This window comes from Rothia sp. BD8, assembly GCF_044878465.1.
GTDB classification, from domain to species: domain Bacteria; phylum Actinomycetota; class Actinomycetes; order Actinomycetales; family Micrococcaceae; genus Rothia; species Rothia kristinae.
Genome location: NZ_JANJES010000013.1, coordinates 1 through 52,029, shown reverse-complemented (window position 1 = coordinate 52,029; position 52,029 = coordinate 1). Strand labels below are relative to the sequence as shown.

Genomic DNA, 52,029 nt, shown 5'->3' with positions numbered 1-52,029 from the left:
TGGTTATGGCAAGAGGGGTACACCCGGTCCCTTTCCGAACCCGGTAGTTAAGGCTCTTAGCGCTGATGGTACTGCACCCGGTAGGTGTGTGGGAGAGTAGGTCGCCGCCGAGATTCATTTTTTGATGGTGGTGGGGGTCCCCGGTCGGGGATCCCCACCCTTTTTTTGTGCCCGTGGGATGTGCGGGGCTTGGCGGGGTCCGTGGTTGTGGGTGGTGGGGGTCCCGGTGTGGGGCCCCCTTTTTTTCGTGCCCGGAGACCCTTCCCCGCCCTTCGGGGCAGCGTGCCAGCTGGCGCGCAGCGTGGGGCGGGGCAGTCTGGCCCGTCGCTGAGCGACCCCCGGGGCCGGCGGTGGGCCTTGGCCACCACCGGCGGCGACGTCGTCGTCGGGGGTCCCGTCGCCGGAACGAGCCATGTGAAAGGGGCGGCGGATCGTGGTCGATCCGCCGCCCCTTCGTGACGTGCCGGGAGGATGCCCCCCCCGCCGTCACTCGGCTCGGTCAGTCTCGGCTGGTCGCCTCCTCCACCTGCTGCAGGGCGCGGGTGTGCTTGCGGCGCAGGTGAGCCAGACGGGCCAGCATGTGCGACATGGCCTCCGGTCCGGTGACCCGCACCCGCGCGATCGACTCGGCGCGGCCCACCTTCACCCCGAGGTCCTCGGCGCCCAGAGCGCTCAGGGCATGCTCGTCCGTGAGGTCATCCCCGGCGAACACCGCGCAGTCGGCGTCGGTGGCCTCCTTGAACAGGCGCATCGCATCGCCCTTGTCCACCTGCAGCACGGAGGACTCCACGACGTGCTGCCCCGGCGTGAGGTGCAGGCCCTCGATGCCCTTGAGAACCCGCACCGCCTCGGCCTCCGCGGCCTGGGCCAGTCCGTGATCCTCCATCGGGCGGGTGTGGAACACGACGCCGGCCGGCTTGTACTCGATATCCGAGCCCGGATACCGACTCACCAGCTCACGGATCGCCTCGGTCGCCTCCTCCAGCACGCGTCGCTGATCCTCGTCGAGGGTCAGGGCGGGGGATTCCTGTCCCGCAGCGGAGACGTCGAACTCCCCGCCGTGGGAACCCGACAGCAGCATCCGATGCTCCGGATCCGCAATCTCGCGCAGGAAGCTCATGGGTCGTCCCGAGATCAGCGCGACATAGGTGTCCGGCTGCTGGGCCAGGTCCTCCAGCGAGGTCTGCGACAGCGGCAGAGGCCGGGCGTCCTCGGGTCGGGTGGTGAACGGGGCGAGGGTCCCGTCGAAGTCCATGGCGACCAGCAGATTCTCGGCCTCGGCCACCCGCTGCAGCTCCTCCTCGATGGCCTGGTTGGGGAACGGTCCGTGGCCTCGGTCCATCACGGGAAGCGGCACCGTCGGCAGCTCGTCCGTCGTCGGGTCCGGGCCCAGACCCTCGGAGCGGATCCGGGACAGGTCATCCAGGAACCGGGTCGACCAGTCCTCGACGTCGTGGGCGAAGATCTGCTCGCGGATCGAACGCATCCGAGTCCGCCGCTCCTCCTCCGACATGTCCCGCGCATACAGCAGGGCGTCCTTGAAGCCGTCGATGTCGTGCGGGTTGATGGTGATCGCGCTGGGCAGCTGCTCCGCGGCCCCCGTGAACTCCGAGAGCACCAGGGCACCCCGATTGTCCGTGTGGGCCACCGCGTACTCCTTGGCCACGAGGTTCATCCCGTCGCGCAGCGAGGAGACGACCATGACGTCGGAGGCCAGGTACAGGGCCACCATCTCGGGGAAGGGGTAGCTGTGGTGCAGATAGCGGATAGCCGTGTGGGCCATGGTGTCGAACTGGCCGTTCAGCCGCCCCACGGTGCCCTCGATCTGCTCGCGCAGCTGGATGTAGGACTCCACCCGCTCCCGGGAGGGGCTGGCCACCTGGATCATCGCGGAGGTCTCCACGGTGAGGTCGCCGTCGTTGAGCAGCTCCCCGTAGGCCTTCAGCCGGTGCCGGATCCCCTTGGTGTAGTCCAGCCGGTCCACCCCCAGGTACACGGTCTCCGGATTGCCCAGCTCCTCCCGAATCTGCCGGGCCCGGCGCTTGGTCTCCGGACGCGAGGCCATCTCGGTGACCGCCTCCACGTCGATGGAGATGGGGTAGGAAGCCGCCCGGGTGACCCACGTGGACAGCTTCCGGTCCTTCAGCTCGCGCTTGGCCCGGCGCCGGGAGGTCACCCCCGGCAGCACGGTGGAATGGGTGCGGCGGTAGCGCTCCGACGGGGAGTCCTCATCCACCTCGTCGCGCGGGCGCTGGGAGACCTCCGCCTTCTCGCCGTCGAACTGGATGCCCAGCAGCTTCTCGCAGCAGCGCCGGAAGTTCGAGGCGTCCCCCGGGCGCTGGAAGCCCAGCAGATCCGCGCCCAGCAGCCCGGTGAGCACCTGACGGCGCCAGGGCAGCTGCGCGAAGATCTCCAGGGGCGGGAAGGGGATGTGGTCGAAGAAGCCGATGGTCAGGTCCGGGCGCAGGGTCCGCAGCATCGCGGGCACCAGCTGCAGCTGGTAGTCCTGCACCCACACGGTCGCGTTCTCGGCGGCGTTGGCCGCGGCGGCCTCGGCGAAGCGCCGGTTCACCTCCCGGTAGGTGTCCCACCAGGTGCGGTGGAACTCCGGGGGCGCGATGACGTCGTGGTACAGCGGCCAGATGGTCGCATTCGAGAAGCCCTCGTAGTAGCGGCGCACCTCGTCCTCGGACAGGGGCACGGGCACTAGATGGAAGACGTCGTGGTCGAAGGGCTCGAGGCGCTCATCGGCGGCGCCGTGCCAGCCGACCCAGGCGCCGTCGTGGGTGGACATGACGGGGGCCAGGGCGCTGACCAGCCCGCCGGGAGAGCGCCGCCAGGACGCGGCGCCGTCGTCGTCGACGACGCGGTCGACGGGCAGGCGGTTGGCGACGACGACGAAGTCGTAGGCCCCCCGCCCGGTGCCCTCAGTCGTGGATGCTGCTGGATCGGACATGTGGTTCTCCTTCGAGGTCTGCACCACAATCCTACCCGGGCAGCCCGCCCGGACAGGCGACGATGACCCGGCGGCCAGGACCCGTCCAGACGGCCCCGCTAGACTGACCTGCGATCGACGTACCCTGCGACGAAAAGCGAGTCATCACCTTGTCCCCTTCCTCCACGCAGCGCACCTCCGACGCGCGCGAGCGGGCCCGACAGATCGCGGACCGACAGGCCCGCTCCGCCAGCGCCAACCGACGCTGGCTGCAAGCCGCCGTGATCGCGGTGCTCGTCGTCATCATCGCGGTCATCGCCATCGTCTACACCCAGACGCGCAGCACCGATATCCCCGACGCCGGGGCCGTGCCCAGCAGCGCCAACCAGTACGGCGGGATCGTGCTGACCAAGGACGGCATCGTCAAGAACTCCTCCGACGAAGCCTCCCGTGATGTCAACGACCTGAAGACCTCCACGGTCTCCGCCTCCGCCTCCGACGGGCAGTCCGCCACCCTGCCCGTGGGGCTGCCCACGGCTGAGGAGGCGAAGAAGAACGGCAAGCCGGTGCGCCTGACCATGTTCCAGGACTACAACTGCATCCACTGCGCCGAGTTCGAGAAGGCCTACGGCGAGGACATCAAGAAGAAGGTCCTGGACGGGGAGATCGAGCTGGAGGTGCGCAACCTGAACTTCCTCGACGCGGAGACCACCACCGAGTACTCCTCCCGCGCCGCGGTGGCCGCCTACGCGGTCGCCGAGCAGGTGAGCACGGAGAAGTTCCTGGACTGGCAGGAGGAGATGTTCTCCCACCAGGGCGAAGGCGGGCTGAAGAACTCCGAGCTGGAGGACATCGCCTCCAAGTACGGCGCGGACATCAAGAGCGCGATGGACTCGATGGACTACCGGCCGATGGTCAACGTCACCGTCGCCGAGTCCAAGGAGAACGGCATCCAGGGCACCCCCACGGTCTACGTGGACAGCACCGAGACCCAGACGACGGACTTCTCCTCGGCCCTGGATGAGGCGATCAAGGCCAAGAAGGAATCCTGACCCGTCCGCCCTCGGAGCGCCGCCCGGCGATTGGGCGGCCCCGGGGGCACCGGGTATCCTGCTGGAGACCCGCAACCGCCCCGCGGAACCTCTCCGCCGGCGGTGCGGGTCCCCGCCTCCTTAGCTCAGCTGGCCAGAGCATCTGTCTTGTAAACAGAGGGTCGCCGGTTCGAATCCGGCAGGGGGCTCCGCGCACGCGCCGACCCGGTCAGGTGATCCCTGACCGGGTCGGCGCGTCTGCGCCGCGTGCGGCGATCGGGGAGGGGGCATCGGCAGTAGGATCGGAAGCTGTCCGCCCCACCCGTCGAAAGGATCCCCGTGGCCCCCGCCGAGCACCGCGCAGCCTCCCAGCCGATCGAGCCGTCCCTGCTCTCCGGGCGCCTGGTGCTCGTGCGCCACGGACAGACGGACTGGAACGCCGCAGGCCGGATGCAGGGCACCTCCGACATCCCCCTGAACGACACCGGGCGGGCTCAGGCCCGGGAGGCCGGGCGGCGGATCGCGGAGCTTGCCGAGAGCTGGGACCTGCTGGTCTGCTCCCCGCTGGGCCGGGCCCGGGAGACCGCCGAGATCATCGGGGAGCAGGTGGGGCTCCCTGTGGCGCAGACCGTGCCCGGGATCATCGAACGCCACTACGGCACCGCGGAGGGCCAGGTGCTGGATTATGAGGACTCGCGTCACCCGCAGGACCTCTACGAGGACGTGGAGGCCGAGGCCGAGGTCTACCGCCGCGGAGTGGCCGCCTGCCGCGAGCTGGTGCGGGCCCACCCCGGAGAGCGGATCCTGGCCGTCAGTCACGGCACCCTGATCCGCCGGGTGCTGCTGGCCACCACCCCGGGGGACTGGCGGGCCACCGTGCCCAACGCCGAGCCGCTGGAGGTGGATCTGGAGGGGCTGTTCGCTGGGGTCCCTCCTCCCTGGACGACGGCGAGGCCTGAGTCGCCGCACGGCCCGGCGGCCTCTCACCTCAGGCCCCGCCCGCTCCGCGCTTTCCCGCCTCCACGAGTGTGCGTTTGTGACCGGTTGGGTCCGTCCTCGTTGACCAAGCCAAACAAAACCACATAAAATCAAGGGAGCGCAGACGAGCCCACTGTTCGTCGCCGTCAAGGAGTGTTTCACCATGTTCGCTGAGGAACGACGGGCGGAGATCGCCAAGCTGGTCGCCACCGCGCGGCGAGTCAATGGTGCTGAACTCGCCCGGCGCTACGACGTCACCATGGAGACGGTGCGACGGGATCTGGCCGCCCTCGAGGCGGACGGGAAGCTGCGCCGGGTCCACGGCGGGGCGGTCACGGCCGAGCAGTCCACCTCCGTGGAATCCAGCATCGGCTCCCGCCAGTCCATGAACACCCCGGAGAAGCAGCGCATCGCCGCCCGGGCCTACCAGCTGCTGCGGGAATCCGACGCCGGCGCCGTCGTCCTGGACGCCGGATCCACCACCGAGATCCTCGCGGACCTCATCGCCTCCTCGGACTTCACCCTGAAGAACGGTGCAGACCGGATCATCATCACCCACGCCCTGCACATCGCCGTCAAGCTCGCCGAGGCCAGCGGCATCGTCATCGACCTGGTCGGCGGGCAGCTGCGCAAGATGACCTGGGCCGCGGTGGGATCGCGCCCCGCCGAGCACTTCGCCAGCATCCGCCCCGACATCGCCCTGATCGGAGTCAACGGGCTGGACGAGGAGTTCGGACTGTCCACCCCGGGGCTCAACGAGGCGATCGTGAAGACCGCCATCGTCCGCTCCGCCCGCCGCGTGGTTCTGCTGTGCGATTCTGCGAAGTTCGGCCAGGAGTCCCTGGTACGCTTCGCTGGCCTGGAGGATCTGGACGCCATCATCACCGACCGGGCGCCGGAGGGCTCCCTGGCCGAGTCCCTGGAACAAGCCAACGTAGAGGTGCTCATCGCATGATCGTGACCCTGACCGCCAATCCGAGCCTGGATCGCACGGTGGAGATCCCCGCGCCCCTGGCGCGCGGGACCGTCATCCGCGCCAGCCGCTCCGTCGCAGATCCCGGCGGCAAGGGGGTGAACATCGCCCGCGCCCTGAGCGTCTCCGGCGTGCGCACCGTCGCCGTGCTGCCCGGGGACGACGGGGACCCCGTGCTGGAGGCGCTGACCGCCGCCCAGGTCCGCTACTCCAACCTGGCCACCGGAGCGCCCATCCGCACCAACGTGACCGTGGCCGAGCCGGACGGCACCACCACCAAGATCAACGCCCCCGGTGAGCCCGTGGACGACCTCGCCCAGCGCGAGCTGACGCGGCTGCTGATCCGCGAGGCCCAGGGCAGCAGCTGGCTGGTCATGGCCGGCTCCCTGCCGCCCGGGGTGCCCAGCGACTACTACGCCGTCGTCTCCCGCGCCGTGCGCGAGTCCCTGGGCGATCAGGCCCCGCGCATCGCGGTGGACACCTCCGGGGCCGCGCTGCGCGACACCCTCAACGGCCAGGACGGCCTGCCCAACCTCATCAAGCCCAACTCCGAGGAGCTGGCCGAGCTGGTGGGCCGCCCGGGGGAGTGGGAGCAGCTGGAGGCGCACCCGCAGGCCACCGCGGACACCGCACGCGAGCTCGTGGACCGGGGGGTCGAGGCTGTGCTGGCCACCCTGGGTGCCAAGGGGGCGGTGCTGGTCACCGCGGACGGCGCCTGGCACGCCCAGCACGCCCCGATCCGCGCCCGCAGCACGGTGGGGGCCGGCGACTGCTCGCTGGCCGGGTACCTCCTGGCCCACGAGGCCGGACGCACCCCCCGCGAATGCCTCGTGCAGGCCGTGGCCCACGGCTCCGCCGCCGCCTCGCTGCCCGGCACCCAGGTGCCGACCCTGGAGGAGACCACCCCGGAGGCCGTCACCGTGACGGAACTCAGCTCGTGAGTCCGGACGGCCCCACCCCTTCGATCGCGTGCGCACCGCTCGCCGTCGTCACCACCACGTCACCAAGGAGGAGCTCATGCCAGCTCTGATCACCGCGGATCTCGTCAGCCTCGACGAGACGCTGGGCGATGACCGCTTCGACGTCATCCGGCACCTCGCAGGCCTCGTCGCCGAGGCCGGACGGGCCACGTCAGCCCAGGACCTCTACGCCGACGCGAAGGCCCGCGAGTCCAAGACCGACACCGGCATCCCCGGCGGCATCGCGATCCCGCACTGCCGCTCCGCGGCCGTGACCGAGGCCTCCCTGGCCGTCGCGCGCCTGCCCGAGGGTCGGGACTTCGGGGCCAAGGACGGCCCCGCGGACCTCGTCTTCTTCATCGCCGCCCCGGACGGGGCCGACCAGGAGCACCTGAAGCTGCTCTCGACCCTGGCCCGCTCGCTGATGAAGAAGGACTTCACCGCCGCCCTGCGCGCCGCCTCGTCCCGCGAGGAGATCGTGGACCTGGTGCAGGGCGCCCTGGACGCCCCCGGGCGCCCCGCGGCCGCCGCCGCGGCCCCGGCGAGCCCCACCCGTCCGGCCCAGGCCCCCGCGGGCATGATCGCCCCCGTCCTGGTCAGTCTCGACCAGGACCTCGGCTCGGACCGCCTCGACGTCATCCGCGAGCTGACCCGGCGGGTCGCCGCCGACGGGCGCGCCGACGACGCCGACGGGCTGTTCGCCGATGCGAAGGCCCGCGAGTCCAAGACCGACACCGGCATCCCCGGCGGCATCGCGATCCCGCACTGCCGCTCCGCCCACGTCACCCGCGCCTCCCTGGCCATGGCCCGGCCCAACCCGGCCGTGGACTTCGGCGCCAAGGACGGCCCCGCCGACCTGATCTTCCTCATCGCCGCCCCCGAAGGTGCGGACCAGGAGCACCTGAAGCTGCTGTCCACCCTCGCCCGATCCCTGATGAAGAAGGACTTCAAGGCCGCCCTGCGCGAGGCCGAGACCCCCGAGCAGATCGTGGAGATCGTCAACCGGGCCCTCGGCCTGGACGACGCCGCAGCGCAGCAGCCGACCCAGGACGCCGCCGCGCAGCAGGCCTCGGCCACCGCGGGGGCCTCCGCCGCCGGGGCTGCGGCCGCCTCGTCGGGTGCCGACGCCGCCGATGCGGAGCACCGGGCGCGGCTGGTGGCCGTGACCGCCTGCCCCACCGGCATCGCCCACACCTACATGGCCGCCGACGCGCTGAAGCAGGCCGCCGAGGAGATGGGCGTGCAGCTGGACGTGGAGACCCAGGGCTCGGCCGGCAACGAGGTCCTGGACCAGGCCACCATCGACGCCGCGGACGCCGTGATCTTCGCCGTCTCCGTGGACGTGCGCGATCGCGCGCGCTTCGCCGGCAAGCCCGTCGTCGAATCCCCCGTGAAGCGGGGCATCGACGAGCCGGTCGCCATGATCGAGGAAGCCGAGGCCGCCGCGAAGGACCCGAACGCCCGCCGCGTAGCCGGCTCCCGGGAAGAGGGATCCTCGTCCTCCTCCGGGGCCGACGCCTCCTGGGGCTCACGGATCTACAAGTCGCTGATGACCGGCGTGTCCTACATGATCCCGTTCGTCGCGGCCGGCGGCCTGATGATCGCCCTGGCCTTCCTGATGTCCTCGATCGTCGGGCACAAGTCCGAGGTCGCGGACCTCGCCCCCAGCATCCTCGGGATCCAGGACGGGGCGCTGACCGACGGCGGGGCGACCCTGTTCAACCCGGGCGAGCACGGGCTGTGGATGTACCTGGCCGCCGTGATCTTCGTGATCGGGCAGCAGGCGATCGGCCTGCTCGTGCCGGCTCTGGCCGGGTTCATCGGCTACGGCATGGCCGGGCGCCCCGGCATCGCCCCCGGCTTCGCGGCCGGCCTGGTGGCCAACATGGTGGGCGCGGGCTTCCTCGGCGGGATCGTCGGCGGCCTGCTGGCCGGCGTCGTGGCCTACGCCCTGCAGCAGCCCAAGCTGCCGCGCTGGCTGGCCGGGATGATGCCCGTGGTCATCATCCCGCTGGTGGCGACCATCGTCTCCTCCGGGCTGATGTTCCTGGTGCTGGGTCGGCCCATCGCCTGGGTCATGACCGCCCTGAACGACTTCCTGGTCTCCATGTCCGGGGCCTCGGCCCTGGTGCTCGGGCTGATCCTCGGCGCCATGATGGGCGCGGACCTGGGCGGGCCGATCAACAAGACGGCCTACCTGTTCGCCACCGCCGGACTGTCCGCCGGGACCCTGGTCTCCCAGGAGATCATGGGCGCGGTCATCGCCGCTGGCATGGCCACCCCGCTGGGCATGGCCCTGGCGACCACCCTGCGCAAGAAGTACTTCACCGAGGCGGAGATCAACAACGGCCGGGCCGCCTGGCTGCTGGGCGCCTCCTTCATCTCCGAGGGGGCCATCCCCTTCGCCGCGGCGGACCCGCTGCGCGTGATCCCCTCCTCGATCGTGGGATCGGCCGTGACCGGCGCGATCTGCATGTCCACCGGGGTGGCCTCCCAGGCCCCGCACGGCGGCATCTGGATCCTGCCCGTCGTGTCCAACCCCGGCATGTACCTGGTCGCGGTGATCGTGGGGATGCTCATCACCGCCGCGATGTACCTGCTGCTCAAGCGGATCGGGAACACCCGGACCGGGGCCGAGAAGGCCAAGGCAGCCCAGGTCGCCTAGTGTGAGCGACATCCCAGAGATCGCCGAAGACCTCGACGACGCCACCGACAACACCGAAGGACTGAGGAATCATGGATAAGCTGACCGGAGTCGGCGTCTCCGCAGGACGCGTCATCGGACCCGTGCTGCAGATGCCGGAACCCATCCGCGAGCCGGATGCCGCGAGCACCCTGACCGAAGGGGAGAGCCCCGAAGCCGCCGTCGAGCGGCTCAAGGAGGCCGCCGAGGCCGTCAAGGAGAACCTCAAGGAACGCGCCGGACGCGCCAGCGGCAACGCCGCGGCCGTGCTGAAGTCCACCGCCCTGATGGCCGGGGACAAGGCGCTGCTGAAGAACGCGGGCAAGCTCGTGACCGGCAAGGGGCTCAGCCCCGAGCGGGCCATCTGGGAGGCCGCCGGAGACTACGCCGCCCAGATGAAGGCCCTCGGCGGATACATGGCCCAGCGTGTCACCGACATCCTGGACGTGCGCTCGCGCATCGTCGCCCAGCTGACCGGCCAGCCCGCCCCGGGCATCCCCGAGTCCGAGACCGAGTTCGTGCTCGTGGCCGAGGACCTCGCCCCCGCGGACACCGCGACGCTGGACCCGGCCAAGGTCATCGCCCTGGTCACCTCCGAGGGCGGGCCCCAGGCGCACACCGCGATCCTCGCCCGCGACCTCGGTCTGCCCGCGATCGTGGCGACCAACGGCGCCCTGGAGATCCCCAACGGCACCACCGTGTACGTGGACGCCACCGACGGCACCGTGGTGACCACCCCTGGGGAGAAGGAGCACCGGCTCGCCCAGGCCTACGCCAACCGCAAGCCGCTGCCGGAGTTCGACGGCACCGGGAAGCTGGCCGACGGCACCCAGATCCCCCTGTACTCCAACGTCGGCAACGGCAAGGCCGCCCAGACCGCGGCCGAGGCCAAGGCCGAGGGCATCGGGCTGTTCCGCACCGAGTTCGCATTCCTGAACCGGGACGAGGAGCCCTCCGTGGAGGAGCAGACCGTCGAGTACAAGGCCGTCTTCGACGCCTTCCCCGGCCGCCACATCGTGGTGCGCACCCTGGACGCCGGGGCCGACAAGCCGCTGCCGTTCCTGACCGACACCTCCGAGCCCAACCCGGCGCTGGGCGTGCGCGGGTACCGCACCGACTGGACCTCCCCGGGGGTGCTGCAGCGCCAGATCGAGGCGATCGCCGCCGCCGCGAAGGACTCCACCGCCGACGTGTGGGTCATGGCCCCGATGATCTCCACGGCCCCTGAGGCCCACGACTTCTCGGCGATGCTTGAGGAGGCCGGGCTGAAGACCCACGGCGTCATGGTCGAGACCCCCTCGGCCGCGGTGACCTCCCGGGACATCCTCCACGAGGTGGACTTCGTGTCCATGGGCACCAACGACCTCACCCAGTACACGATGGCCGCGGACCGGCTGCTCGGGCCCCTGGCCGAGCTGAACAATCCGTGGCAGCCCGGCGTGCTGCGCATGATCGATCTGACCGTGCGCGGCGCTCGCCAGGCCGAGGAGGAGACCGGGAAGGCCAAGAGCGTGTCCGTGTGCGGCGAGGCCGCCGCGGATCCGGCGCTCGCGGTGGTGCTGGTGGGCTTGGGCGTGAACGCCCTGTCCATGAACACCCGCTCGATCCCCGCCGTCGCCGCCGTGCTGAAATCCGTTACGCTGGAGAAAGCCCAGCAGATCGCGGTCCAGGTGCTGGATGCGCGGTCCGCGGAGAACGCCAAGGACGTGGCGCGGGCCGAGCTGCCCGTCCTCGATGAGCTCGGACTGTAGGTCCGTGACACATCGCGCACCCGCCGTGGCGGGTCCGCGAGCAACCGTCGATTCCTGATCGATCCAAGGAGAGAAACCATGGCAGAACGTACCGCTACCGTCGCCTCCCGCGTGGGCCTGCACGCCCGCCCCGCCGCGATCTTCGCCGAGGCCGCCGGTGACCTGCCCGTCGAGGTCACCATCGCCGCCGAGGGCGAGCCGGCCGATGAGGCCATGGACGCCTCGTCGATCCTGTCCCTGATGTCCCTGGGCGCCAAGCACGGCGACAAGGTCGTGCTGCGCGCCGAGGGCGAGGGCGCCGACGAGGCCCTGGACAGCCTCGTGAAGATCCTCGAGACGGACCACGACGCCGAGTAACCCACCGGCGCACCCCAGAGGCCCGGGACGCACCCCTCGTAGGTGGCGCGCCCCGGGCCTCTGCCGCGCCCGGGTCGACTCCCGCGCACGCCCCGAGGGGTGCGCGCACCGGCCTCGGGCGCCCCCGTAGACTGGGACACCGAAGACCCAGGGCGCCGACCGGCCTGCACCGCCGTCGAGCCGCCCGCCACCCGTGGATACCGAGGACTCCTTGAGACACTTCACCGCCCGCTTCGCCACCGCCGAGGAGATCGACTCCTGGGACGAGCACGTCACCGAGAACCCGAACGGCGGCAACCTGCTGCAGTCGGCCTCCTTCGCCGCCGTCAAGGCCCGGCACGGATGGAAGCCCGTGCACCTGGTCTATGAAGGCACCACCGAGCGCCCCGGGGCCGACGGCGGCGCCGTCGAGCAGACCGTGGCCAGCTACAACCTCGTGCTGGAGAAGCGGGTGCCCCTGCTGGGACGGCTCTGGTACATGATCAAGGGCCCGGACGTGGCCGACGTGCGGGACATCCCCGCGATCCTGGACGCCAACCGCGAGTTCGTGCGCCGCGAGGGCCTGGACGTCTTCGCGATCAAGATCGAGCCGGACATCCTGGACTCCCCGGAGCGGGCGGCCTTCCTGCACCGGGCCGGTCTGGTCAAGCAGTTCAACATCCAGCCCAACGACTCCACGGCCGTGCTGGACACGGACAAGGACGAGGAGGCCGTGCTGAAGTCCCTGCACTCCCGCGGGCGCAACGCCGTGCGCCGGGCGATCCGCGAGGGCGCCGAGGTGGAGCAGGTGGAGTTGACCGAGGAGAACATGAAGGCGATGTACGCCCTCATGGACACCGTCGGGCAGGGGCACGCGAACGTGAACCTGCGCTCCTACGAGTACTACCGCCAGTTCTGGACGACCTTCGCCGCGGCCGGCCAGGGCCGGCTGTACTTCACCTACGAGGACGGCCAGCCCTCCGTCGGCGCGTACGTGATCCGCTACGGCCGCAAGGGAACCTACAAGGACGGCGGCTCCAAGCCCCGCCGCAAGCAGTACGGGGACTCCCATCTGGTGCAGTGGCGGGCGCTGACCGACCTGATGAAGGACTACGGCATCGAGCAGTACGACTTCTGCGGGACCCCGCCGAAGGACCAGCTGAAGAACAAGGAGCACCACTACTACGGTCTGGGCCTGTTCAAGACCAGCTTCACCAAGTCCGTCATCGACTACGTGGGCGTGTGGGACCAGGTGCTGCGCCCGGTCCAGTACCGGCTGTGGGTGCGCATCGTGGAGAAGGTCATGCGCCAGATCTGGTGGCGGCGCACCCAGCAGCCCTTCTACTGATCCCCGCTTCCGGGGGACCCCGGGAGACGTGAGTGCGGGGTGGAGCCGAGCGTGCGCGGAGAAGGAGAGAGGATGCGCGAGGTGCAGGACGACGGGACGCCGCCGAAGGGCGCGTACCCCTCCTCCGGGCTGCCGGAGGAGGAGACCGCGGCTCCCGTGGACCCCTTCGGCCCGGATGCCGACGCTCAGGACCTCGCCGATCCCTTCTCCGCCGCGGACACCGACCCCGCTCCCGCGGCTCCCGCGACGCAGACGGCGCCGTCGTCCGTGCCGGGGGCGCAGTCCGGCACGGACCCGGCCCAGGGCTTCCCGCACATCCACCGCTCCCAGGTCCGCGATCAGTCGCTGGCCGACATCTGGGGGCTGGCCCCGGAGTCCGGTGAGCAGGGGACGGTCTCCGGGCCGGACGCGGCCTCGGATGCTCTCGGAGAGGGGCACGCGGGCACCGGACCGATCGGCCCTGGACCGGGGGCGGACACCGCCGGCTCCGCGGGCGGGCCCGGTGTCGGCGGCATGCTCAGCGCCGCCCGGGACGTGCCGCGGGACCTCTACAGCGACTCCCAGCCTCTGGGCCCGGACCAGACCTCGACGCCGCTGGGCGCCACCGGGACCCAGTCCGCGGGGGTCCCCCAGCCCACCGGCTCCCCGGCCGCCGGCGTCCGGAGTCCGGGAACGCCGGATGCGGGCACCCCGCCGATGGGCGCGGTCGCCCAGGCCAGCTACCCCTCTGCCACCGCGCTGCCCGTCAAGCGCCCCGCCCCCCGCTCCCTGGCCAGCGGGCTGCGGCGCATGATCCGGTCCGAGAGCCTCCCGACGGCGCCCATGCGCATCGTGCAGCGCCTGGCCAACACCCCCTTCGCCAATCCGCGGCGCAATCGGGAGCACTCCGAGGCCCGCCGGACCCTGAACTTCGCGCTGCGCCTGGCCGAGGCCATGTTCCACTTCGGCGCCGGCTCCCTCGAGGTGGAGACCGCGATCGCCGCGACCTGCGCCACCTACGGCGTCGAGGACGTGGACGTGGACATCACCAACCAGTCCGTGACCATCAACTACGTGGCCGGTTCGGGGCGCCTGAGCAGCGTCGCCCAGGACGACGCTGAGGGCACGTTCAGCCACACCGTGGTGCGGGTGGTGCGCTCGTGGTCGGACAACTACTCCGGGCTGACCGACACGCACCGGCTGGTCAAGACCATCACCGAAGGCGGGCTCTCCCGCGCGGAGGCGGAGCGGCGCCTGGACAGGATCATGTCCGAGCCCAAGCCCTTCCCCCGCTGGATGACGACGGCCGCGAACATCCTCGCGGCGTTCTTCCTGACCATCGGCATCGGCGGCACGTGGCGGGGGGCCACCTTGGCCTCGGCGACGTTCGGCGTGATCTTCATCGTCTCGGGCTGGATCTCCCGCCGCGGCATCCCCGGGTTCTTCATCTCCGTGGTGGATGCGGCGATGATCACGGCGGCCGCGCTGACAGCCTCCGGTCTGGGGCTGGACGTCTCCCCGGCGCACGTCGTCGCCTCCGGGCTGATCATGCTGCTGCCCACCCTGAGTCTGGTCTCCATGGTCCAGGACGCGATCAACGGGTTCCCGGTGACGGCCGCGGGCCGACTGGTGTCCACGGGGCTGACCTTCCTGGGCCTGATCGCGGGCCTGGCGCTGGCGATCTCGACCACGTCCCTGTTCTTCGGATCGCAGAAGATCGACGTGCAGCAGGCCGTGTTCACCGGCGCCCAGCCGGCCGTGCACGTGTCCTTCATGCTGGCCGCCACGGCGATGATCGCGGTGTCCCTGCAGGTGAGGGTCCGGCACATCGTCCCGGGCGTGCTCAGCGGTGCGGCGGGTCTGGCGGCCTACTACGCCGTGTCCTCCCTGGGGATGGGCCCGCGCATGATCTCGATGATCGGTGCGGTGGGGGTGGGCTGCGTCTCCGCGTGGATCGCGGATCGGTGGACGATCCCGCAGGTGGTCATCGCGGTGCCCGGGGTGACGTTCCTGCTGCCGGGTCTGTCCATCTTCCGCGGCATGTACATGTTCACGGTGGATGTGGACCCGGTGCAGGGTCTCGTGCCGATCATCAACGCCGGGGCGACCATCCTCTCGCTGGCTGCGGCCGTCGTGCTGGGCAACTACCTCATGCGCCCGTTCATGCGCCGGGAGAGACCCGCGACGACCTGAGCCCGCCCCTCCCCGCGGCTGATGGCAGTGACGGGGAGAGCCCGCGACGACGGGGGGCGGGTCAGCCCGGCAGGCGCCAGTCCACCGGCTGCGCGCCCTGCTTCTGCAGGGCCTCGTTGGCTCGGCTGAAGGGCCGGGACCCGAAGAAGCCGCGGGAGGCGGACAGCGGGGAGGGGTGCACGGATTCGATCTTCGGCACCTGCGGCCCCAGCTGCGCCCCGGCGCTGCGGGCATCCCGACCCCACAGGATCGCCACCAGCGGGGTGTCGCGAGAACCCAGGGCCCGGATCGCGCAGTCTGTGATCTCCTCCCAGCCTCGGTTCCGGTGCGAGCCGGCGTCCCCGGCGCGCACGGACAGGCACCGGTTCATCAGCATGACGCCCTGGCGGGACCAGGCCGACAGGTCCCCGTGCCGCGGTGCGGGCAGCCCCAGGTCCTCGCCGAGCTCCCGGTAGATGTTCACCAGGGAGCGGGGCAGGGGACGCACCTCGGGACGCACCGAGAAGGACAGGCCCATCGCGTGCCCGGGCGTCGGGTACGGGTCCTGCCCGATGATCAGCACCCGCACCGCCGCCATCGGCTCCCGGAAGGCGCGGAACACGTCCTGGGACGGCGGCAGCGTGCGGTGCCCCTGGGCGTGCTCCGTGCGCAGGAAGTCACCCATGGCGCGGATGCGCTCCTCCACCGGGGCCAGGGCCCGCGCCCAGTCCTCGGCCATGATCTCGGTCAGCGGTTGGGGGGGCATGGTCCTCCTGCGGATGGAGACGTCGGACAGCGGCGGCGCGGACGGCCGCCGCGCACCCCACCAGGCTACCGGGCGGCGCGACTAGACTGGCTCACCGTGCAGCCCCTGACCGAGACCGAACGCGCCGTGCTGGCCTTGGAGAAGCGCACCTGGCGCCGTCCCGGCTCTAAGGAGCGGGCCATCCGCCGCGAGCTGGGCATGGGCGCGGTCGAGTACCACCTGCGGCTCAACGCCCTGCTGGACGACCCCCGGGCCATCGCCGCCGAACCGGCCCTGACCCGGCGATTGAGGGAGCAGCGGGATCCGGGCGGTACCCTGGCTCCATGAGCCGCATCGCCTCCCCGCGCGGTGCCCAGCCCCGACCCGATCAGCGTGAGGACAGCATGGCCGAGACCGAGGAGTACGCCCCCGACGATTTCGACGAGGTGCCGGCCGACTCCGCGCACCGAGGGGTGTATCGCGCCGCCGCGCCCGCCAAGGCGGTCTCCCGGCGCACCACCGGCGCGGTGATCCTCGCCGGAGCCCTGGCCCTGGTGCTCGGGGCCCTGATGTTCATCTACCAGCCGCGCTCCGCGGCGCCCGAGGCCCAGAGCGAATCAACCCAGAGCGAACCGGTGGCCTCGGCCAGCGCCTCCTCCGTCGCCCAGGCCTCCGCGACCGAGCAGGAGAGCGCGGCGGCGCAGGCCAGCGCCGACCCCTCCGCGGATCCGGAGATCACGGTCGGGGTGTACAACAGCGGGCAGGACGCCGGGGCCGCCGGTGTCGCGGCCCAGACCCTGACCGCGCAGGGCTGGACCGTCAGCGAGGTCGGCAACTGGAGCGGACCCGCCGTGCAGGAGGGCACCGTCTACTACCGCAGCGGGGCCGAGGCGCAGGCCCGTCGGGTCGCCCTGGACCTGGGCCTCTCCACGGTGCGCGCCTCCGAGGAGTGGAGCGCACAGGTCACCGTCGTGCTGACCCACGGCTGAGTCGGCCCGCGGGCCTCTGCGGGACCGCCTGTCGGGGGGGGGTGTCGCCGCGGCGTCCGCCCAGGGCGGAGTCCGGCGGCGAGACGTTTGCACTCTCCGGGGGCGAGTGCCAAGATTGGGGTTAGCACTCATCCCGTCCGACTGCTAAGTCGCGGCGCTCGCCGACCGAGGCGAGGCGACGTCGTGATCGGCGCCGGAGGGGATGCGGACACCTCCCTCACCGCGGTGAGCGCTCGGGGCGGGACACGGCGCGGAAGCGCCGGACCCGATCACGGGCGCGGCCGTCGCGGGCGCCGCGGTGGAGGAACTCCCCGAACCATCGTCCAGGAGGGACGCACGCCGACATGGCCAAACTGATTGCTTTCGATGAAGAGGCTCGCCGCGGGCTCGAGAAGGGCCTGAACACCCTGGCGGACGCCGTCAAGGTCACCCTGGGGCCGCGCGGGCGCAACGTCGTGCTCGAGAAGAAGTGGGGCGCTCCCACGATCACCAACGACGGCGTGTCCATCGCCAAGGAGATCGAGCTCGAGGACGCCTACGAGAAGATCGGCGCCGAGCTGGTCAAGGAGGTCGCCAAGAAGACCGACGACATCGCCGGTGACGGCACCACCACCGCGACCGTCCTCGCCCAGGCTCTGGTGCGCGAGGGACTGCGCAACGTGGCCGCCGGTGCCGATCCGCTGTCCCTGAAGCGCGGCATCGAGAAGGCCGTGGAGGCCGTGACCGCCGAGCTGCTGGGCTCCGCCAAGGAGATCGAGACCGAGGAGCAGATCGCCGCGACCGCCTCCATCTCCGCCGGTGACCCGGAGATCGGCAAGCTCATCGCCCAGGCGATGGAGAAGGTCGGCAAGGAAGGCGTCATCACCGTCGAGGAGTCCAACACCTTCGGCCTCGAGCTGGAGCTGACCGAGGGCATGCGCTTCGACAAGGGCTTCCTCTCCGGCTACTTCGTCACCGACGCGGACCGCCAGGAGGCCGTGCTCGAGGATCCCTACATCCTCATCGTCAACTCCAAGATCTCCAACGTGAAGGACCTCGTCCCCGTGCTGGAGAAGGTCATGCAGTCCGGCAAGCCGCTGCTGATCATCGCCGAGGACGTCGAGGGCGAGGCCCTGGCCCTGCTGGTGCTGAACAAGATGCGCGGGTCCATCAAGTCCGTGGCTGTGAAGGCCCCCGGCTTCGGCGACCGCCGCAAGGCCCAGCTGGCCGACATCGCGATCCTCACCGGCGGCCAGGTCATCACCGAGGAGGTCGGGCTCTCCCTGGAGACCGCGACCCTCAACGAGCTCGGCCAGGCCCGCAAGGTCGTCGTGACCAAGGACGAGACCACCATCGTGGACGGTGCCGGCGCCCAGGAGCAGATCGAGGGCCGGGTCTCCCAGATCCGCGCCGAGATCGCCAACACCGACTCCGACTACGACCGCGAGAAGCTGCAGGAGCGCCTGGCGAAGCTGGCCGGCGGCGTGGCCGTGCTCAAGGCCGGTGCCGCCACCGAGGTCGAGCTGAAGGAGCGCAAGCACCGCATCGAGGACGCCGTGCGCAACGCCAAGGCCGCGGTGGAGGAGGGCATCGTCGCCGGCGGCGGCGTCGCCCTGATCCAGGCCGGGGTCAAGGCCTTCGAGACCCTGAAGGTTACCGGGGACGAGGAGACCGGCGCGAACATCGTCAAGGTCGCTGTGGACGCCCCGCTGAAGCAGATCGCCGCCAACGCCGGGCTGGAGCCGGGCGTGGTCGCGGACAAGGTCCGCCACCTGGAGCCCGGCCACGGGCTCAACGCCGCCACCGGCGAGTACGAGGACCTGATGGCCGCGGGCATCAACGACCCGGTCAAGGTCACCCGCTCCGCCCTGCAGAACGCCGCGTCCATCGCGGGCCTGTTCCTGACCACCGAGGCCGTCGTCGCGGACAAGCCGGAGAAGAACTCCGGTGCCGACGCCGCCGCCGGCATGGACGGGATGGGCGGCATGGGCGGCATGATGTAGCCACCCGCGCACCGCGCGTCGCTTCCGGGCCCCGCTCGTCCCCTCCCCACGCGGGAGGGGTCGGGCGGGGCCCGGTCGCGTCCGCGTTCCTGACGTGGACAGTAGACTCGACCACGCCATGCACTGCGACTACTACGACGCCGGACTCTGCCGCTCCTGCACCCGCATGAACGAGCCGTATCCGGCGCAGCTGGCCGACAAGCAGGAGCGGCTGCGGCAGCTGCTGGCCCCGCACCGGCCCGAGGCGTGGCTGGAGCCGGTGCCCAGCCCGGAATCCGGGTTCCGCAACAAGGCCAAGATGGTCGTCAGCGGCACCGTCGAGCGCCCGCTGCTGGGCATCCTGGACCGGGAGGGATACGGCATCGATCTCACCGGCTGCGGCCTGTACCCGCCGCAGCTGCTGGCCGCGATGCCCGCCCTGCGCCGGATCATCGGCGAGTTCGGGCTGACCCCCTACGACGTCCCGGCCCGCCGCGGGGAGCTGAAGCACCTGCTGCTGACCATCTCCCCGGACGGTGAGCTGCTGCTGCGCTTCGTCCTGCGCTCCAAGAAGCACCTCGTGCCCCTCAAGCGGGGCCTGCCCCGCATCCTGGAGCTGCTGCCCGCCGCTCGCGTGGTCTCCGTGAACATCCAGCGGGAGCACCAGGCCATCCTGGAGGGCCCCGAGGAGATCACCCTGACCGAGCAGGCCACCCTGCCGATGCGCCTGAACGGCATCCCCCTGGCCCTGCGGCCCCAGGGCTTCTTCCAGACCAACTCGCACATCGCCGCGGCGCTGTACCGCCAGGGCGCGGACTGGTTCGCCGACTCCGGGGCGGGCGGCCTCTGGGACCTGTACTGCGGCGTCGGCGGCTTCGCCCTGCACGCCGCGCGCCGGGTTCCCGGGGCGCGGGTGCTGGGCCTGGAGATCAGCGAGCAGGCGGTCGCCGCGGCGCGGACCACGGCCGCGGACCTCGGGCTGGAACGGGTGCGCTTCACCGCGGGGGACGCGACGGGCATCGCCACCGGCATCGCGGCGGGCGCCGGACGCCGGGCCCCGGAGGCGCTGGTGGTCAACCCGCCGCGCCGGGGCCTGGGGCCGGAGCTGGCCGCCTGGATCGAGGGGTCCGGCATCCCCACCGTGATCTACTCCAGCTGCCACGCCCCGAGCCTGGTCCGGGACCTGTCGGCGATGCCGTCCCTGAGCGTGCGGCGGGCGCGGCTGTTCGACATGTTCCCGCAGACCGATCACGCCGAGACCATGGTCCTGCTCAGCCGCAGGTGACCCGGCATTGACCAGGAAGTTAGGTGTGACTACGTTGGGGAGGGCTCCGCGTCGGGGCCCCGAGACACGAAGGAGCCCCATGCCCCTACCCACCATCCCCGCCTACACCCTGCCGCAGGATCGGCCCGCCGCCGCCGTCGACTGGACCGCGGACCCCACCCGCAGCGCCCTGCTGGTCCACGACATGCAGAGCTACTTCATCGACGCCTTCCAGAGCGGGGAGGACGGCGCGGAGGGCGAGGCCGGCGAGGGCTCGGCGCAGGGCGAGGCGGCCCCGGTCGGCGCGGCGCAGATCGACGTGGCGGTGGGCCGCATCGCCGCTCTGCTGGAGACCGCCCGCAAGGCGGGGATCCCCATCGTCTACACCGCTCAGCCGCCGCGGCAGGACCTGGCCGACCGGGCCCTGCTCACCGACTTCTGGGGGACCGGGCTGAGCACCGACGCCCAGGCGCGGATCATCGACGAGCTCGCCCCCGCCGAGGGGGACATCATCCTGCCCAAGTGGCGCTACTCCGCGTTCATGCGCTCGACCCTGCGCGAGCAGCTGCTGGCCCGGGGCCGGGACCAGCTGGTGATCACCGGGGTGTACGCGCACATCGGGTGCCTGGCCACCGCCCTGGACGCCTTCATGCTGGACGTCCAGGCCTTCCTCGTCGCCGACGCGCTCGCGGACTTCACCCGCGAGGACCACGTGCGGGCCCTGGACTACGCCGCCGGCCGCTGCGCCCGCGTGCAGGACACGGCCGAGATCCTGGCCTCCTGGCAGGATGCCCAAGATGAGCAGGGCCAGGGGGTCAGCCGATGAGCGCGGTCCTCGTCACCGGAGCCGCCGGCGGGATCGGCAGCCAGGTGGTCAGGCTGCTGGCCGAGGACGGGCACCACGTGTGGGCCGCGGACCGGGTCATGCCGGATCCGCAGGGCTGGCCCGACCCCGAGCGCATCACCCCGGCCGTCCTGGACGTCTCCGCCGAGCGCGACGTCGTTGACCTGCTGCGCGGGATCGAGGAGTCCGGGCAGCAGCTGACCGGGGCGGTCCACGCCGCCGGCATCGTGCACGCCGCCCCGCTGCTGGAGACCTCCGTGCGGGAGTGGGACGAGATCCTGGCCGTCAACGCCCGGGCGGTGTTCCTCGTGCTGCGTGAGAGCGCGGGCCTGATGATCCGGCAGCGTGCGCAGGACCCGGGCAACCGACGCGGGATCGTGACCATCAGCTCCAACGCCGGGCGCGTGCCGCGCACCGAGTTCGGGGCCTACGGGGCCTCCAAGGCCGCCGCGACGTCGGTGACCCGCAGCTTCGGCCTGCAGCTGGCCCGCCACGGCATCCGCTGCAACGCGGTCAGCCCCGGCACCACCCGCACCCCCATGGTCACCTCCGGCTGGGACGGCGAGGACCGCAGCGCCGTGCCCGTGGCCGGCAGTCCCGAGGACTTCCGCCTCGGCATCCCCCTGGGCCGCATCGCCGAGCCCGCGGATATCGCCGAGGTGGCCCGCTTCCTCGTCTCCGAGCGGGCCCGGCACGTGAGCCTGCAGGACGTGGTGGTCGACGGCGGAGCGACCTTCTGATGCCCGGCCTCGAGCCCGCACACTTCTCCACCACCGGATCGGAGGATCCCATGAGCCCCACCCTGCCCGCCTTCTGCATGAGCACCCCCTGGGGGCGGGTGCGCGGGGAGGACCCGCTGACCGGGTTGCCCGAGGCGCAGGCGCTGGCCGCGGCCGCCGAGCACGGCACCGCCGTGGCGGGGCTGCTGCCCTTCCATCCCGTACAAGAGCCCCTGCTGCTGGTGCCGCGCCGCTGGGAGCGCACCCCCGCGCAGGACTCCCGTCCGGGGGACCCAGAGCCGACGGCACAGGCCGCCGCCCTGCCCGCTCCCCGCGCGGTGCACGGGCTGGACAGCCCCGCCTTCCGGGAGGTGGTGGCCGCCGCCGTCGCCCGCCTGCACGACGGGCAGCTGGAGAAGATCGTCCTGTCCCGGCTGCTGCGGCTGGACTACGACGCCGCGGCCCCACTGGATCCGGCCGCCGTGCATCGCAACCTGCTCGCCCAGCACCCCCGGGCTTACGTCTTCGCCTGTCGCGACCCCCGGGCGGGGGAGGGCCAGGAGGCCGAGACCCCGTGGCACCTGGGCGCCAGCCCCGAGCTGGTCATGTCCGTGCGGGACGGGGTGTGCACCACGCACCCGCTGGCCGGCTCGGCCAGCCGCGCCGGGGCCCGCGACGCCACGGAGGACGTGCAGATCGGGGAGCAGCTGATGCGCTCGCCCAAGGATCGGGGCGAACACGCGACCGTGATCCAGGACATCGCCCGCCGCCTGGATCCGCTGTGCGAGGAGCTGGACGTGCCGGCCGCCCCCTCCCTGTTGGCCACCCCGCAGCTGTGGCACCTGGGCACCCGGATCACGGGGCGGCTGAAGCCCGGCGTCACCGCGCTGGATGCGGCCCGGGCCATCCACCCGACCCCGGCGATCTGCGGCAGCCCGCGGGACACCGCCCTGCGGATGATCGAGGAGCTGGAGCCGCACCGCCGCGGCTTCTTCGGCGGGCTGGTGGGCTGGTGCGGCCCGGACGGCGACGGCGAGTGGGCCCTGAACCTGCGCAGCGCCCGGGTGGGCGCGCGCCGGGCCGTGCTGTTCGCCGGGGCCGGCATCGTGGAGGGCTCCACCCCCGACGGCGAGCACGCGGAGACCGGGACCAAGCTCTCCACGTTCCTGGCCGCCCTGGGGCTGGATGCCCGGGCCCGCCCGGTGCGGTAGGAGTCGGTAGAATCCGGACCCATGACCCCCGAGGCTTCCCCCACCCGTTCCGCATCCGCTGCCGAGACCGCCGGGGAGGGGCGGCCGCTGGTGGCCGCCGCGGACGGCTCCGCCCTGGGCAACCCCGGACCGGCCGGGTGGGCCTGGTACGTGGATGAGGACACCTGGGAGGCCGGGGGCTGGCCGCACGGGACCAACAACATGGGCGAGCTCAAGGCCGTGCTGGCCCTGCTGGAGGCCACCGCGGATCAGCCGGGGCGCCCGCTGCGCATTCTGTGCGACAGCCAGTACGCGATCAACTGCATCACCCGGTGGATGCCCGGGTGGAAGCGCAACGGGTGGCGGAAGAAGGACCGCAAGCCGGTGCTGAACCGGGACCTGCTCGAGGCCCTCGACGCCGCGATGCAGGGTCGGCGCTGCGAGTTCGAGTGGGTCAAGGGCCACGCCGGGCACGGGCTGAACGAAGCCGCCGATGCCCGCGCCCGGGCCGCGGCCACCGCCTACCAGCGCGGGCGCGAACCCGAGCGCGGCCCCGGCTTCCCCTCCGGAGACCGCGCCCGGGCGGGCGCGCCCGCCTCGCAGGAGGCGGCCTCGGCACGGGATGCCTCCGCGACGCCGGGGAGCGGACTCACCCGGTCGCAGGAAACCCGCGCCGACGCCTCGACCGACACCGCCGCTGCCGGCGGGGACGCAGCTGATGTGGCCGCTGGCACCGTCGCTGGCCCCGGGGCGGCCGAGGCAGGGACCACCCCCGCCGACGATCTCGACGTCGTCCGGGGCATCGAGGCGGCCCTGGGCCGGCCGCAGTTGCACGAGGATCCGCGGGCCCTGGGGCTGCACCTGCATCCCGACCTGACCTGGGTGACCCGGCGGGGACGGGTCGCGGATCGCGAGACCGCGCTGCGCTACCCGCAGCAGGCCTTCGCCCAGGACACCGACCCGGAGCCGCTGCGCGCCCTGCGCCCGGACCCGGACTCCGTGCTGCTGATCAGTCGGGCCGCCGGGCGCCGGGGCCCCCTGCTGCGCTCCAGCCTGTGGACCCGGGCCGGGGCAGAGCAGGAGGGCCCCGGCTGGCGGCTGCTGCTGCGCCAGGACACCCCCGAGGACTGACCCGACCCGGCAGGCGGGGCCGGTGCCCGCGCGAGGCAGCGGGAGCCCGGGACCCCGAACTCGGATGAGTCTGCCCCGAGCCGGAGCACCCGTGCCCGGCGCGCCCGAGGGCAGCGCCCGTCCGGATCAGCCGATGAACATCGCCGCGTTGGCGGCCTCCGTGTCCGCGTAGTTGACCCCGGCGTGGGACAGGGCCGTGTTGATCTCGCCGATGGACTGCTCCACCTGCGCCTGGGTGGCCCGCCAGTGGGTGAGCACCTCCTGGAAGTTCACCGACGCGGAGCCGGTCCAGGAGCCCTGCAGATCCTGCAGCGAGGCGGTCATCCCATTGACCTCGGAGGTGATGCGCTCCATGAAGCTGCGGGCTTCGGCGGTCTTGGCGGCGATGATCTCGGAATCGACGACGAAACGGGCCATGATGGTCTCCTTCGAACGGCGCCCGGCGGAGGTTCCGCGGGGCGGGCGGTGAGCCGCCGATCGGCGTGCCCATGCCCAGGAGACTAGGCCGACAGGCTCATCCCCGAACCGCTTCGGACCCCGCAGCACCGGGGTTCTGTGGAGAACCCCGCGATCATTCCCTGATCTCCCCCGAATGGGGATCCAGGGCGGCGCCGTCGGCGTCGGTGCGCAACTGCGGGATGCGCACGACCATGCTCGCCCCGCCGCCCGGGGTCTGCTCGACCCGTACCGTGCCGTGGTGCTGGTCCACGATCGCCGCGACGATGGCCAGGCCCAGCCCCGTCCCGCCCGTCTCCCGGGTCCGGGAGGTGTCCGCCCGGTAGAAGCGCTGGAAGACCTTCTCCGCCTCCTCGCCCTCGATGCCGGGGCCGTGGTCCACGACCTTCAGCACCGAGACGAAGCCGCCGTCGATGCCGGGCTGCACGCCCACCGCCAGCTCGATCGGGCTGCCCGCCGGGGTGTAGCGGATCGCGTTGGTCACGAGGTTCGCCAGGACCTGGCGCAGCCGGGCCTCGTCGCCGAAGACCGGGGCGGGCAGGGCCGGACCGTCCTCCAGGCCCACCACCCGCACCACCCGGTCCGGGGCGCTGGCCTCGGCGTCGTCCGCGGCGTCCTGGGCCAGCTCCATCAGATCCACCCGCTGGGACTCGCCCGGGCGGTTCTCGTCCAGGCGGGCCAGCATCAGCAGGTCCTCCACGAGACGGCCCATCCGCACGGATTCCGCCTCGATCCGGCTCATCGCCTTGGCGATGTCCTCCTCGCTCTGCAGCGCGCCGTGCCGGTACAGCTCCGAGTACCCGCGGATCGTGACGAGGGGCGTGCGCAGCTCGTGGGAGGCGTCCCCGACGAATCGGCGCATCTTCACCTCCGAGCGCTTGCGGGCGTCGAAGGCCTCCTCGATGCGGGTCAGCATCACGTTCAGGGACATGGACAGCCGCCCCAGCTCGGTGCGCGGGTTGTACCGCTCGATGCGCTGGGACAGGTCCCCGGCGGCGATCCGCGCGGCGGTGCGCTCCACCCGGGCCAGCGGCTCGAAGGCGCGGGTGACCAGCACCCACCCCAGGGCGATGGCGGCCAGCAGCGTCGCCAACCCGAAGGCCAGGGTCAGCATGCCCACCAGCGCCACGGTCTGCTCCACCCGGTTCAGGGGGGAGGCGACGATCATGGACTTGTCCGTGCCGGACAGGGAGAAGGGCTTGATCCGCCACTGCGTGCCCCCGCCCACCCCGGGCACGGTGAAGCCCTGGCCGGAGAAGCGGTCCACGGTGTCGTGGGTCCAGCCCGTGAGCACGGGGGTGGAGTCCAGGTGGGAGGTGTTCGCGGAGTCCACCACGTTGCCGTCGGCATCCAGCAGGTAGGCGGCGTACTGCGAATCCTGCGCGGAGTCCTCTCCGCCGCTGCGCTGACCCAGGGAGCGGGCCAGGGAGGAGGCGTTGGCGGACATGTCCGAATCCATCTGGGAGACCAGCTGCGCGCGCAGCGCGGAGATGGACACCAGGCCCATCACCGCGATGGCCAGGACCAGCAGCAGCCCGGTCAGCATGACCAGCTGGGTGCGCAGGGACAGCGCCCCCAGCCGGGAGTTGCGGACCCGATCGGTGACGGCGGACACGGAAGGCTAGTGCTTGGAGGTGCGCAGCAGATAGCCCACGCCGCGCTTGGTGTGGATCAGGGCCGGCTGGGTCTTGTCGTTGTCGATCTTCCGGCGCAGGTAGGAGATGTAGGACTCCACGATGGAGGCATCCCCGTTGAAGTCGTACTCCCACACGTGGTCCAAGATCTGCGCCTTGGACAGCACCCGGTTGGGGTTGAGCATGAGGTAGCGCAGCAGCTTGAACTCGGTGGGGGACAGGTCGATCTCCCGGTCCCCGCGGAAGACCTCGTGGGCGTCGTCGTCCAGGACCAGGTCCTCCACGCGCAGCCGGGAGTCCTCCTCCTCCAGCGCCTGGGTGCGCCGCAGCACCGCGCGGATGCGGGCCACGACCTCGTCCAGGCTGAACGGCTTGGTCACGTAGTCGTCCCCGCCGACGGTCAGGCCGGTGACCTTGTCCTCGGTGTCGTCCTTGGCGGTGAGGAAGAGGATCGGGAACACCAGCCCGGTCGCGCGGATCCGGCGGGTCACGGTGAAGCCGTCCATGTCGGGGAGCATCACGTCCAGCACCGCCAGGTCCGGTGTCTCCGCGGTGGCCTTGTCCAGGGCCTCGCGTCCGTTGGAGGCGGTGACCACCTCGAATCCGGCGAAGCGCAGGGAGGTCGCCAGCAGCTCGAGGATGTTGGGCTCGTCGTCGACGACCAGGAGTTTGGCTTCAGGCTGTGTCTTCTTCACGCTGGTCAGTGTCCCGCAGGTCCCTGGGGGATTCCTGAGCGTCTCTCGGATATCCGCTGCGAGCGGCTCGGGCGGGTTCCGGGCGCTGTCAGACCCGACGACGACGCCGCACGGCCAGGACCAGCGCGGCCATCAGCAGCAGGAACGCCACGGGCAGCATCAGCAGCGGGATCTGGCTGATGACAGGCCACGGGTGGGCGCCGAAGGCCTTGGCCACCAGCATCCCGACGCCGACCAGGGCCGCCAGCACCCCGAGGATCCCGCCGGCCGCGGCGGTCACCGCGAGGGCGCGCGAGTCGGTCTCCTCCCGGCGGTCGGGGTCGGCGGAGGCGGCGGGCTGCGGTGAGGCGGAGCGGGTCATGGGCACCACGGTACCGTGCGGCGCGCGCCCCGGCCCACGGCGAACGCCCGGGACGGGGACCCTGCCGCCCTGTATGATCGACACCGATACTGACGTTTCGCGCCGCACGCCGCCCGGTCCGCCGGTCCCGCCGAAGGGACCCGCGAGGATGCACCGGTCGAGGGCGGCGGCGCGCCCCGCCCGGACGGCGCCGGGGAACCCGACGCGCCGTCGCGCCCCCGCCGGGGAGCGCCTCGGGGCCTCCCCGCGCCCCGACACCGATGCAGCGAAGGAAGCAGACCATGCCCACCGGAAAAGTGAAGTGGTACGACGAGCAGAAGGGCTTCGGGTTCGTGGCCGCCGAGGACGGCCAGGAGGTCTTCCTGCCGGCCTCCGCCCTGCCCACCGGAGCGAAGGTGCGCGCCGGGACCCGCCTGGAGTTCGGCATCGCCGAGGGTCGCCGCGGCGCCCAGGCGCTGTCCGCGCGCGTCCTGGATCGGATGCCCTCCTCGGTCAAGAACCACCGCAAGCCCGCCGAGGAGATGGCGGTGATCACCGAGGACCTGATCAAGCTGCTGGACGGGGTCTCCAACACCCTGCGGCGCGGCCGCTACCCGGATCGCGCGGTCGGGCGCAAGACCGCCTCGATCCTGCGCACCGTCGCCGACGAGCTGGACGCGTGAGCCCGATGGCCGAGCGCACCGACGCGCAGGAGAGCACACAGACACCCGAGGCCCAGCCGCTGCTGGGCGATGCCGCCAAGCCCCGGCGTCGGCGCCGCTCCACCCCCGATGAGGTGCTGGCCGCCGCCGTGGACACCGCCCGCGCCGGGATCCTGGAGATCACCGACGCCTCGACCCTCGGCGAGGGCCACGAGGTGCGCGGGGAGGAGGATCGTCTCTCCACCCACCTGTTCGAGTGCACGCTGAAGGGCTACCGCGGCTGGAGCTGGTTCGCCACGCTCTCCCGGGCCCCGCGGTCCAAGACCGCGACCGTGTGCGAGGTGGGCCTGCTGCCCGGACCCGATGCCCTGCTCTCCCCGGAGTGGGTGCCCTGGTCCGAGCGGGTGCGCCCCGAGGAGCTGGCAGCGCAGCGCAAGGCCGATCAGGGGACCGCCGCTCAGGGCGGCGCCGCGCAGGACGGCGCCGAGTCGACCGAGCAGTCGGCCGACGAGCAGGAGACCCCCGCGCAGGACGCCGCCGATGGTGAGGGCTCCGAGCAGGGCCGCCGGACCGAGGCGGGCGCCGCCGAGGCGACCTCCCAGCAGCACAGCACCGAGACCCAGACCGCCGGGCGGTGAGCCATCCCGGGTCCGCGGACCCGGGTCGAGAGGAGAGGTGAGGGCAGACGAGCACCACCACAGCCGAGAGCGCCGGCGGAGGCACCTTCCGCTCCCTGCGCGTGCGCAACTACCGCATCTGGTTCGCCGGGGCGCTGGTGTCCAACGTGGGCACCTGGATGCAGCGCATCGGCCAGGACTGGCTGGTGTTCAACTCCCTGTCCCACGAGGACTCCACCGCCATGGGCATCGTCACGGCCCTGCAGTTCGTGCCCCAGCTGTTCCTCGCCCCCTACGCCGGGGTGCTGGCGGACCGCCTGGACCGGCGTCGCGTGCTGTTCTGGACCCAGGGGGCTCAGGCCCTGCTGGGGCTGGGCCTGGGGCTGCTGGTGCTCTCCGGCCACGCCCAGATGTGGCACGTCTACATCTTCGCCCTGGCCCTGGGGGTGGTCACCGCCCTGGACACCCCGGTGCGCCAGACCTTCGTCTCCAACCTCGTCCCGGACCGGGACCTGCCCAACGCGGTCGCGCTGAACTCCACCTCCTTCAACGTCGCGCGCATGCTCGGTCCGGCCGTGGCCGGGGTGCTGGTGGCCGCGGTCGGGCCCGGCTGGGTGTTCCTGATCAACACGGTGACGTTTCTGGCGATGATCCTCGCGATCGCGCGCATCGACGTCGCCCGGCTGCGGCCCATGCCCCGGGTCTCCCGGGAGGACACCCGGATGCGCGAGGGCCTGGCCTACATCCGCCGCCGCCCGGACATCCTCGCGGTGATCGTGGGGGCGTTCCTGGTGGGCACCTTCGGGATGAACTCAGCGATCAACATCGCCGCGATGGCCACCAGCGAGTTCGGCTACGGGGCGGACCAGTTTGGCTTCCTCTCCTCCACGATGGCCATCGGCTCCGTGACCGGAACGCTCATGGCCGCCCGCCGGGACCGGCCTCGGCTGCGCTTCATCTTCGGCTCCGCCGGGGCCTTCGGGCTGACCTGCCTGGCGGGGGCGCTGGCCCCGAACGTCATCGTCTTCGCGGTGGTGCTGGTGCCGATGGGCCTGGCCGCGCTGACCTTCATCACCTCGGCCAACGCCTACGTGCAGGTCACCACCCGCCCCTCGATGCGCGGACGGGTGCTGAGCATCTACATGGCCGTGTTCCTCGGCGGCACGCCCATCGGGGCGCCGCTGGTGGGCCTGGTCAACGACGTCCTGGGCGCCCGCTGGGGCCTGGGCGTGGCCGTGGTGGCCGGGCTGCTGACGGCCCTGGTGGGCCTGGTCTGGTACTGGCGCTCGCAGGAGCTGCACCTGACCTTCGACCGCTCCAGGCGCGGCTTCTGGCGTGTGGAGCGCGACGAGGAGGAGCCGGAGCTGGGCCCGGCCACCCACCCGATCACCGCGGCCCTGGAGATCCAGGAACCGCGGTGACCCGGGCACATCCCGGGCGGGGTTTCAGAGGATCTGCTCGAGGGTGCGATCGATGCAGGCCAGCAGCGCCTGCACATCCGCCGGCTCGATCGCGGTGAACGTCGCGATGCGCAGCTGGTTGCGTCCCAGCTTCCGGTACGGCTCCACGTCCACGACGCCGTGCGCGCGCAGGATCCCCGCGATCCTGGCGGCGTCCACGGCGTCGTCGAAGTCCACCGTGGTGATCACCGTGGAGTGGTCCTGCTCCCGGGCCACGAACGGGCGGGCCACCTCGCTGGCCTCGGCCCAGGCGTAGACCAGGTCCGAGGACTCCCGGGTGCGCGCGGCCGCCCAGGCCAGGCCACCCTGGTCGTTGATCCAGGAGATCTGCTCGGCCAGCATCACCAGTGTGGCGATCGCCGGGGTGTTGTAGGTCTGGTTCTTCCGGGAGTTGGCCACCGCGGTGCTCAGATCCAGGGAGGCCGGGGTCCAGCGCCCGGAGGCGCTGATCCGCTCGATCCGCTCGAGTGCCGCGGGGGACAGCGCGGCCACCCACAGTCCGCCGTCGGAGGCGAAGTTCTTCTGCGGGGAGAAGTAGTAGGCATCCGTGCCGGCCACCTCCGCGGCCATCCCGCCGGCGGCCGAGGTCGCGTCGATCAGCAGCAGCTGGTCCGGGGTGAGGAAGTCGGGACGCCGGGTGGGGGCGGCGACTCCCGTGGAGGTCTCGTTCTGCGGCCAGGCATAGACGTCGGCCCCCTCCACCGGGCGCGGGTCCGGGCGGGTGCCGGGCTGCGCGGTGATGATCTCCGAGGCCCCCAGGTGCGGGGCGGCGTCGGTGGCGTGGGCGAACTTGGCGCCGAACTCCCCGAAGCTCAGGTGCGCGGCCCGCTCGCGGACCAGCTGGAAGGTCGCGGCGTCCCAGAAGGCGGTGGCCCCGCCGTTGCCCAGCACCACCTCGTGTCCCTCGGGCAGCTCGAACAGCTGGGTGAGTCCCTCCCGGATCTGCCCCACCAGCCGGCGCACCGGGGCCTGCCGGTGGGAGGTGCCCAGCAACGTGGTGCCGGCGCGTTCGACGGCGCGCACCTGCTCGGGGCGGACCTTGGACGGGCCCGCGCCGAAGCGTCCGTCGCGCGGGAGGATCTCGGGGGGCAGGGTCGGTTCGGCGGTCACGATGGCTCTCTTCGCTCGGGGGACGCGCCCCGAGGCCGGCCGTGGGGCCGAAGAGGGGCGACGGTGACCCTCCCCATTGTGGCCCGCCGGACCCGGGGGCGTCCTCCCGCGGTGAAAGATGGCCGGATGCTGGACGGGGCCGAAGGGCCGACCGCTTAGGATGGACGCATCACACACACCGTCCGCCCGTCCGCAGCGCAGAAGGGACACTCGCGTCCATGTCCGACCTGATCGACACCACGGAGATGTATCTCCGCACCATCCTGGAGCTGGAGGAGGAGGGTATCACCCCGATGCGCGCGCGCATCGCCGAGCGCCTGGACCACTCCGGCCCCACCGTCTCCCAGACCGTCGCCCGGATGGAGCGCCACGGCCTGGTCCACGTGGAGAAGGACCGCTCCCTGTCGCTGACCCAGGAGGGCCGGGAGAAGGCCGTGGCCGTGATGCGCAAGCACCGGCTGGCCGAGCGGCTGCTGGCCGACGTCATCGGCCTGGACTTCGCCCACGTGCACGACGAAGCCTGCCGCTGGGAGCACGTGATGAGCGAGCGGGTGGAGCGCCGGCTCGTCGAGCTGCTGAACTCCCCCAAGTACTCCCCGTACGGCAACGCGATCCCCGGCCTGGAGGTCCTGGGGCTCAGCAGCGAGGCCAACGACCCCAAGACCGTGCCCGTGAGCATCGCCGCGCAGGACGCGGAGGAGACCGACCGGTTCACCGTGGCGCGCCTGCCGGAGACCATCCAGACCGACATCGACCTGCTGCAGCAGTTCTCCCAGGCCGGGATCCACCCCGGCGCGGTGGTGACCATCCAGCCGGTGGAGGGCGCGGTGCGGGTGCGCGCCGAGGGACAGGACCACTCCCTGGACCTGGACGAGTCCGTGAGCACCCACCTGATCCTCAAGCGCGGAGCCTGATCCCGGACCGGTGGCCAAGCTGTACTTCCGCTACGGCGCGATGAACTCCGGCAAGTCCACCGCGCTGCTGCAGGCGGCCTTCAACTACGAGGAGCGGGGCCAGCGGGTCCTGCTGGCCAAGCCCCGGGTGGACACCAAGGGGGAGGGCAGCATCGTCTCCCGGCTCGGGGTGCGGCGGGAGGTCAGCTTCCTGCTGGGCCCGCACGACGACGCCCGCGCGGTATTCGCCCACCACGCCCAGGGGCGGGACGACGGCTCGATGCTGGCCGTGGATCTGCCGCCGGTGGCGTGTCTGCTGGTGGACGAGGCGCAGTTCCTCACCCGCGCCCAGGTGGATGACCTGCTGCGCATCGCGGTGCTGGACGGGGTGCCCGTGCTGGCCTACGGCATCCGCACCGACTTCCGCACCCGCGCCTTCACCGGCTCCGCCCGGCTGCTGGAGGTCGCCCACTCCCTGGAGGAGCTGAAGACCATCTGCCGGTGCGGGCGCAAGGCCCTGTTCAACGGGCGCCGGATCGGGGAGCGGTTCGTGTTCTCCGGCCAGCAGGTGGCCATCGACGGGGCGAGCGTGTCCTACGAGTCCCTGTGCGCCGCCTGCTACCTGCGGGAGACCGGCGGGAGCCTGGGGGACTGAGCCCCGCCGCGGATCACGAAGCGGCGCCGTCGGCCGATCCGTCATCGTGACCGAATCGTGATCTTCGGGGTCCGCGCGTGACCCGCGGCACCGTGGCACGGGCCGTTTCGAGTCCGCGAGCCGCCCCTGTGGAGGTGAGATACCCTGCGTGAGGGAATCCACAGGTTCGTTCGGACCGGCCGCGGGGCCGCTCCCACGGCGATCGAGGACTTCTTGCGATGGTCGCGTTTCTCCTGGTCAGCACGGTTTTTCGGGGATCGCGGGCGTGGTCCGTCGTCGACGGCCCAGCCGCTCGCCGGGTCTCACGGCGGGAACGACGGCGGCCGGTCGTGACCAAAACGTGACTTTTGGTCACGGGTGTGTGTACTCTCGTGGACGTGCCCAGCACTGGTCGAAACGGGCACCTGATGGACGGAGCGCCGAGCTCTGCCGCTGTCCATCAGCACCGAGAACGAACACTGACTTCGGCAGAGGCGGGGGACCCAATCACGGGTTCTTCCCACGCGGAAGAGCCCTCGGGGTTAAGTCGTCCATCCGGACGGCCGGGTGACTCCCATCCGAACCCGACAGCTCACCTCGCAGGCACCAGGGAGGAAAAGAACACCATGGCAAAGAGCACCGCTCGTCACCGCGCAGCCACCCAGTCCCACACCCTGCGCAACACCGGGATCGCCGCCGCCGCCGGCGCCGTCGTCCTGGGCTCCGTGGCCCCCGCCAACGCCTACGCCGGCGCGGCCACCACCTACACCCAGCCCACCGCGTCCTCCACCCAGTACGCCGGGCAGAACACCTACACCGCGCAGAACACGGTGGACACCTCCGCCAGCACCCAGGCCACCGGCTCGCGCGCCAAGATCGTGGCCGACGCCGAGGCCGGCCAGGGCGGCGCCTACGTCTGGGGCGGCAAGTCCTACAAGGCCTGGGACTGCTCCGGCTTCGTCTCCTACGTGTACAAGCAGTCCGGCATCAACCTGACCGCCTACACCCTGGCGATGAAGAACGAGGTCAAGCAGACCTCCACCCCGCAGCCGGGCGACATCGTCTTCACCAACGGGTACTCCCACGTGGGCATCTACCTCGGTGATGGCAAGATGATCTCCGCGCTGAACCCGAGCCAGGGCACCCAGATCACCGCCGTTGACGGCGGCGGCATGATGCCCGTGGACGGCTACTTCACCGCCCTGTGATCGCAGCCCTTCCGGGCCGCCGCTAGATCCCGCGAGGCGCCCGACCGGCTGACGCCGCCGGGCGCCTCGCGCGCATCACCCCTCGCACCTCATCTCTTCTTCCGCGGCCATCCCTCGCCGCTGATCGAGTCGCCGCCCGCGCATCGTCGCCCGGGCCCGCGGCTCACCCTCCCTCGCTCCTCCTCCGCAGAAGGATCCCCATGGCCTCCTCCGCCCTGCTGTCCAAGAACTCCGCCCGCGCCGCCGGCGTGCTGACCCTGTCCGGCCTGATGGTCGGCGGCATCGTCCTCGCCCAGGGCGCCGACGCCGCCCCCGAGGTCCAGAACACCGCGCAGGCCACCCCCGTGGCTTCCCTGGACGCGGTGAACACCCCGAGCCAGCATTACGTGCCGGCCAGCCTGGTCCGCCCGGCCGTGGCTCCGAAGTCCCACGAGCAGATCGCCGCCGAGCAGAAGGCCGCGGCCGAGCAGAAGGCCGCCCAGGAGACCGCCCGCCGCGAGGCCGAGGCCGCGCAGAAGAAGGCCGAGGAGCAGGCTGCGCAGCAGCGCGAAGCCGAGCAGCGCCAGGCCGACGAGCAGAAGGCTCAGGAGGAGAAGGCCGAGCAGCAGCGTCAGGAGCAGGCCCAGACCGCCCAGAAGCAGCAGGATGACACCGCGGCCCCGGTGGTGCAGAACGCCTCCACCACCACCGCGACCGGCTCCACCCAGCGCTCCACCGGCACCTCTGCCCAGGCCCAGGCGTCCTCCGCCCCGGCTTCCTCCTCCGATGACGCCACGGTGGCCTCCGAGGGCAGCTACAACCGCGACGCCGTCGTGAAGGCCGCCCGCGCCCAGCTGGGCCGGCACCAGGACTGCACCGCGCTGGTGACCAACTCCCTGCGCGCGGCCGGGATCAACTTCCACGGCTGGCCGAAGGACTACCTGAGCCTGGGCCACACCGTCTCGGCCTCCGAGGCCAAGCCCGGCGACATCATCTACTACGCCTCCAACGGCTTCGGCGGCTCCCACGTGGCCATCTACCTGGGCAACGGCCGCGCCATCCACGGCGGCTGGGAGGGCGGGACCACCGCCGAGTTCTCCGCCTACCTGCCCGCGGCCTCCGCTCCCGTGTTCATCCACGTGGACCGGTGAGCACCCGCCCCGCGTCCGGCACATATCCGGACGCGGGGCCCGACGCTTTCCTCCCCGGGGTCCCTCCCGCGCCCGGTGCGCGGCACGGATCCCACCCCTTCCGCCCGGGCCCGCGAGGGTCCCTGAGGCGGAGCGCGCAGCGGCTCTCGACGACCAGCGGGAGCCGCTGTCGTCGTCTTCGCCCGACGGCGGGCCCGACTACCATGAGGACCATGTCCACCCAGTTCGAACCCCCGAAGTCCCGCAGCGACCAGGAATTCCTCTACATGGCCGTCGGCATGGTGGCCGGCGCGGTGCCCGGCATCGTCATCGGGCTGCTGCTGTCCCTGAGCCTCGGCAACCCCGCCATGTGGGTCTCGATCGTCGGGGGCGTGGGCATCATCCTGGGGCTGCTGGGCTCCCGAATCCTCTACCGCCGCCGGGGCCGCTGAGCCTCGGGGGCGGACCCTCCCTCCAACTCGGCCAGCTCCCGGTTCACGTTGGCTCGGGCCGCCTCCTCCCACCGCGCCCGCCCCGCGGGGGTCAGGAACACGTGGGGCCCGCCGATCAGCTCCCGCAGGATCATCGCCCGGCGGGTGCGGAACTGCCCTTCCGGCACGTGCGCGTACTCTCGGCGCACCCCCTCGACGTAGCGCCGGTAGCGCCCGAGGTCCGCGGCCAGGATCCCCAGGTCCGCGTCATGCAGCGCCGGCCACAGCGGGTCCGCCTCCGCCGAGCGGGCGTGGGCGGCCGTGGCGCGGACCAGGGCGGCCGCCCGGCGCACGGTCTCCGACGACGGCGCCCCCTCGCCCGTCGGCAGGTGCCGCGCCTCCTCCTCCAGGAGGGCGGCGCTGTCCTGCTCATCCGCTCCCGGAGCGCCCCGGTACACGGCGTCGTGGTACCAGGCGGCCAGCGCCAGCACCGTCCGATCCTTCTCCCGCTCGGGGGCCAGCGGCCCGTCGAGGCGCTCCAGGACCTCCCGCAGGTGCACCGAGTCGTGATAGGCCCGATGCTCCTCCTCCCACCGGGCCAGCAGCGCGCCGCCGTGTCCGGCCCAGGCCGGGAAGGCCCGATCCCAGGCGCGCAGCAGCCCCGCGCGGATCCGCTCCGGGCGCTCCCGGGCCGGGATGCGCAGGCCGCTGGCGCGCAGGCGGCGGGTCAGCTGCGCCGCGCTGACCGGCTGAGCCCCCAGCTCGATCAGCTCCTGGCGGCGGTGGGCGGGGACGTCGTAGTGGTCCCGGTCGAAGGCCCGCGGACTGATCCCCGCGGCCGCGGCCAGTGCGTGCAGCTCGGTCAGATCCCGGTCCGAGACCAGGTGGGAGAAGACGGTGCCGTGGGCCGGCCACAACGGGGGATCGATCAGCACAGCCATGCCCACCAGTCTGGCACGCGGACCCGGAGGGGATTCCGCGGGGGAAAGGCGGGGCGGGTAGAGTGGGCATCCGCGCCCTCGTAGCTCAGGGGATAGAGCACGGCTCTCCTAAAGCCGGTGTCGGTGGTTCGAATCCACTCGGGGGCACTCTCCGCCAGCCTCTCGGCGCCCCGGTGCATCTGCGCGCCCCGGAATCCGACGCCGGATCTCCCGTTCCGCGAAGGAAGGCATCTCCGTGAGCCCAGCCAGCACCCCGCCGCGCCATCGCCGGACCCGCGGGGCCGCGGCCCCCGGGCGGGACCCGGAGACGGCGCAGGCCTGGCGGGCGCTGTGGGCCATCGTCATCGGGTTCTTCATGATCCTGGTGGACGCCACGATCGTCTCCACCGCGATGCCGGCGATCATGAGCCACCTGGACGCGGACATCAACGCCGTGGTCTGGGTGACCAGCGCCTATCTGCTGGCTTACGCGGTGCCGCTGCTGATCACCGGGCGGCTGGGGGATCGCTTCGGCCCCAAGAGGCTGTACCTGACCGGGCTCACCGTGTTCACCCTGGCCTCCCTGTGGTGCGGGTTCTCCGGGTCCATCGCCTCCCTGATCCTCGCCCGTGTCTTCCAGGGCTTGGGTGCTGCGATCATGACCCCGCAGACCATGGCCATCATCACCCGCCTGTTCCCGCCCGAGCGGCGCGGGCCTGCCCTGGGCATCTGGGGTGCGACCGCCGGCGTCGCGAATCTGGCCGGGCCCATCGCCGGCGGGCTGCTCGTGGACTCCCTGGGTTGGCAGTGGATCTTCTTCGTCAACATCCCGGTCGGGATCTTCGCGTTCTGGCGGGCCGCCCGGGCCGTGCCGTCCCTGCCCGTGCACGCGCACTCGATGGACTGGGTGGGTGTGCTGCTCAGCGCCGTCGGGATGTTCCTGCTCGTGTTCGGCATCCAGGAGGGGCACGGGTACGACTGGGGTCCGATCTGGGGGCCGGTGACGGTGCCCGAGCTGATCATCGGCGGGGCGGTGATCCTGGCGGTCTTCGTGCTGTGGCAGCGGGTGACCCCCGCCGAGCCGCTGGTGCCGCTGGGGCTGTTCCGGGACCGCAACTTCTCCGTGGGCAACGCCGTGATCACCCTCGTGGGGCTGATGATCTCCTCCTTCGCGCTGCCGCTGATGCTTTTCCTGCAGCTGGTGCGCCAGATGAGCCCGACCCAGGCCGCGCTGATGCTGGCGCCGATGGCCGTGGTCTCCGGGGTGCTGGCCCCGCTGGTCGGGCGGATCATCACCGGGCGCAACGCCCCGCTGATGGCCGTGGGCGGGCTGTTGCTCAACGGCGTCGGCCTGGTGCTGTACTGGCTGCTGATGGACCCGGACACGGCGGTGGCGCTGCTGTTGGTGCCCAGCTTCGTCATGGGGGTCGGCGGGGCGTTCATGTGGTCCCCGGTCTCCATCACCGCGACCCGGGACCTGGCTCCCGCCCGGGCCGGCGCGGGCTCCGGGGTGTTCAACACGACGCGGCAGGTCGGCTCCGTGCTGGGCTCTGCGCTGATCGCGATGATGATGCAGAACCGCCTGGCCGCGCACCTGCCGGGGGTCGGGGCGGCGTCGGGCGGTGCGGGCGCCGGTGGTGCGGGTGAGGCGGCGGCCGGTGCCGATGGAGCGCTGCCGTCGTTCCTGCACGAGGGCTACGCCGCGGCGATGGGTCAGGCGATGCTGCTGCCGGCCGCGGCCGTGCTGGTGGGAGCGGTGCTGGCGCTGCTGTTCCGGCGCGTCTCCCCGCGCACGGCCTCCGAGGGCTGAGCCCGCGTGCCGGTGTCAGGGGGTCGGCTGCTGGCCCGGCAGCTCCCCGCGGGCGAAGGCGTCCAGCTTGGTGCGCACCAGGTGCGCCAGCATCCACGCGGCCTGGGCCAGCAGCGCCGCGGTGAGCACCCACCGGGCGATGACCAGCCCCGAGGCCAGCGCCACCGGGCCGTCGGTGGGATCGGCCAGGGCGGCGTCGATCGCGTGACCGCCGGCCAGGACCACGACGGCGAAGGCCAGGGGCACCGACCACAGCGCCCAGCGGACCGCGCGGGTGTGCACGGACTGCCCCAGCATCGCGAACCACGCCAGGGCCATGAACAGCGGCATCAGCAGACCCGAGGAGCGGTGCACCCAGCGGTAGTCCTCCCGACCCTGATCGCCCAGGGCGCTCGCGGCCGCGGCGATCTGCTCCCGGTCGAAGCCCGTGATCCGCAGCTCCGGCAGCGTCAGCCCGTAGGCGCGGCCGATGCCGGGCAGCACGAGGAAGGTCACGTAGCAGAACAGCAGCACCGCGATGGTCGTGAGCACCCCGATGATGATGCCCAGGGAGGACCCGGAGCCGGGGCGCGGGGCGAGGTCCTCGCGGCGGTAGGTGCCGGGGGCCACCGGAGTTCGGGTGCTGCTGCGGCCCGTGGGCTGGGCCGAACCGCGGGAGCGCCCCGCCGTTCCGGGGGTCCGATTCCCCTCACCGCCGGACGGGACGGCGGATGCACCGTATCTGCGCTTCTTCTGGCCTTCGGACATACCCATGCTCCCCATTATGGTGCGATGGCCGCGGTCGGCTGGCCCCGCCGCACGCCCGGACGCTTGGAGGCCCGGGGCCCGGGCACGGCGGGCGGTTTCGCGGCGGAACCCGCGTGCCGGCGTCGGGCGGGGGCGTGGATCGGCGGTTCCTTCGAAGACGTGTTCGCCTAGACTGGGAGGCGCCATGGACTTTCTGCGCGACACCTCCTTCTTCCGCCCCGACGCCTCCGCCCGGCCCGCCGAACCGGCCCCGCGAGCGGATCCGCAGGCCCTCGTGGAGGGGCTCAACGACCAGCAGCGCGAGGCCGTGGTGCATGCAGGGTCCCCGCTGCTGATCGTGGCGGGCGCCGGCTCCGGCAAGACCCGCGTGCTCACCCACCGGATCGCCTACCTGCTGGCCACCGGTCGGGCCCACGAGGGGCAGATCCTCGCGATCACCTTCACCAACAAGGCCGCCGCGGAGATGCGCGAGCGCGTCGTCGAGCTGGTGGGGGAGAAGGCACGGCGGATGACCATCTCCACCTTCCACAGCTTCTGCGTGCGGGTGCTGCGTCGGGAGGCCGCGACCCTGGGGATGAAGTCCAGCTTCTCCATCTACGACGCCGCGGACTCCCAGCGGCTGGTGGCCCTGATCGCCAAGGAGATGCAGCTGGATTCCAAGCGCTTCGCCCCCAAGGCCGTGCTCAACCGCATCTCCGCGCTGAAGAACGAGCTGGTGGACGCCGAAGCCAACGCCGCATCCGTGTCCCCTGGCGACGAGTGGAATCACACGATCGCGCGGATCTACAGCGAGTACACCCGTCGGCTGCGGGCCGCGGACGCCCTGGATTTCGACGACCTCATCTCCCAGACCGTCTTCCTGCTGCGTGCCTTCCCGCAGGTCGCGGAGTTCTACCGCCGCCGCTACCGGCACATCCTGGTGGACGAGTACCAGGACACCAACCACGCGCAGTACGCCCTGGTGCGGGAGCTGGTGGGGGCCGACGCCGCGGCGTCGTCGGGCGGGTCGTCGAACGGTGCGGTCGCAGGGAAGGCGAGCCCGTACCCGGAGGCCGCGGGCCCGGCGGAGCTGACCGTGGTGGGGGATTCGGATCAGTCCATCTACGCCTTCCGCGGGGCGGACATCCGCAACATCACGGACTTCGAGCGGGATTACCCGAACGCCCGCACCATCCTGCTGGAGCAGAACTACCGCTCCACCCAGACCATCCTCTCCGCGGCGAACGCGGTGATCGAGCGCAACCCGCAGCGTCGCCCGAAGAAGCTGTGGACGGCCTCCGGGGACGGGGAGCCGATCGTCGGCTACGTCGCGGAGAACGAGCACGCCGAGGCGCGGTTCATTGCCGAGGAGATCGACCGGCTGCGCGATGAGGAGGGCATCGCCGCCGGGGATGTGGCGGTGTTCTACCGGACCAACGCCCAGTCCCGCTCCCTGGAGGAGATCCTGATGCGGGTGGGTCTGCCGTACCGGGTGGTCGGCGGGACCCGCTTCTACGAGCGCAAGGAGATCAAGGACGCCCTGGCGTACCTGCGCGCCCTGCTCAACCCGGACGACGACATCACGGTGCGCCGCATCCTCAACGAGCCCAAGCGCGGCATCGGCGCCCGCTCGGAGGGGGCCATCGCCAATCTGGCGCAGCAGGAGCGGATCTCGTTCTTCGCCGCGGCCCGCCGGGCCGAGGAGGCCCCGGGGCTGGGTTCGGCCGGGGCGAAGAAGATCCTGGCGTTCGTGTCCATGATGGATGATCTGGCGCAGATCGCGGCCACCGAGTCCCCGGCCACCTGCCTGGAGGCGGTGCTGGAGCAGAGCGGGTACCTGGAGGCGCTGCGCACCTCGGAGGACCCGCAGGACGAGTCCCGGGTGGAGAACCTCAACGAGCTGGTGGCCGTGGTCCGGGAGTTCCAGGCGGAGGATCCCGACGCCGGGCTGGCCGAGTTCCTGGAGCACGTGGCCCTGGTGGCCGACGCCGACCAGATCCCCAACCGCCCCCGCGCGCAGGCCGCCGACGAGGACGGGGAGGGCGGGGTCTCCGCGGCCCAGGTGGCCCGCGAGGTGGCCGAGGCCCGCGAGCAGGGTGTGGTCACGCTGATGACCCTGCACACCGCGAAGGGCCTGGAGTTTCCGGTGGTGTTCCTCACCGGGATGGAGCACGGGCTGTTCCCCCACCAGCGGGCCCTGACCGATGAGGCGGAGATGTCCGAGGAGCGGCGCCTGGCCTACGTGGGGCTGACCCGGGCGATGCGCCGGCTGTACCTGACGCGCGCGGAGTCCCGCTCCATGTGGGGCCAGTCCCAGTTCAACCCGCCCTCGCCGTTCCTGGAGGAGATCCCGGAGGAGCTCGTGGAGTGGAAGCGGCTGGGCTCGATGCGCGCCGGCTGGGGCTCCCCGGTGCACGGGGCCGGCGGGTTCGGTTCGGGGTTCGGGTCTGGTGGATTCGGTGGGCGCTCGCGGGGCGGCTCGTGGGCGGAGTCCTCGTCTTGGGGCGGGCGCGAGTCCGGCCCGACGTCGTCGTCTTCCGCCCGGCGTCGGCCCGCCCCGGCCAGCGCTGATGCCGCGTTCTCCGGGGACATCGACGGCTCCCCGGCCCTGGGCTCCCGCGCCACGAAGGCCTCCCGGGTGCAGCAGGGTAAGGAGATCCCGACGCTGCGCGTGGGTCAGTCCGTGCAGCACAAGACTTTCGGCCGCGGGAAGGTGATCGCCCTGGAGGGCTCCGGAGACAAGACGGTCGCGAAGGTGCGCTTCGGCGCGGAGGAGAAGCGGCTGCTGCTGCGCTACGCGCCCATCGAACCCCTGGACTAGCCCCGGGCATCGTCCCGGGGTCCGTGCTCCCCCCCCCTGATCCTCACCGACCCGGCGCATTCGTTCCCATAGACGCCGATCTTGGGAACGGGTGCGCCGTCTCGCGTGGGTGGGGTGGGGCGTTTGGGAACGGACGCGCCGCCTCACCTGCGGGGAGGAGGCGTTTGGGTACGGGAGCGCCGGGTCGCGAGCGGGCGGAGGGGGAGGGGCCCCACCCCCAGGTTAGGGGCGTCACGGTCGGGTGGGATAGGCTCACTGTGGGGAGCCCCGTGACGCCCGCCGCATCCGTGCGGGCCCGGCGCGAGAGCTCCACGACAGATCAAGCCGGGCGCCCGGTTCCGCGGTTCCCGGCACGACTTCGAGGAAGAAGGACACAGACCCGTGGACCTGTTCGAATACCAGGCGCGCGACCTCTTCGAGAAGCACGGGGTGCCCGTGCTGCAGGGGATCGTCGCCGAGACTCCCGAAGAAGCTCAGGCCGCCGCCGAGAAGATCGGCGGCGTCACCGTCGTCAAGGCCCAGGTCAAGGTGGGCGGACGCGGCAAGGCCGGCGGCGTGAAGGTCGCCAAGACCCCGGAGGAGGCCCGCGAGTACGCCTCCCAGATCCTGGGGATGGACATCAAGGGCCACACCGTCAAGCGCGTGATGATCGCCCAGGGCGCGGACATCGCCGAGGAGTACTACTTCTCCGTGCTGCTGGACCGGGCCAACCGCACCTACCTGGCCATGTGCTCCGTGGAGGGCGGCATGGAGATCGAGCAGCTGGCCGCCGAGCGCCCCGAGGCGCTGGCCCGCGTCGAGGTGGACCCGGCCGCAGGCCTCACCCAGGAGAAGGCCCTGGAGATCGTGTCCACCGCCGGGTTCCCGGAGGAGCTGCGCGAGAAGGTCGCCGCCGTCATCGTGAAGCTCGGTGAGGTCTACGCCGCCGAGGACGCGACCCTGGTGGAGGTCAACCCGCTGGTGAAGACCGGCGACGGGCAGATCCTGGCCCTGGACGGCAAGGTCTCCCTGGACGACAACGCCGAGTTCCGCCACGAGGATCACGCTGCTCTGGAGGACAAGGCCGCCGCGGATCCGCTGGAGGCCAAGGCCAAGGAGAACGACCTCAACTACGTCAAGCTGGACGGGGAGGTCGGCATCATCGGCAACGGCGCCGGGCTGGTCATGTCCACCCTGGACGTCGTCGCCTACGCCGGGGAGAACCACGGCGATGTGAAGCCGGCGAACTTCCTGGACATCGGCGGCGGCGCCTCCGCGGAGGTCATGGCCAACGGCCTGGACGTGATCCTGAACGACGCCCAGGTGAAGTCCGTGTTCGTGAACGTGTTCGGCGGGATCACCGCGTGCGACGCCGTCGCCAACGGCATCGTGAAGGCCCTGGAGATCCTGGGCGATCAGGCCACCAAGCCGCTGGTGGTGCGCCTGGACGGGAACAACGTGGAGGAGGGGCGCCGCATCCTGGATGAGGCGAACCACCCGCTGGTCACCCAGGCCAAGACCATGGACGAGGGCGCCGACAAGGCCGCCGAGCTGGCCCACCAGGCCTGAGCACTCGCCGAAGCACTTCCAGGTAACGAGAAGGAAAACATGTCTATCTTCGTGAACAAGGACTCCAAGGTCATCGTTCAGGGCATCACCGGCGGCGAGGGCACCAAGCACACCGCGCGGATGCTGGCGGCCGGCACCCAGGTGGTCGGCGGCGTGAACGCCCGCAAGGCCGGGACCACGGTGTCCCACAAGACCAAGGACGGCGCCGACGTCGAGCTGCCCGTGTTCGGCACCGTCAAGGAGGCGGTGGCCGAGACCGGGGCGGACGTCTCGATCGTGTTCGTGCCGCCGGCCTTCACCAAGGACGCCGTGATCGAGGCGATCGACGCCGAGGTCCCGCTGGTCGTGGTGATCACCGAGGGCATCCCCGTGCAGGATTCCGCGGAGTTCTGGGCGCACGCCAAGGCCAACGCCGGGGCGGACGGGAAGCCGAAGACCCGCATCATCGGGCCGAACTGCCCCGGGATCATCACCCCGGAGGAGTGCCTGGTGGGCATCACCCCGGCGAACATCACGGGCAAGGGGAAGATCGGGCTGGTCTCCAAGTCCGGCACCCTGACCTACCAGATGATGTTCGAGCTGCGGGACATCGGGTTCACCACCGCGATCGGCATCGGCGGGGACCCGGTCATCGGGACCACGCACATCGACGCCCTGGAGGCCTTCGAGGCGGACCCGGAGACCGAGGCGATCGTGATGATCGGCGAGATCGGCGGGGACGCGGAGGAGCGCGCCGCGGAGTACATCAAGGAGCACGTGACCAAGCCGGTGGTCGGCTACGTCGCGGGCTTCACCGCCCCGGAGGGCAAGACCATGGGGCACGCGGGCGCCATCGTGTCCGGTTCCTCCGGCACCGCGGAAGCCAAGAAGGAGGCCCTGGAGGCCGCGGGCGTGAAGGTCGGCAAGACCCCGTCCCAGGCCGCCGAGCTGATGCGGGAGATCTTCGCCGGCAAGTAGGCGAGAGCCTCCCTCCAGCACGACGACGCCGAGCCGTCATCCGCGTGGGTTCTCAGCCCGTCTGAGACCACGTGGATGACGGCTCGGCGTTCTCCGTGCCCGTGGATCGCGCCGAACCGTCGCTGGCGTGCGTTCTGGGAGCCCGACAAGCCACGTAGATGACGGTTTGGGTGGTGGAAAGCGGAAGGCCCCGCACCGCGGGATGCGATGCGGGGCCTTCCGCTGAAAGAGATGCCAGTCAGCAGACCGGAGGGTGACTATACTGGCCGGACGTCCCTATATTGGAGACTGCAACGCACCGACCACCAGGATAGATGGCAGAGGTGCTGTTGATCGTCCCGCTCTCCGCGCATTCCCTGCGCGTGGAGGAACCGTTGAGCGTAAAGCGTGTCTCCGGGTAGCAGGTCTGGGATCCGCTCTTACTGAGGTAGATCAGAGGTGTGCGGCCCGTCCTGTTGGTGGCAACGGGCATTCGCTGTGGAACCTTCCAAGATAGAGAACCCGATGCAGGCTTAACCTGCTGACCGGACGAGCGCATATTCACTGTAACGGTGGTCTCGGGAGCGATTTCAGAGTCAGTCGTTCACTTGACACCGATCTCACAGTTCATAGTATTCTGCAGATCACTCGCTGACGCATCCCGATTGAAGGTTACGGTCATGGTGAATGCAGTAGCTGAAGTCCCGCTTGAGGGCGAGATGGTAGTGCTGGCGAGACCCCCACTGGTCTGGCCGGACGTGGGGTACATCTGAGGAACCTCCATTGTCTGTCCACCAGAGAGGGTGAATGCGAAGGTGAATACCGTGCCCTTGGGGATGGACCCACCCGGGGCATCTGATCCAAAGGTGAAGTAAACGTCATGCTGAGCCGCGAGGGGCCGATAACCGTCTCCGGTGAAGATCTTGCAGACACTGGCATGTGCTTGGTCCTGGCTGGCGGCCATGGCCGGGACGGCGGAGGCGGCGGCCACGACGGGCACGGACCAGGGGGCGCCCTTGGCGAGCTGGCGGCGAGAGACAGAGGTGGTTTCGTATTCCCCCCAAAGGAAACGAGTAGATCATCATGGGTCACGGGTGCGGCTGCCGCCGCGGCAACCGGCGAGGACGACGGGCGCCGTCATGCGGGCACTGCAGGGCCTAGGATAGCAAGGGATCCGCTACCCACCAACGGTCGTCCCGAACAGCAGGCCCAGCAGATACGTGGCCAACGCCGCACCGTAGCCGATCCCCAGCTGCCGCAGACCCCGCTTCGCCGGGGACGCCCCGGACAGCAGACCCACCACGCCACCCGTGCCCAGCAGGGCCACCCCCACCAGGACCAGGGACAACACCATCGCCCACACCCCCGTCATCCCCAGCAGGTACGGCAGGATCGGGATCACCGCACCCGAGGCGAAGAAGCAGAAGCTCGACGCCGCCGCACCCAGATCCGTGCCCAACACCACATTCTCCGCGGACTCCTCCTCCGCGTCATCCCGATGGGACAGGGACGGATCGCAGTCGCAGTCGAAGTGTCCGAACCGCTCCAGCGCCCGATGCCTGGCCGCCTCCTCGGACATCCCCCGAGCCCGATAGATCAGCTCCAGCTCGTTCTCGTCGATGTCCAGATCATCCGCCACCCGCAGCGTCACCTGCGTCGGACGGGAAGCATCCAGCAGCTCCCGCTGAGACCGCACCGACACGAACTCCCCGGCCCCCATGGACAGGCCCCCCGCCAGCAGCCCCGCTAACCCGGAGAACAGCACCATCTGCGAGCTCGCCCCCGACGCGCCGATCCCCATGATCAGCGAGACATTCGAGACCAGTCCGTCATTGGCACCGAACACCGCCGCCCGGAAGTTCCCGGACAGCTTCTCCCTCCCATTCGTGGCCAGCGCCCGGATGATCTCCTCATGGACCGCCTCATCCGCGGCCATCGCATCCGTGGCATCTGGGTCCTCCGCATACGGGGAACGCCCCTCCGCCCGCTGCGCCAGCGCCAGCACGAACACCGAGCCGAAGCGCCGGGCCAGGAACTGCAGGAACGCCGAACCCACCGATGGCCGCGGCATCGGCTCGGCATGCTCACCGAGCATCTGCACCCAGTGCTCCCGATGCCGGCCCTCCGCCTCGGCCACCTGCTCCAGGATCTCCGCCTCCCGGCCCGTGGCGTGCCGGGCCAGGCCGCGGTACAGGTTCGCCTCCGCGATCTCATCCGCCAGATACCGCCGCCACCGCCGGATCTGCGCCTTCGACGGCTCGCCCACCGCGTGATGCGCGTGCCCCGCCGGATCGGCGGGGTCCGCGGGGTCGCCGACAGGATGGGGGAGCGGCGTCGGCTCCTGCGCGGAGTGGGGGAGGGGCTGCTGGGAATCGGTGCGGTCCATGGCGGTCTCGCCTTCCGGGCCGGGCGACGACCCCGGACGACGGCGCACACGCACCGGACGGCGGGGGAGGACACGGCCCTGAACGAGGCCCGGGCACACCCCGCGGGGGTGCGGCGCGGGCCGGGATCGGTCAGTGGGACGAAGGTCTCGCTCGCCCGCACCCCGCGCGCACGGCACGAGGTGACGGGTGGGGCACCGGGACCCGAACACCGGATCCAGTGTGTCGACGCACCGCCACCGCCGCGGACACCGCGGCGGATGGGAACTACTCCCCTTCGTCGATGAGCCAGTCTAACGGCTCACCCCGCCCGGCGCACCAGCGTCCGATGCAGCACCGGGCAGGCCACCGCAGAACCCACCACCAGCAGCCCCGCGCAGAACAGGCCCGTGGCCAGCCACCCGCCGGCCGCATAGAAGAACCCGCCGACCCAGCCCACCAGCGCGGAACCCGCATAGTAGAAGACGTTGTACAGGGCCGTGCCCTGGGCCTTCGCCACCCCGGCCTCCAGACCGGCCCACCCCGAGGCCACCGAATGCGCCGCGAAGAACCCCATGGTCAGCAGCACCAGCCCCACCACGATCAGCCACAGCGGCCGCGTCAGCGTCAGCCCGATCCCCACCAGCATCACCGCCACGCACGCGCCCACCACGTGCAGCCGTCCGAAGCGGGCGCTGAACCGCGCGGCCGTCGTCGAAGCGAACGTCCCGGACAGGTACGCCAGGAACAGCAGGGCGATCACGCTCGGAGACAGCAGATACGGCGGGGCCTCCAGGGTGAAGCCCACGTAGTTGTACACCGTGACGAACGCGCCCATCAGGATGAACGCCAGCAGGAACAGGCTCAGCATCGCCGGGTTGCGCAGCTGCAGCCCGATCCGATGGGCCGTCTCCCGCAGCGCCCCCTCCGGCGGCACCGGCACGAACCGCCGGGCCCGAGGCACCAGCACGATGAACGCCACCGCGGCCGCCCCCGCCAGCACGGACACCGTCATGACCGCGACCCGCCAGCTTCTCGTCACCTCCGCCATCGGCCCCGAGATCAGCCGGCCGGCCAACCCGCCCAGTGAGGTCCCGGCCACGTACAGACCCGTCGCGGCCCCGGCGTGCAGCGCGTGCGTCTCCTCGCTGATGTAGGACACCGCCAAGGCCGCCATCCCCGCCAGGGCCGCGCCCTGCGCCAGGCGCAGCACCAGCACCGTCCCGAAGTGCGGGATCCACGGGATCACCAGCCCCAGCACGGTCGCCGCGACGACCGCGATCTCCATCGCCCGGACCTTGCCCCACCGATCCGCCAGATACGTCCACGGCAGGGCGAACAGGGCCAGTCCCAAGGTGCCCGCCGAGACCATCAGCGCCGCCGAGGCCGCCTCCACCCCCAAATCCCGGGCGATCGACGGCAGCACCGCCTGCGGCGAGTACAGCTGCGCGAACGTCGCGACCCCTGCGCAGAACATCGCGATCAGCATCCGCGTGAACTCCGGAGAGCCCCGGCGGTGCCCCTCCGGTCGCGGCACGGGTCCGGTCAGCGGGGCGCAGCTCACCCGATCATCTCCTGAGGTCCGTCTCGGCTCTGTGCTGATCCTCAGCGTAGACCGCCCCCGAACCCCACCGGAAGCTGTACGGATCCGAGCAGTCCCGCCCGTGGCGCAGCCCATCCACCAGGGTCCGGGCCGCCGCCTCCGGCTCCAGGCGCCCCTGGCGCCAATGCGGCTGGGACTCGTCCGGGGCCGTCCACCCCGTGCGCTGCAGATGCGCGTCGTCGATCGGCCACACGATCGCCGGCAGGAACCGCTCCGAGACCAGTGTCACCTCCACCCCCGCAGGTCCCGTGAAGGCCTGCGCGAACGGCGCCTCGTCCAGGTTGTTGCCCGTCTCGTACTCCACCGTCAGGAAGTGGTTCCACGGCAGATCCCGCACCGCCTGGGCGATCTCCCCGACCAGCTCCTCCCACGCCGCCTCGGCGTCCGCTTCGGAGGTCTCACCCGGCTCCGCGCGCAGATGCCCGACGACGCCGATGCCCCGATCCGTCCAGCTGCTCACACTCCACGCCGCACGCCCTCCCGAGGGGGAGACCACCGGGGTGGGCTGCGTCCACGGCCCCACCCAGTGCTCCTCGTACCGGGGATCCGCCTGAGCCGGATCGCTGGAGTTGATCAGCTCCCGCCCGTGCGCGATCGCCTGAGACCAGGAGCCGAACTGGTGGCGCACCGTCGCCAGATTCGGCCGCGGCACCCGCGAGCGGGAGCCGCTGGCCGCCCATCGCCCATACAGCAGCGCGTGCGGAATCCGATCCGTGCGGATGCAGAACGTGAAGAAATCTGCCATCGCGCTGCGGAAGCGCGCCTCCGTGTAATCCGGGATCAGGTCCGTGCCGTCCGCGGCGTAGCGCTCCTCCGGGGACATGCCCACCGCCAGCAGCGCCCGCGTCCAGGAGCCCTCACCGATGCGCTCGCGGATCAGCGCATCCGAGACCGGCCAGCGGCCGTCCTTCGCCGCGGACAGCTCCCGCAGATACTCCGGGATGTCCCGCAGGAACCCCCGGTACTCCTCCTGGGTGAGGGTGGTGCGCGGATACTCGGCGAGGAAGCGGTTGCTGGCCGCCAGCCGAGACAGGATGTGCGCCGCGGCCTCATCGGAGATCCCGTGCAGGTTCATGAACGCGGACATCTCCTGGAAGATCGCCCGCTCCAGCAGGGTCACGGCGTACTCCGGGTCCTCCCCGAGGTCGAACAGATCATTGACCGCCAGCAGCAGGGAACAGGAGATCACCACCCCGCCCAGCGGATCCTCCCGCCGCAGCTCGCTGCGCCAGCTCATCTCCGCCAGCGCCCGATCCAGCAGGTGATGATCCATCTCCGGGTGCACCGTGAGCATTCGGGAGCGGGCCTCCCGGCGGGTCCACTCGACGTCGTTCAGACGCTCCAGCAGCGGGCCGTAGCGGGCGCGGAACTCGCGGTACACGGCGTCGTCATGCTCCACAGTGCAGGCCTTTCGGTGATGCGCGAGACCGCCCCGCGTCGGTGTCTCGAGCGTATGCTCGCCGATGCGGGGCGGCCAAGGGATGGGGCGGATGTTACCGCCGGGGTCAGGATGCGGTCGGAGGGGGGGCTCAGACCCCCTGCGCGGGATCGTTGCCCAGACGCCCGTCCTCGCGGGTCAGGCCGTTGATGGCCTGCACATCCTCGTCGTCCAGGCGCACGTCCAGGGCGCCGTAGTTCTCCGTGATCCGCTCCGGGGTCACGGACTTGGGGATCACGATGTTGCCCAGGGCCAGGTGCCAGGCGATCACGACCTGCCCGGCGGTGGCCCCGTGCTTCTCGGCGATGTCGGTGATGACCTTCTCCTTCAGGACCTCGCCGCCCTGGCCCAGCGGGGACCAGGCCTCGGTGCGGATGCCCAGCTCCTCGTCGACCGCGCGCATCTTCTCCTGGTTGAAGTGCGGGTGCAGCTCGATCTGGTGCACGGCCGGGGCCACCCCGGTCTCCCGCACGATCTCGCGCAGCTGCTCCTCCGGGAAGTTGGACACGCCGATGGAGCGGACCTTGCCCTGCTTCTGCAGCTCGATCAGCGCCTTCCAGGACTCCAGGTAGGTGCCCTGCTGCGGCTGGGCCCAGTGGATCAGGTACAGGTCCACCGGCTTGCCCAGATCCAGGCGCTTGGCGGAGGCCTCGTAGGCCTGCAGGGCCTTGTCGTAGCCCTGGTCGTCATTCCACAGCTTGGTGGTCACCCACACGTCCTGCGCATCCACGTCCGAGGCCTTCAGGCCGCGGCCCACGCCCTCCTCGTTGCCGTAGATCTTCGCGGTGTCGATGTGGCGGAACCCGGCCTCCAGGGCCAGCTGGACCGCCTTCTCCGCGGTCTCGTCCTCGACCTGCCACACGCCGTAACCCAGCTGGGGGATGGCGTTGCCGTCGTTCAGGGAGATGAGAGGTGCTTCCGTCATGGGGATTCCCTGCCTTTCGAACCGTTGACGTCGTACCCCTCCAGCATGCCCCCGGCCCCGGGGCGCACGGTACCCGCGGGCCCCGGATTCAGCCCTCGGCTAGGCTTTCCCGTGTGCCCCGCCTCATGATGGACCTCACGCCCCTGCGCCAGCACCCGGATTTCCGGCGGCTGTGGCTGGGCACCGCCTTCTCCGTGCTGGGCTTCCAGGTCTCCGCGATGGCCGTGTCCCTGCAGATCTTCCGCATCACCGGCTCCACCTTCGCCGTGGGCGCTGTGGGCCTGGTCTCCGTGCTCCCGCTGATCTTCGGCGGGCTGTGGGGCGGGGTCCTGGCCGACACCCGGGACCGACGCCGCGTGGCCCTGGCCGCGTCGCTGGGCCTGTGGGTGCTCACCGGGCTCATCGCCGCGCAGGCGTTCCTGCGCCTGGACAGCATCGCCGTGCTCTACGGGCTGATCGCCCTGCAGTCCCTGCTGCACCCCATCAACCAGGCCGCGCGCGGGGCCATCATCCCCAACATCGTCGGGCTGAAGAGGCTGCCGGCGGCCAACGCCCTGAACATGTCCGCCAGCACCGTCGCCCTGACCCTGGGCCCCATGCTCGGCGGCTTCCTGGTCGCCGCCGTCGGCTACGGCTGGACGTACCTGGTGGACGTGGGCACCTTCACCGTGGGGCTGTGGGCCCTGTACCGGCTGCCCCCGCAGGTCCCGCAGCAGGCGGAGGGGGAGGAGCAGCCCACCCGGGGCCTGTCCTCCGTGGTGGAGGGGCTGCGCTTCGTGCGCAGCTCACCCGTGGTCGCGATGACCTTCATACTGGACCTGTGCGCCATGATCACCCTGTTCCCGCAGGCCCTGTTCCCCGCGATGGCGCTGGTGGTGGTCGGCGGCAGCGAGGCCGTGGCCGGGCTGCTGTCCGGGACCATGACGCTGGGCGCCTTCCTGGGCACCGTGCTGTCCGGGCGGGCCGTGCGGGTGCGGGCTCAGGGCCGGGCCCTGACCTGGACCTACGCGGGCTGGACCGCGGGGATGCTGTGGGCGGGCCTGGCCATGTGGTGGGTCCAGGCCGGGACCGAACGGGGCTCCGCGGCCGCCTGGACCGGGCTGATCCTGGCCCTGATCGGCCTGATGGTCGCCGGGGCCGTGGACTCCGTGGGCAGCATCTACCGCTCTACGATCCTGCAGGTGGCCGCCCCGGACACCATGCGCGGGCGCCTGCAGGGTCTGTTCATCGTCACCGTCAACGGCGGGCCGCGGCTGGGCTCCGGCGTGATGGGCGCGGCCGGCCAGTGGGCCGGTCCCGGCCTGGCCCTGGTGGGTGGGGCGGTGGCCTGCGGCCTCGGGGTGGCCGGGCTGAGCAGGCGCTTCCCCCAGCTGCTGGCCTACCGCGCCCCGGACCCGGCGCTGACCGCCGCCCTGCCCGCCGTCGAGCCGCTGCCGCCCGTCCGGCGCGACACCACCGAGATCCCCCAGGTGCCCCCGGCCGACCCGGACCCGGGGGCCGAGCCCGGGCCGACGCGCCCGGAGTAGTGCCTGCGCTGCGCACGACGGCGGCCCCGCCGCGCTGCCACACGGCGACGGCCCCGCCGCGCTGCCACACGGCGACGGGGCCCCCCCCCCGGGGGGGGCGGGGGGGGGGGGGGGGGGGGGGGGGGGGGGGGCCGGGGGGGGGGGGGGGGGGGGGGGGGGGGGGGGCGGCCCCGGGG

Annotated in this window: 43 protein-coding genes, 2 tRNA genes, 1 rRNA gene and 1 riboswitch; of the genes, 33 read left to right on the top strand and 13 right to left on the bottom strand. The window is 71.6% G+C overall.

The features are described 5' to 3' along the window. Window positions 1-113: ribosomal RNA gene (rrf, locus tag NQ707_RS09465) — 5S ribosomal RNA — on the top strand; the annotation flags it as partial. A 386-nt stretch (window positions 114-499) separates the two neighbouring features. On the opposite strand, the gene otsB is transcribed toward rrf, so the two are convergent. Continuing rightward, complete coding sequence (gene otsB, locus NQ707_RS09460) at window positions 500-2,956, bottom strand: trehalose-phosphatase (protein ID WP_064724926.1); 2,457 nt, start codon at window positions 2,954-2,956, stop codon at window positions 500-502. Window positions 2,957-3,105: 149 nt separating this feature from the next. Between otsB and NQ707_RS09455 the strand changes: the two genes are divergently transcribed. The 10 genes from NQ707_RS09455 to NQ707_RS09410 all read left to right on the top strand — a co-directional run bounded on the left by NQ707_RS09455 (window position 3,106) and on the right by NQ707_RS09410 (window position 15,166). After that, the gene (locus NQ707_RS09455) at window positions 3,106-3,987 is read left to right on the top strand and encodes a thioredoxin domain-containing protein (protein ID WP_058730431.1); all 882 of its coding nucleotides are present in this window, start codon (window positions 3,106-3,108) and stop codon (window positions 3,985-3,987) included. Between the two features lie 114 nt (window positions 3,988-4,101). Then, window positions 4,102-4,175: transfer RNA gene (locus tag NQ707_RS09450), tRNA-Thr, on the top strand. 130 nt (window positions 4,176-4,305) lie between these two features. Next, the gene (locus NQ707_RS09445) at window positions 4,306-5,052 is read left to right on the top strand and encodes a histidine phosphatase family protein (RefSeq protein ID WP_404435582.1); all 747 of its coding nucleotides are present in this window, start codon (window positions 4,306-4,308) and stop codon (window positions 5,050-5,052) included. Window positions 5,053-5,107: 55 nt separating this feature from the next. Next, window positions 5,108-5,899 (top strand): DeoR/GlpR family DNA-binding transcription regulator, encoded by a 792-nt coding sequence (locus NQ707_RS09440; protein ID WP_404435580.1) that lies wholly within the window; start codon window positions 5,108-5,110, stop codon window positions 5,897-5,899. Next, window positions 5,896-6,858, top strand: coding sequence for a 1-phosphofructokinase family hexose kinase (locus NQ707_RS09435; protein WP_055684245.1), 963 nt, complete (start codon window positions 5,896-5,898; stop codon window positions 6,856-6,858). The genes NQ707_RS09440 and NQ707_RS09435 overlap by 4 nt, the downstream gene beginning before the upstream one ends. Window positions 6,859-6,934: 76 nt before the next feature. Beyond that, window positions 6,935-9,541 carry a fructose-specific PTS transporter subunit EIIC gene (locus NQ707_RS09430; RefSeq protein ID WP_081046049.1) on the top strand — a complete coding sequence of 869 codons (2,607 nt, stop codon included), beginning with the start codon at window positions 6,935-6,937 and terminating at the stop codon, window positions 9,539-9,541. A 71-nt stretch (window positions 9,542-9,612) separates the two neighbouring features. Next, window positions 9,613-11,310: a phosphoenolpyruvate--protein phosphotransferase gene (gene ptsP, locus NQ707_RS09425; RefSeq protein ID WP_100465063.1), complete on the top strand. Its 1,698-nt coding sequence runs from the start codon at window positions 9,613-9,615 to the stop codon at window positions 11,308-11,310. Window positions 11,311-11,388: 78 nt separating this feature from the next. After that, window positions 11,389-11,667 (top strand): HPr family phosphocarrier protein, encoded by a 279-nt coding sequence (locus NQ707_RS09420; protein ID WP_055684247.1) that lies wholly within the window; start codon window positions 11,389-11,391, stop codon window positions 11,665-11,667. 211 nt (window positions 11,668-11,878) lie between these two features. Next, complete coding sequence (locus tag NQ707_RS09415; RefSeq protein ID WP_055684248.1) at window positions 11,879-12,994, top strand: peptidoglycan bridge formation glycyltransferase FemA/FemB family protein; 1,116 nt, start codon at window positions 11,879-11,881, stop codon at window positions 12,992-12,994. A gap of 72 nt (window positions 12,995-13,066) precedes the next feature. Next, window positions 13,067-15,166, top strand: coding sequence for a threonine/serine exporter ThrE family protein (locus NQ707_RS09410; protein WP_129357802.1), 2,100 nt, complete (start codon window positions 13,067-13,069; stop codon window positions 15,164-15,166). A 61-nt stretch (window positions 15,167-15,227) separates the two neighbouring features. Here NQ707_RS09410 and NQ707_RS09405 read toward each other — a convergent pair whose 3' ends face one another. Continuing rightward, the gene (locus NQ707_RS09405; protein ID WP_129357803.1) at window positions 15,228-15,911 is read right to left on the bottom strand and encodes a uracil-DNA glycosylase; all 684 of its coding nucleotides are present in this window, start codon (window positions 15,909-15,911) and stop codon (window positions 15,228-15,230) included. Between the two features lie 96 nt (window positions 15,912-16,007). Between NQ707_RS09405 and NQ707_RS09400 the strand changes: the two genes are divergently transcribed. The 8 genes from NQ707_RS09400 (at window position 16,008) to NQ707_RS09365 (ending at window position 23,988) form a co-directional block, all read left to right on the top strand. After that, a complete protein-coding gene (locus tag NQ707_RS09400; protein WP_055684413.1) occupies window positions 16,008-16,238 on the top strand; it encodes a DUF3263 domain-containing protein in 231 nt (76 codons plus the stop codon). A 56-nt stretch (window positions 16,239-16,294) separates the two neighbouring features. Further along, the gene (locus NQ707_RS09395; protein ID WP_055684250.1) at window positions 16,295-16,879 is read left to right on the top strand and encodes a LytR C-terminal domain-containing protein; all 585 of its coding nucleotides are present in this window, start codon (window positions 16,295-16,297) and stop codon (window positions 16,877-16,879) included. Window positions 16,880-17,223: 344 nt separating this feature from the next. Beyond that, window positions 17,224-18,861 (top strand): chaperonin GroEL, encoded by a 1,638-nt coding sequence (groL, locus tag NQ707_RS09390; RefSeq protein ID WP_058730426.1) that lies wholly within the window; start codon window positions 17,224-17,226, stop codon window positions 18,859-18,861. Between the two features lie 118 nt (window positions 18,862-18,979). Continuing rightward, on the top strand, window positions 18,980-20,125 hold the full coding sequence (gene rlmC, locus NQ707_RS09385) for a 23S rRNA (uracil(747)-C(5))-methyltransferase RlmC (protein WP_404435575.1): 1,146 nt from the start codon (window positions 18,980-18,982) through the stop codon (window positions 20,123-20,125). A 79-nt stretch (window positions 20,126-20,204) separates the two neighbouring features. Further along, window positions 20,205-20,930, top strand: coding sequence for an isochorismatase family protein (locus NQ707_RS09380; RefSeq protein WP_100465051.1), 726 nt, complete (start codon window positions 20,205-20,207; stop codon window positions 20,928-20,930). Next, window positions 20,927-21,688, top strand: coding sequence for an SDR family oxidoreductase (locus tag NQ707_RS09375; RefSeq protein ID WP_100465048.1), 762 nt, complete (start codon window positions 20,927-20,929; stop codon window positions 21,686-21,688). The genes NQ707_RS09380 and NQ707_RS09375 overlap by 4 nt, the downstream gene beginning before the upstream one ends. Window positions 21,689-21,738: 50 nt before the next feature. After that, complete coding sequence (locus NQ707_RS09370; RefSeq protein ID WP_100465077.1) at window positions 21,739-22,878, top strand: isochorismate synthase MenF; 1,140 nt, start codon at window positions 21,739-21,741, stop codon at window positions 22,876-22,878. Between the two features lie 21 nt (window positions 22,879-22,899). Next, window positions 22,900-23,988 (top strand): ribonuclease HI family protein, encoded by a 1,089-nt coding sequence (locus NQ707_RS09365; RefSeq protein ID WP_100465047.1) that lies wholly within the window; start codon window positions 22,900-22,902, stop codon window positions 23,986-23,988. Between the two features lie 126 nt (window positions 23,989-24,114). On the opposite strand, the gene NQ707_RS09360 is transcribed toward NQ707_RS09365, so the two are convergent. The 4 genes from NQ707_RS09360 to NQ707_RS09345 all read right to left on the bottom strand — a co-directional run bounded on the left by NQ707_RS09360 (window position 24,115) and on the right by NQ707_RS09345 (window position 27,134). Beyond that, window positions 24,115-24,405, bottom strand: a complete 291-nt coding sequence (locus tag NQ707_RS09360; RefSeq protein WP_100465045.1) for a WXG100 family type VII secretion target — start codon at window positions 24,403-24,405, stop codon at window positions 24,115-24,117. A gap of 154 nt (window positions 24,406-24,559) precedes the next feature. Then, entirely contained in the window at window positions 24,560-25,990 is a 1,431-nt protein-coding gene (locus NQ707_RS09355; protein WP_129357891.1) for a HAMP domain-containing sensor histidine kinase, read from the bottom strand. Between the two features lie 75 nt (window positions 25,991-26,065). Next, entirely contained in the window at window positions 26,066-26,773 is a 708-nt protein-coding gene (locus tag NQ707_RS09350; protein ID WP_055684257.1) for a response regulator transcription factor, read from the bottom strand. 88 nt (window positions 26,774-26,861) lie between these two features. Further along, entirely contained in the window at window positions 26,862-27,134 is a 273-nt protein-coding gene (locus NQ707_RS09345; RefSeq protein ID WP_081046051.1) for a hypothetical protein, read from the bottom strand. A 281-nt stretch (window positions 27,135-27,415) separates the two neighbouring features. Between NQ707_RS09345 and NQ707_RS09340 the strand changes: the two genes are divergently transcribed. The 3 genes from NQ707_RS09340 to NQ707_RS09330 all read left to right on the top strand — a co-directional run bounded on the left by NQ707_RS09340 (window position 27,416) and on the right by NQ707_RS09330 (window position 29,813). Beyond that, window positions 27,416-27,796, top strand: coding sequence for a cold-shock protein (locus NQ707_RS09340; protein ID WP_058730420.1), 381 nt, complete (start codon window positions 27,416-27,418; stop codon window positions 27,794-27,796). A gap of 5 nt (window positions 27,797-27,801) precedes the next feature. Beyond that, window positions 27,802-28,413 (top strand): DUF3027 domain-containing protein, encoded by a 612-nt coding sequence (locus NQ707_RS09335; RefSeq protein WP_081101674.1) that lies wholly within the window; start codon window positions 27,802-27,804, stop codon window positions 28,411-28,413. Window positions 28,414-28,514: 101 nt separating this feature from the next. Then, on the top strand, window positions 28,515-29,813 hold the full coding sequence (locus tag NQ707_RS09330; protein WP_064724910.1) for an MFS transporter: 1,299 nt from the start codon (window positions 28,515-28,517) through the stop codon (window positions 29,811-29,813). Between the two features lie 24 nt (window positions 29,814-29,837). Here NQ707_RS09330 and serC read toward each other — a convergent pair whose 3' ends face one another. Next, a complete protein-coding gene (serC, locus tag NQ707_RS09325) occupies window positions 29,838-30,962 on the bottom strand; it encodes a phosphoserine transaminase (RefSeq protein ID WP_404435573.1) in 1,125 nt (374 codons plus the stop codon). Between the two features lie 218 nt (window positions 30,963-31,180). Between serC and NQ707_RS09320 the strand changes: the two genes are divergently transcribed. The 5 genes from NQ707_RS09320 to NQ707_RS09300 all read left to right on the top strand — a co-directional run bounded on the left by NQ707_RS09320 (window position 31,181) and on the right by NQ707_RS09300 (window position 35,258). Next, a complete protein-coding gene (locus tag NQ707_RS09320; protein WP_055684261.1) occupies window positions 31,181-31,876 on the top strand; it encodes a metal-dependent transcriptional regulator in 696 nt (231 codons plus the stop codon). Window positions 31,877-31,886: 10 nt separating this feature from the next. Then, window positions 31,887-32,510, top strand: a complete 624-nt coding sequence (locus NQ707_RS09315; protein WP_055684262.1) for a thymidine kinase — start codon at window positions 31,887-31,889, stop codon at window positions 32,508-32,510. A 446-nt stretch (window positions 32,511-32,956) separates the two neighbouring features. Beyond that, window positions 32,957-33,110: riboswitch (cyclic di-AMP (ydaO/yuaA leader) on the top strand. Between the two features lie 5 nt (window positions 33,111-33,115). Further along, window positions 33,116-33,697: a C40 family peptidase gene (locus NQ707_RS09310; protein ID WP_055684263.1), complete on the top strand. Its 582-nt coding sequence runs from the start codon at window positions 33,116-33,118 to the stop codon at window positions 33,695-33,697. A 200-nt stretch (window positions 33,698-33,897) separates the two neighbouring features. Continuing rightward, window positions 33,898-34,827: an NlpC/P60 family protein gene (locus NQ707_RS09305; RefSeq protein ID WP_404435570.1), complete on the top strand. Its 930-nt coding sequence runs from the start codon at window positions 33,898-33,900 to the stop codon at window positions 34,825-34,827. A 212-nt stretch (window positions 34,828-35,039) separates the two neighbouring features. Beyond that, window positions 35,040-35,258, top strand: coding sequence for a hypothetical protein (locus tag NQ707_RS09300; protein WP_055684265.1), 219 nt, complete (start codon window positions 35,040-35,042; stop codon window positions 35,256-35,258). Here the strand turns inward: NQ707_RS09300 and NQ707_RS09295 are convergent. Then, window positions 35,237-36,178, bottom strand: coding sequence for a DUF4031 domain-containing protein (locus NQ707_RS09295; protein ID WP_055684266.1), 942 nt, complete (start codon window positions 36,176-36,178; stop codon window positions 35,237-35,239). The two genes, NQ707_RS09300 and NQ707_RS09295, sit on opposite strands and share 22 nt — an antisense overlap. A 74-nt stretch (window positions 36,179-36,252) precedes the next feature. On the opposite strand from NQ707_RS09295, the gene NQ707_RS09290 reads away from it, so the two are divergent. Together NQ707_RS09290 and NQ707_RS09285 are read left to right on the top strand one after the other, a co-directional pair. Then, window positions 36,253-36,325, top strand: a tRNA-Arg gene (locus NQ707_RS09290). An 88-nt stretch (window positions 36,326-36,413) separates the two neighbouring features. Next, window positions 36,414-37,967 (top strand): DHA2 family efflux MFS transporter permease subunit, encoded by a 1,554-nt coding sequence (locus NQ707_RS09285; RefSeq protein WP_058730418.1) that lies wholly within the window; start codon window positions 36,414-36,416, stop codon window positions 37,965-37,967. A gap of 15 nt (window positions 37,968-37,982) precedes the next feature. Here the strand turns inward: NQ707_RS09285 and NQ707_RS09280 are convergent, their stop codons facing one another. Further along, window positions 37,983-38,576 carry a hypothetical protein gene (locus tag NQ707_RS09280; RefSeq protein WP_058730417.1) on the bottom strand — a complete coding sequence of 198 codons (594 nt, stop codon included), beginning with the start codon at window positions 38,574-38,576 and terminating at the stop codon, window positions 37,983-37,985. Between the two features lie 322 nt (window positions 38,577-38,898). On the opposite strand from NQ707_RS09280, the gene NQ707_RS09275 reads away from it, so the two are divergent. From NQ707_RS09275 to sucD, 3 genes are all read left to right on the top strand, one after another. Next, complete coding sequence (locus NQ707_RS09275; RefSeq protein ID WP_404435568.1) at window positions 38,899-41,514, top strand: UvrD-helicase domain-containing protein; 2,616 nt, start codon at window positions 38,899-38,901, stop codon at window positions 41,512-41,514. Between the two features lie 381 nt (window positions 41,515-41,895). Next, complete coding sequence (sucC, locus tag NQ707_RS09270) at window positions 41,896-43,062, top strand: ADP-forming succinate--CoA ligase subunit beta (RefSeq protein WP_058731405.1); 1,167 nt, start codon at window positions 41,896-41,898, stop codon at window positions 43,060-43,062. 39 nt (window positions 43,063-43,101) lie between these two features. Next, on the top strand, window positions 43,102-44,019 hold the full coding sequence (gene sucD / locus NQ707_RS09265) for a succinate--CoA ligase subunit alpha (protein WP_055684271.1): 918 nt from the start codon (window positions 43,102-43,104) through the stop codon (window positions 44,017-44,019). Between the two features lie 1,156 nt (window positions 44,020-45,175). Here sucD and NQ707_RS09260 read toward each other — a convergent pair. The 4 genes from NQ707_RS09260 to NQ707_RS09245 all read right to left on the bottom strand — a co-directional run bounded on the left by NQ707_RS09260 (window position 45,176) and on the right by NQ707_RS09245 (window position 50,327). Then, a complete protein-coding gene (locus NQ707_RS09260; protein ID WP_081275350.1) occupies window positions 45,176-46,384 on the bottom strand; it encodes a VIT1/CCC1 family protein in 1,209 nt (402 codons plus the stop codon). A gap of 299 nt (window positions 46,385-46,683) precedes the next feature. Continuing rightward, the gene (locus NQ707_RS09255) at window positions 46,684-47,925 is read right to left on the bottom strand and encodes an MFS transporter (protein WP_331279312.1); all 1,242 of its coding nucleotides are present in this window, start codon (window positions 47,923-47,925) and stop codon (window positions 46,684-46,686) included. A gap of 4 nt (window positions 47,926-47,929) precedes the next feature. Next, a complete protein-coding gene (locus tag NQ707_RS09250) occupies window positions 47,930-49,363 on the bottom strand; it encodes a TY-Chap domain-containing protein (RefSeq protein ID WP_196825932.1) in 1,434 nt (477 codons plus the stop codon). 130 nt (window positions 49,364-49,493) lie between these two features. Continuing rightward, complete coding sequence (locus NQ707_RS09245; protein WP_279752042.1) at window positions 49,494-50,327, bottom strand: aldo/keto reductase; 834 nt, start codon at window positions 50,325-50,327, stop codon at window positions 49,494-49,496. Between the two features lie 113 nt (window positions 50,328-50,440). Between NQ707_RS09245 and NQ707_RS09240 the strand changes: the two genes are divergently transcribed. Further along, the gene (locus tag NQ707_RS09240; RefSeq protein WP_404435564.1) at window positions 50,441-51,853 is read left to right on the top strand and encodes an MFS transporter; all 1,413 of its coding nucleotides are present in this window, start codon (window positions 50,441-50,443) and stop codon (window positions 51,851-51,853) included. The last annotated feature ends 176 nt before the right edge of the window (window positions 51,854-52,029 follow it).

Excerpts from the sequence above, each read along its gene's own strand:
- otsB (WP_064724926.1), bottom strand. The coding sequence starts at position 2,956 with ATGTCCGATCCAGCAGCATCCACGACTGAGGGCACCGGGCGGGGGGCC.
- NQ707_RS09395 (WP_055684250.1), top strand. The coding sequence starts at position 16,295 with ATGGCCGAGACCGAGGAGTACGCCCCCGACGATTTCGACGAGGTGCCG.
- NQ707_RS09365 (WP_100465047.1), top strand. The coding sequence starts at position 22,900 with ATGACCCCCGAGGCTTCCCCCACCCGTTCCGCATCCGCTGCCGAGACC.
- NQ707_RS09260 (WP_081275350.1), bottom strand. The coding sequence starts at position 46,384 with ATGGACCGCACCGATTCCCAGCAGCCCCTCCCCCACTCCGCGCAGGAG.
- NQ707_RS09300 (WP_055684265.1), top strand. The coding sequence starts at position 35,040 with ATGTCCACCCAGTTCGAACCCCCGAAGTCCCGCAGCGACCAGGAATTC.
- NQ707_RS09275 (WP_404435568.1), top strand. The coding sequence starts at position 38,899 with ATGGACTTTCTGCGCGACACCTCCTTCTTCCGCCCCGACGCCTCCGCC.
- rlmC (WP_404435575.1), top strand. The coding sequence starts at position 18,980 with ATGCACTGCGACTACTACGACGCCGGACTCTGCCGCTCCTGCACCCGC.
- ptsP (WP_100465063.1), top strand. The coding sequence starts at position 9,613 with ATGGATAAGCTGACCGGAGTCGGCGTCTCCGCAGGACGCGTCATCGGA.
- NQ707_RS09355 (WP_129357891.1), bottom strand. The coding sequence starts at position 25,990 with ATGCTGACCGGGCTGCTGCTGGTCCTGGCCATCGCGGTGATGGGCCTG.
- NQ707_RS09405 (WP_129357803.1), bottom strand. The coding sequence starts at position 15,911 with ATGCCCCCCCAACCGCTGACCGAGATCATGGCCGAGGACTGGGCGCGG.
- NQ707_RS09360 (WP_100465045.1), bottom strand. The coding sequence starts at position 24,405 with ATGGCCCGTTTCGTCGTCGATTCCGAGATCATCGCCGCCAAGACCGCC.
- sucD (WP_055684271.1), top strand. The coding sequence starts at position 43,102 with ATGTCTATCTTCGTGAACAAGGACTCCAAGGTCATCGTTCAGGGCATC.
- NQ707_RS09345 (WP_081046051.1), bottom strand. The coding sequence starts at position 27,134 with ATGACCCGCTCCGCCTCACCGCAGCCCGCCGCCTCCGCCGACCCCGAC.
- NQ707_RS09310 (WP_055684263.1), top strand. The coding sequence starts at position 33,116 with ATGGCAAAGAGCACCGCTCGTCACCGCGCAGCCACCCAGTCCCACACC.
- NQ707_RS09295 (WP_055684266.1), bottom strand. The coding sequence starts at position 36,178 with ATGGCTGTGCTGATCGATCCCCCGTTGTGGCCGGCCCACGGCACCGTC.
- NQ707_RS09335 (WP_081101674.1), top strand. The coding sequence starts at position 27,802 with ATGGCCGAGCGCACCGACGCGCAGGAGAGCACACAGACACCCGAGGCC.
- NQ707_RS09340 (WP_058730420.1), top strand. The coding sequence starts at position 27,416 with ATGCCCACCGGAAAAGTGAAGTGGTACGACGAGCAGAAGGGCTTCGGG.
- NQ707_RS09320 (WP_055684261.1), top strand. The coding sequence starts at position 31,181 with ATGTCCGACCTGATCGACACCACGGAGATGTATCTCCGCACCATCCTG.
- NQ707_RS09245 (WP_279752042.1), bottom strand. The coding sequence starts at position 50,327 with ATGACGGAAGCACCTCTCATCTCCCTGAACGACGGCAACGCCATCCCC.
- NQ707_RS09420 (WP_055684247.1), top strand. The coding sequence starts at position 11,389 with ATGGCAGAACGTACCGCTACCGTCGCCTCCCGCGTGGGCCTGCACGCC.
- NQ707_RS09440 (WP_404435580.1), top strand. The coding sequence starts at position 5,108 with ATGTTCGCTGAGGAACGACGGGCGGAGATCGCCAAGCTGGTCGCCACC.
- NQ707_RS09435 (WP_055684245.1), top strand. The coding sequence starts at position 5,896 with ATGATCGTGACCCTGACCGCCAATCCGAGCCTGGATCGCACGGTGGAG.
- NQ707_RS09430 (WP_081046049.1), top strand. The coding sequence starts at position 6,935 with ATGCCAGCTCTGATCACCGCGGATCTCGTCAGCCTCGACGAGACGCTG.
- groL (WP_058730426.1), top strand. The coding sequence starts at position 17,224 with ATGGCCAAACTGATTGCTTTCGATGAAGAGGCTCGCCGCGGGCTCGAG.
- NQ707_RS09380 (WP_100465051.1), top strand. The coding sequence starts at position 20,205 with ATGCCCCTACCCACCATCCCCGCCTACACCCTGCCGCAGGATCGGCCC.
- NQ707_RS09375 (WP_100465048.1), top strand. The coding sequence starts at position 20,927 with ATGAGCGCGGTCCTCGTCACCGGAGCCGCCGGCGGGATCGGCAGCCAG.
- NQ707_RS09410 (WP_129357802.1), top strand. The coding sequence starts at position 13,067 with ATGCGCGAGGTGCAGGACGACGGGACGCCGCCGAAGGGCGCGTACCCC.
- NQ707_RS09305 (WP_404435570.1), top strand. The coding sequence starts at position 33,898 with ATGGCCTCCTCCGCCCTGCTGTCCAAGAACTCCGCCCGCGCCGCCGGC.
- NQ707_RS09370 (WP_100465077.1), top strand. The coding sequence starts at position 21,739 with ATGAGCCCCACCCTGCCCGCCTTCTGCATGAGCACCCCCTGGGGGCGG.